This is a genomic window from Rahnella sp. 1L-D-7-B-C2 (assembly GCF_057290995.1).
The window spans coordinates 115344-173014 of sequence record NZ_JBXAVQ010000009.1; the positions used below are offsets into that span (position 1 = coordinate 115344).

General features: G+C 51.7%; 56 protein-coding genes, 3 tRNA genes and 1 pseudogene (2 of these 60 cut by a window edge). 26 read left to right on the top strand and 34 right to left on the bottom strand.

The features are described from left to right. A protein-coding gene (gene radA / locus AC0Z7K_RS15750) for a DNA repair protein RadA (protein WP_112168179.1) crosses the window boundary here: on the bottom strand, positions 1–1221 show its 5' portion. The gene continues 162 nt to the left of window position 1, outside the view; the window shows 1221 of its 1383 coding nt (coding positions 1–1221); its start codon is at positions 1219–1221; the stop codon falls past the left edge of the window. 39 nt (positions 1222–1260) lie between these two features. Next, entirely contained in the window at positions 1261–2226 is a 966-nt protein-coding gene (serB, locus tag AC0Z7K_RS15755; RefSeq protein WP_485615126.1) for a phosphoserine phosphatase, read from the bottom strand. A gap of 146 nt (positions 2227–2372) precedes the next feature. On the opposite strand from serB, the gene AC0Z7K_RS15760 reads away from it, so the two are divergent. Further along, on the top strand, positions 2373–3164 hold the full coding sequence (locus tag AC0Z7K_RS15760; RefSeq protein WP_112168177.1) for a YtjB family periplasmic protein: 792 nt from the start codon (positions 2373–2375) through the stop codon (positions 3162–3164). Positions 3165–3273: 109 nt separating this feature from the next. Here the strand turns inward: AC0Z7K_RS15760 and deoD are convergent, their stop codons facing one another. From deoD to AC0Z7K_RS15815, 11 genes are all read right to left on the bottom strand, one after another. After that, positions 3274–3993 carry a purine-nucleoside phosphorylase gene (gene deoD, locus AC0Z7K_RS15765; RefSeq protein ID WP_413527763.1) on the bottom strand — a complete coding sequence of 240 codons (720 nt, stop codon included), beginning with the start codon at positions 3991–3993 and terminating at the stop codon, positions 3274–3276. Positions 3994–4078: 85 nt separating this feature from the next. Then, a complete protein-coding gene (gene deoB, locus AC0Z7K_RS15770) occupies positions 4079–5302 on the bottom strand; it encodes a phosphopentomutase (RefSeq protein ID WP_485615127.1) in 1224 nt (407 codons plus the stop codon). 88 nt (positions 5303–5390) lie between these two features. Beyond that, positions 5391–6779, bottom strand: coding sequence for a thymidine phosphorylase (gene deoA, locus AC0Z7K_RS15775; RefSeq protein WP_485615128.1), 1389 nt, complete (start codon positions 6777–6779; stop codon positions 5391–5393). 46 nt (positions 6780–6825) lie between these two features. Next, positions 6826–7605: a deoxyribose-phosphate aldolase gene (gene deoC, locus AC0Z7K_RS15780; RefSeq protein ID WP_485615129.1), complete on the bottom strand. Its 780-nt coding sequence runs from the start codon at positions 7603–7605 to the stop codon at positions 6826–6828. A 540-nt stretch (positions 7606–8145) separates the two neighbouring features. Further along, positions 8146–8934 (bottom strand): TatD family hydrolase, encoded by a 789-nt coding sequence (locus AC0Z7K_RS15785; RefSeq protein ID WP_485615130.1) that lies wholly within the window; start codon positions 8932–8934, stop codon positions 8146–8148. Then, positions 8931–10142: a patatin-like phospholipase family protein gene (locus AC0Z7K_RS15790; RefSeq protein ID WP_485615131.1), complete on the bottom strand. Its 1212-nt coding sequence runs from the start codon at positions 10140–10142 to the stop codon at positions 8931–8933. Before AC0Z7K_RS15790 ends, AC0Z7K_RS15785 begins: the two co-directional genes overlap by 4 nt. Positions 10143–10412: 270 nt before the next feature. Next, on the bottom strand, positions 10413–10574 hold the full coding sequence (locus AC0Z7K_RS15795) for a DUF1328 domain-containing protein (RefSeq protein ID WP_013577105.1): 162 nt from the start codon (positions 10572–10574) through the stop codon (positions 10413–10415). A gap of 347 nt (positions 10575–10921) precedes the next feature. Next, on the bottom strand, positions 10922–11512 hold the full coding sequence (osmY, locus tag AC0Z7K_RS15800) for a molecular chaperone OsmY (protein ID WP_112168170.1): 591 nt from the start codon (positions 11510–11512) through the stop codon (positions 10922–10924). Between the two features lie 434 nt (positions 11513–11946). Continuing rightward, complete coding sequence (gene prfC / locus AC0Z7K_RS15805; protein ID WP_485615132.1) at positions 11947–13536, bottom strand: peptide chain release factor 3; 1590 nt, start codon at positions 13534–13536, stop codon at positions 11947–11949. A gap of 142 nt (positions 13537–13678) precedes the next feature. Beyond that, the gene (gene rimI / locus AC0Z7K_RS15810) at positions 13679–14122 is read right to left on the bottom strand and encodes a ribosomal protein S18-alanine N-acetyltransferase (RefSeq protein ID WP_413527756.1); all 444 of its coding nucleotides are present in this window, start codon (positions 14120–14122) and stop codon (positions 13679–13681) included. Further along, on the bottom strand, positions 14091–14504 hold the full coding sequence (locus AC0Z7K_RS15815; protein ID WP_413527755.1) for a DNA polymerase III subunit psi: 414 nt from the start codon (positions 14502–14504) through the stop codon (positions 14091–14093). Before AC0Z7K_RS15815 ends, rimI begins: the two co-directional genes overlap by 32 nt. Positions 14505–14618: 114 nt before the next feature. Here AC0Z7K_RS15815 and rsmC point away from each other — a divergent pair, with 114 nt between their 5' ends. Then, positions 14619–15665 carry a 16S rRNA (guanine(1207)-N(2))-methyltransferase RsmC gene (gene rsmC, locus AC0Z7K_RS15820; protein ID WP_485615133.1) on the top strand — a complete coding sequence of 349 codons (1047 nt, stop codon included), beginning with the start codon at positions 14619–14621 and terminating at the stop codon, positions 15663–15665. A 42-nt stretch (positions 15666–15707) separates the two neighbouring features. Here the strand turns inward: rsmC and AC0Z7K_RS15825 are convergent, their stop codons facing one another. Next, positions 15708–16700 carry an aldo/keto reductase gene (locus AC0Z7K_RS15825; protein ID WP_485615134.1) on the bottom strand — a complete coding sequence of 331 codons (993 nt, stop codon included), beginning with the start codon at positions 16698–16700 and terminating at the stop codon, positions 15708–15710. A 123-nt stretch (positions 16701–16823) separates the two neighbouring features. On the opposite strand from AC0Z7K_RS15825, the gene AC0Z7K_RS15830 reads away from it, so the two are divergent. From AC0Z7K_RS15830 to AC0Z7K_RS15845, 4 genes are all read left to right on the top strand, one after another. Further along, positions 16824–17762 carry a LysR substrate-binding domain-containing protein gene (locus AC0Z7K_RS15830; protein WP_485615135.1) on the top strand — a complete coding sequence of 313 codons (939 nt, stop codon included), beginning with the start codon at positions 16824–16826 and terminating at the stop codon, positions 17760–17762. A gap of 194 nt (positions 17763–17956) precedes the next feature. Beyond that, a tRNA-Leu gene (locus AC0Z7K_RS15835) sits at positions 17957–18042 on the top strand. Positions 18043–18078: 36 nt separating this feature from the next. Then, a tRNA-Leu gene (locus AC0Z7K_RS15840) sits at positions 18079–18164 on the top strand. 40 nt (positions 18165–18204) lie between these two features. Next, a tRNA-Leu gene (locus tag AC0Z7K_RS15845) sits at positions 18205–18291 on the top strand. Here the strand turns inward: AC0Z7K_RS15845 and AC0Z7K_RS15850 are convergent. Then, positions 18254–18388, bottom strand: coding sequence for a hypothetical protein (locus AC0Z7K_RS15850; RefSeq protein WP_274611815.1), 135 nt, complete (start codon positions 18386–18388; stop codon positions 18254–18256). The genes AC0Z7K_RS15845 and AC0Z7K_RS15850 overlap by 38 nt on opposite strands. A 49-nt stretch (positions 18389–18437) precedes the next feature. Beyond that, entirely contained in the window at positions 18438–18719 is a 282-nt protein-coding gene (locus AC0Z7K_RS15855) for a DUF1435 domain-containing protein (RefSeq protein ID WP_413527751.1), read from the bottom strand. A 278-nt stretch (positions 18720–18997) separates the two neighbouring features. Between AC0Z7K_RS15855 and AC0Z7K_RS15860 the strand changes: the two genes are divergently transcribed. After that, complete coding sequence (locus AC0Z7K_RS15860; RefSeq protein WP_413527750.1) at positions 18998–20092, top strand: GGDEF domain-containing protein; 1095 nt, start codon at positions 18998–19000, stop codon at positions 20090–20092. Positions 20093–20472: 380 nt separating this feature from the next. Here AC0Z7K_RS15860 and rhaR read toward each other — a convergent pair whose 3' ends face one another. Together rhaR and rhaS are read right to left on the bottom strand one after the other, a co-directional pair. Further along, positions 20473–21324, bottom strand: a complete 852-nt coding sequence (rhaR, locus tag AC0Z7K_RS15865; protein ID WP_413527749.1) for an HTH-type transcriptional activator RhaR — start codon at positions 21322–21324, stop codon at positions 20473–20475. An 82-nt stretch (positions 21325–21406) separates the two neighbouring features. Further along, positions 21407–22234 carry an HTH-type transcriptional activator RhaS gene (gene rhaS / locus AC0Z7K_RS15870; RefSeq protein WP_213051412.1) on the bottom strand — a complete coding sequence of 276 codons (828 nt, stop codon included), beginning with the start codon at positions 22232–22234 and terminating at the stop codon, positions 21407–21409. Between the two features lie 344 nt (positions 22235–22578). On the opposite strand from rhaS, the gene rhaB reads away from it, so the two are divergent. The 5 genes from rhaB to rhaM all read left to right on the top strand — a co-directional run bounded on the left by rhaB (position 22579) and on the right by rhaM (position 27849). Continuing rightward, positions 22579–24063 (top strand): rhamnulokinase, encoded by a 1485-nt coding sequence (gene rhaB, locus AC0Z7K_RS15875; RefSeq protein ID WP_485615136.1) that lies wholly within the window; start codon positions 22579–22581, stop codon positions 24061–24063. Next, entirely contained in the window at positions 24060–25316 is a 1257-nt protein-coding gene (locus AC0Z7K_RS15880; protein WP_213051413.1) for an L-rhamnose isomerase, read from the top strand. The genes rhaB and AC0Z7K_RS15880 overlap by 4 nt, the downstream gene beginning before the upstream one ends. A gap of 55 nt (positions 25317–25371) precedes the next feature. Next, positions 25372–26196: a rhamnulose-1-phosphate aldolase gene (gene rhaD / locus AC0Z7K_RS15885; protein ID WP_485615137.1), complete on the top strand. Its 825-nt coding sequence runs from the start codon at positions 25372–25374 to the stop codon at positions 26194–26196. Between the two features lie 134 nt (positions 26197–26330). Further along, positions 26331–27479 (top strand): lactaldehyde reductase, encoded by a 1149-nt coding sequence (gene fucO / locus AC0Z7K_RS15890; RefSeq protein WP_485615138.1) that lies wholly within the window; start codon positions 26331–26333, stop codon positions 27477–27479. A 55-nt stretch (positions 27480–27534) separates the two neighbouring features. Continuing rightward, entirely contained in the window at positions 27535–27849 is a 315-nt protein-coding gene (gene rhaM / locus AC0Z7K_RS15895; protein ID WP_112168361.1) for an L-rhamnose mutarotase, read from the top strand. On the opposite strand, the gene AC0Z7K_RS15900 is transcribed toward rhaM, so the two are convergent. The 4 genes from AC0Z7K_RS15900 to AC0Z7K_RS15915 form a co-directional block, all read right to left on the bottom strand. After that, a complete protein-coding gene (locus tag AC0Z7K_RS15900) occupies positions 27824–30061 on the bottom strand; it encodes a YgiQ family radical SAM protein (protein ID WP_485615139.1) in 2238 nt (745 codons plus the stop codon). The genes rhaM and AC0Z7K_RS15900 overlap by 26 nt on opposite strands. Before the next feature lie 178 nt (positions 30062–30239). Further along, positions 30240–31892, bottom strand: a complete 1653-nt coding sequence (locus AC0Z7K_RS15905; protein ID WP_485615140.1) for a glycerone kinase — start codon at positions 31890–31892, stop codon at positions 30240–30242. Between the two features lie 144 nt (positions 31893–32036). Continuing rightward, entirely contained in the window at positions 32037–33404 is a 1368-nt protein-coding gene (locus AC0Z7K_RS15910; RefSeq protein ID WP_413527743.1) for an L-serine ammonia-lyase, read from the bottom strand. Between the two features lie 104 nt (positions 33405–33508). After that, positions 33509–34792 carry an HAAAP family serine/threonine permease gene (locus tag AC0Z7K_RS15915; protein ID WP_413527742.1) on the bottom strand — a complete coding sequence of 428 codons (1284 nt, stop codon included), beginning with the start codon at positions 34790–34792 and terminating at the stop codon, positions 33509–33511. Between the two features lie 661 nt (positions 34793–35453). Here AC0Z7K_RS15915 and yfiR point away from each other — a divergent pair. Genes yfiR through yfiB form a run of 3 tightly spaced genes read left to right on the top strand, consistent with a single transcriptional unit; the run spans position 35454 to position 37762 of the window. Beyond that, the gene (gene yfiR / locus AC0Z7K_RS15920; RefSeq protein ID WP_485615141.1) at positions 35454–35966 is read left to right on the top strand and encodes a regulatory sequestration protein YfiR; all 513 of its coding nucleotides are present in this window, start codon (positions 35454–35456) and stop codon (positions 35964–35966) included. A 2-nt stretch (positions 35967–35968) separates the two neighbouring features. Continuing rightward, positions 35969–37249, top strand: coding sequence for a diguanylate cyclase DgcN/YfiN (gene dgcN, locus AC0Z7K_RS15925; protein ID WP_485615142.1), 1281 nt, complete (start codon positions 35969–35971; stop codon positions 37247–37249). 15 nt (positions 37250–37264) lie between these two features. Then, complete coding sequence (gene yfiB, locus AC0Z7K_RS15930) at positions 37265–37762, top strand: outer membrane lipoprotein YfiB (protein ID WP_413527739.1); 498 nt, start codon at positions 37265–37267, stop codon at positions 37760–37762. Positions 37763–37810: 48 nt separating this feature from the next. Here the strand turns inward: yfiB and AC0Z7K_RS15935 are convergent, their stop codons facing one another. Further along, positions 37811–38683, bottom strand: a complete 873-nt coding sequence (locus tag AC0Z7K_RS15935; RefSeq protein ID WP_485615143.1) for a LysR family transcriptional regulator — start codon at positions 38681–38683, stop codon at positions 37811–37813. A 103-nt stretch (positions 38684–38786) separates the two neighbouring features. Between AC0Z7K_RS15935 and budA the strand changes: the two genes are divergently transcribed. Then, on the top strand, positions 38787–39569 hold the full coding sequence (gene budA / locus AC0Z7K_RS15940; protein WP_413527737.1) for an acetolactate decarboxylase: 783 nt from the start codon (positions 38787–38789) through the stop codon (positions 39567–39569). A 28-nt stretch (positions 39570–39597) separates the two neighbouring features. Continuing rightward, positions 39598–41274 carry an acetolactate synthase AlsS gene (gene alsS, locus AC0Z7K_RS15945; protein WP_485615144.1) on the top strand — a complete coding sequence of 559 codons (1677 nt, stop codon included), beginning with the start codon at positions 39598–39600 and terminating at the stop codon, positions 41272–41274. A gap of 185 nt (positions 41275–41459) precedes the next feature. Here alsS and AC0Z7K_RS15950 read toward each other — a convergent pair whose 3' ends face one another. After that, a complete protein-coding gene (locus AC0Z7K_RS15950; RefSeq protein ID WP_485615145.1) occupies positions 41460–42284 on the bottom strand; it encodes an HNH endonuclease in 825 nt (274 codons plus the stop codon). 600 nt (positions 42285–42884) lie between these two features. Here AC0Z7K_RS15950 and AC0Z7K_RS15955 point away from each other — a divergent pair. The 3 genes from AC0Z7K_RS15955 to AC0Z7K_RS15965 all read left to right on the top strand — a co-directional run bounded on the left by AC0Z7K_RS15955 (position 42885) and on the right by AC0Z7K_RS15965 (position 44575). Next, a complete protein-coding gene (locus AC0Z7K_RS15955) occupies positions 42885–43217 on the top strand; it encodes a hypothetical protein (protein ID WP_485615146.1) in 333 nt (110 codons plus the stop codon). Between the two features lie 367 nt (positions 43218–43584). Continuing rightward, positions 43585–44214, top strand: coding sequence for an ECs1377 family protein (locus AC0Z7K_RS15960; protein WP_485615147.1), 630 nt, complete (start codon positions 43585–43587; stop codon positions 44212–44214). A gap of 16 nt (positions 44215–44230) precedes the next feature. Continuing rightward, positions 44231–44575, top strand: coding sequence for a DUF1294 domain-containing protein (locus AC0Z7K_RS15965; RefSeq protein ID WP_485615148.1), 345 nt, complete (start codon positions 44231–44233; stop codon positions 44573–44575). Positions 44576–44858: 283 nt separating this feature from the next. Here the strand turns inward: AC0Z7K_RS15965 and AC0Z7K_RS15970 are convergent. The 10 genes and pseudogenes from AC0Z7K_RS15970 to AC0Z7K_RS16015 all read right to left on the bottom strand — a co-directional run bounded on the left by AC0Z7K_RS15970 (position 44859) and on the right by AC0Z7K_RS16015 (position 51505). After that, a pseudogene (locus tag AC0Z7K_RS15970) lies at positions 44859–45695 on the bottom strand (DUF4942 domain-containing protein). Positions 45696–45808: 113 nt separating this feature from the next. Beyond that, positions 45809–46129, bottom strand: coding sequence for a TA system toxin CbtA family protein (locus AC0Z7K_RS15975; RefSeq protein ID WP_485615149.1), 321 nt, complete (start codon positions 46127–46129; stop codon positions 45809–45811). A gap of 36 nt (positions 46130–46165) precedes the next feature. Further along, entirely contained in the window at positions 46166–46489 is a 324-nt protein-coding gene (locus AC0Z7K_RS15980) for a type IV toxin-antitoxin system YeeU family antitoxin (protein ID WP_154151199.1), read from the bottom strand. 12 nt (positions 46490–46501) lie between these two features. Then, the gene (gene radC / locus AC0Z7K_RS15985; protein WP_050116125.1) at positions 46502–46972 is read right to left on the bottom strand and encodes a RadC family protein; all 471 of its coding nucleotides are present in this window, start codon (positions 46970–46972) and stop codon (positions 46502–46504) included. Between the two features lie 69 nt (positions 46973–47041). After that, complete coding sequence (locus AC0Z7K_RS15990) at positions 47042–47863, bottom strand: DUF932 domain-containing protein (protein WP_485615150.1); 822 nt, start codon at positions 47861–47863, stop codon at positions 47042–47044. Between the two features lie 74 nt (positions 47864–47937). Continuing rightward, entirely contained in the window at positions 47938–48366 is a 429-nt protein-coding gene (locus AC0Z7K_RS15995; RefSeq protein WP_485615151.1) for a hypothetical protein, read from the bottom strand. 35 nt (positions 48367–48401) lie between these two features. Then, positions 48402–48581, bottom strand: coding sequence for a hypothetical protein (locus AC0Z7K_RS16000; protein ID WP_485615152.1), 180 nt, complete (start codon positions 48579–48581; stop codon positions 48402–48404). A gap of 53 nt (positions 48582–48634) precedes the next feature. Further along, positions 48635–49438 (bottom strand): hypothetical protein, encoded by an 804-nt coding sequence (locus AC0Z7K_RS16005; protein ID WP_485615153.1) that lies wholly within the window; start codon positions 49436–49438, stop codon positions 48635–48637. Positions 49439–49457: 19 nt separating this feature from the next. Further along, the gene (locus AC0Z7K_RS16010; protein ID WP_485615154.1) at positions 49458–49892 is read right to left on the bottom strand and encodes a hypothetical protein; all 435 of its coding nucleotides are present in this window, start codon (positions 49890–49892) and stop codon (positions 49458–49460) included. 311 nt (positions 49893–50203) lie between these two features. Continuing rightward, on the bottom strand, positions 50204–51505 hold the full coding sequence (locus AC0Z7K_RS16015; RefSeq protein WP_485615155.1) for a hypothetical protein: 1302 nt from the start codon (positions 51503–51505) through the stop codon (positions 50204–50206). Between the two features lie 393 nt (positions 51506–51898). Here AC0Z7K_RS16015 and AC0Z7K_RS16020 point away from each other — a divergent pair, with 393 nt between their 5' ends. The 6 genes from AC0Z7K_RS16020 to AC0Z7K_RS16045 form a co-directional block, all read left to right on the top strand. Further along, positions 51899–52102 carry a helix-turn-helix transcriptional regulator gene (locus AC0Z7K_RS16020; RefSeq protein WP_485615156.1) on the top strand — a complete coding sequence of 68 codons (204 nt, stop codon included), beginning with the start codon at positions 51899–51901 and terminating at the stop codon, positions 52100–52102. 330 nt (positions 52103–52432) lie between these two features. Further along, positions 52433–53464, top strand: a complete 1032-nt coding sequence (locus AC0Z7K_RS16025; protein WP_485615157.1) for a YagK/YfjJ domain-containing protein — start codon at positions 52433–52435, stop codon at positions 53462–53464. Positions 53465–53561: 97 nt separating this feature from the next. After that, the gene (locus tag AC0Z7K_RS16030; protein ID WP_485615175.1) at positions 53562–53954 is read left to right on the top strand and encodes a putative zinc ribbon protein; all 393 of its coding nucleotides are present in this window, start codon (positions 53562–53564) and stop codon (positions 53952–53954) included. 318 nt (positions 53955–54272) lie between these two features. Beyond that, positions 54273–56084, top strand: coding sequence for a VPA1262 family N-terminal domain-containing protein (locus tag AC0Z7K_RS16035; protein ID WP_485615158.1), 1812 nt, complete (start codon positions 54273–54275; stop codon positions 56082–56084). Then, positions 56077–56718: a hypothetical protein gene (locus AC0Z7K_RS16040; protein WP_485615159.1), complete on the top strand. Its 642-nt coding sequence runs from the start codon at positions 56077–56079 to the stop codon at positions 56716–56718. The genes AC0Z7K_RS16035 and AC0Z7K_RS16040 overlap by 8 nt, the downstream gene beginning before the upstream one ends. A 2-nt stretch (positions 56719–56720) precedes the next feature. Next, positions 56721–57671, top strand: partial view of a hypothetical protein gene (locus AC0Z7K_RS16045; protein ID WP_485615160.1) — the beginning only. Its footprint extends 969 nt past the window's final position; only the first 951 of its 1920 coding nucleotides appear in the window; its start codon is at positions 56721–56723; its stop codon lies off the right edge, out of view.

Consider the following 57671-nt stretch of genomic DNA (forward strand, 5'->3'; position numbering starts at 1 on the left):
ACGGATTTCCCCGGACAGCCCGACTTCGCCGAAGACCACCAGATCGTGCGGCAACGGCCTGTCTCGCAGGCTCGACACCAGCGAAAGTAGCAGCGCCAGATCGGCACTGGTTTCAGTGACTTTCACACCGCCGACCACGTTGACGAAGACATCCTGATCCGCCATCTGCAGCCCGCCGTGACGATGCAAAACGGCCAGCAGGATAGCCAGACGGTTCTGCTCAAGGCCCACGGCCACGCGGCGCGGATTGCCCATCATCGACTGATCGACCAGCGCCTGCACTTCGACCAGCAGGGGCCGCGTACCTTCCCACAGCACCATTACCGAACTGCCCGAGGTGATTTCATCACCACGGCTGAGGAAGATAGCGGAAGGGTTACTGACTTCGCGTAAACCTTGTTCAGTCATAGCAAACACGCCCAGCTCGTTCACTGCGCCAAAACGGTTTTTATGGCTGCGTAATGTACGGAAACGGGAATCAGCATCACCGTCGAGCAGTACCGAACAGTCGATGCAGTGTTCGAGCACTTTTGGCCCGGCCAGTGAGCCGTCTTTAGTGACGTGACCGACCATCACGATCGCCACGCCGCGCGTTTTGGCGAATCGGGTGAGATAGGCGGCGGTTTCACGCACCTGCGCCACGGTACCTGGCGACGACTGGATATCCGCCATGTGCATCACCTGAATGGAGTCGATGACCATAAGTTTCGGTTTTTCAACATCGGCAATTTCGCAAATTTGCTCGATGCTGGTTTCCGAAAGCATGTTCATGTTAGCCGTCGGCAACCCGAGGCGGTGAGCACGCATCGCGACCTGTTGCAGCGATTCTTCCCCGGTGACGTACAGGGTTTTCATATTTTCGCTGAGATGACACAGAATTTGCAGCAGCAAGGTACTTTTACCGGCGCCCGGATTCCCGCCGATCAGAATCGCGCTGCCCGGCACCACGCCGCCGCCGAGCACACGGTCAAACTCTTTAAAACCGGTGCTAAAACGCGGAAGTTCATCGAGGCTGATGTCCGAGAGCTTCTGCACGCGGCTGACGCCCGCATCGCCCGCGTAACCGGTCAGGCGCTCGTTGCGCGCCACGGTCGGAGAAGCCGCCAAACGGATTTCAGTAATGCTGTTCCAGGCCTGACAGGCACTACACTGCCCTTGCCAGCGCGGATAGTCTGCGCCACATTCATTACACACAAATGCACGTTTTGGAGCTTTAGCCACAACTTACCTCTTTGTTTATTAACATTCTGTATTTGCTGACTAGGACTGACTGCCGCTAAGAATACACAAAACACCCAGCAAATCCGCATGACGGATGCATACTTCCGCCTGTGCGTAGACTTTCGGTTTGGCGTGATAGGCAATGCCCATGCCCGCGACGGCCATCATTTTCAGATCGTTGGCACCGTCGCCAATCGCCACCGTTTGTTCATGCGGGATTTCGAGCTTTTCAGCCAGTTTCAGCAGCGTGTCGGCTTTATATTGCGCATCGACAATCGGCCCGATCACGCGGCCGGTCAGTTTGCCGTCGCGAATTTCCAGCTCGTTGGCGGCCACATCCACCAGATTCAGCTTATCGCGCAGGTATTCGGCGTAATAAGTAAAGCCGCCGGACGCAATCGCCACGTGCCAGCCCGCTTCCTGTAAACGCTGAACCATGACCGTCAGGCCCGGCATCAGCGGCAGGGTTTCACGTACCTGTTGCAGAATGCTGGCATCGGCGTCCTTAAGCGTAGCGACGCGCTGACGCAGGCTGGCGGAGAAATCCAGCTCGCCGCGCATGGCGCGTTCAGTCACCTCTGACACCTGTTCACCGACGCCCGCCAGTTTGGCGATTTCGTCGATGCATTCAATCTCAATCGCGGTAGAATCCATGTCCATCACCAGCAGACCCGGCGTGCGCAGATAAGGCACTTTACCGAGCTGCGTGACGTCAAACTCAAAGGATTCCGCCAGTTTTTGCGCATCCGCCGTCAGTGACCCGGCCAGACGCACCACCTGATAACCTTCCACCGCCCACGCGCTGACAATCACCAGAGCGCGCCCTAACTGGCGCTGGAACTGCGTAATGCTGATTTTATCGAGTTTTCTACCGTACAGAAGCCACCCGGTGTGTCCTGCCCGGTAATCCAGCGGCATCACTTCATCACCGCTCAATGAAAGGGGAAGTCCCGGCCATTGGTGGATCTCCGCGGGAAGATCGCAATAGGTCAGACTGTTTGGCATGATTACTCCGGTAGATTGGTTTGTTAAAACGACAATGAAAAAACGGTAGAAAAGGCAGGGCGTCGCCGATAAATGAAGGCATCAAGCTACCTTATCGCTGCCGCTTCTGGCAACATTAAAGTCATCGAAAAACGCAAGGAAACGGAATGGCAAAGGCCAAACTCAAATTTCGCCTGCACCGCGCTGCTATCGTATTGATTAGCCTGGCGTTATTGGTCATTCTTATGCAAGGCGCTTCCTACTTCAGCCTGGGGCATCAGCTCGCGCGCTCCACGCAGGTTGAGCAACTCGCCCAAACGCTCGCCAAACAGGTGGCATTTTCGCTCGCGCCGTTAATGGACAGCGACAATGATGGCGCGGATATCGCACAAATTTCCACTATTTTGAGTCAGCTGACCGACGGCAGCCGCATTCTCGACGCCAGCGTTTATGAATCGGACGGCTCGCTGGTCGCCCATGCGGGTGAACAGGTGCCGGTGCGCGATCGTCTTTCCCTCGACGGCAAACGCGCGGGCAGCTACTTCAACCATCAGATTGTGGTGCCTATCGAAGACAAGAGCGGGCCGAGCGGTTTTTTGCGCATTACGCTCGATACTCACGTGCTGGCGACAGAATCCAAACAGGTGGATAACACCACTAACCTGCTGCGTCTGATGATGCTCGCCGCGCTGGGTGTCGGCATTATACTCGCCCGCACGCTGTTGCAGGGGCGCCGTTCACGCTGGCAGCAGTCGCCGTTCCTGCTGACGGCCAGTAAACCGGTGAAAGAAGATGATGAGCCTGAAGAAGAAGCACCTGACGATTTCGGCCCGCCGCCGACGCTGAACCTGACCGAACCCGACGCCGAAGTGGCGCCAGCAAAACCGGCCACCGAAGCGCAAACCAAAGAAGCCGCACAGGCTGCCTACCGCAGCCTGAAACGCAGCAAGCCGAAGTGATCCAAATAATCAGCGACCGCGTTACTTCAGAGAATGCCTATCTCATTGCATAGCAAAACGGGCGCCATCTGGCACCCGTTTTTTTAACTCTGCAACAATGCGGCAGAACTTATTCTTTATCGCCTAACAGAACGGATTCCAGTGCGATTTCAACCATGTCGTTGAAGGTCGTCTGGCGTTCAGCAGCGGTAGTTTGCTCGTGAGTACGGATATGGTCGGAAACGGTACAGATGGTCAGCGCTTTCGCACCGAATTCTGCTGCCACGCCGTAGATACCGGCGGCTTCCATTTCTACGCCCAGAATGCCGTATTTTTCCATCACGTCGAACATCTGCGGGTCTGGTGTATAGAAAAGATCTGCGGAGAAGATGTTACCAACGCGGGCGTGAATACCTTTCGCTTTCGCAGCATCAGCGGCGTTACGCACCATGTCGTAATCAGCAATTGCGGCATAGTCGTGGTCTTTGAAACGCATGCGGTTCACTTTGGAATCGGTGCAGGCACCCATACCGATCACGATGTCGCGCAGTTTGATGTCTGCACGCACAGCGCCACAAGAACCCACACGGATAATTTTTTTCACGCCGAATTCGGTAATCAGCTCTTTGGCATAAATTGAGCAGGAAGGAATGCCCATGCCATGGCCCATGACAGAAATTTTGCGGCCTTTGTAAGTGCCGGTGAAACCTAACATGCCACGCACGTCGTTCACCTGCTTAACGTCCTGCAGGAAGGTTTCCGCGATGTGCTTGGCACGCAGCGGATCTCCTGGCATCAGCACTACGTCAGCAAAGTCGCCCATTTCAGCATTAATGTGTGGAGTTGCCATTTTTTTATTCCTTAATCAGCGAGGTATCACATTCATCATAAAAACGCGGCCAGTATTCAATGTACTGGCCGCGTATGCAAAAGTCTTACAGCATGGATTTACCGTAGTCCATTGGTGACAAGTCGAAGTATTTCGCGACCGTCTGACCAATATCCGCGAAGGTTTCGCGGTGGCCCAGCGAGCCCGGTTTCACTTTCGGGCCGTAGATTAACACCGGAATGTGCTCACGGGTATGATCTGTACCGCGCCATGTCGGGTCACAACCGTGGTCAGCAGTGAAGATGATGATGTCATCTTCTTTCACCAGTTCCAGCAACTCCGGCATACGACGGTCGAACAATTCCAGTGCCGCAGCGTAGCCCGCAACATCACGGCGGTGGCCGTAAGAGGAATCGAAATCAACGAAGTTAGTGAAGACAATGGTCTTATCGCCGGCTTCTTTCATTTCTTTGATGGTCGCGTCAAACAGCGCGTCCAGGCCAGTGGCTTTCACTTTTTTGGTGATACCCACCTGCGCGTAGATATCCGCGATTTTACCGACGGATACCACGTGGCCATTTTTCTCATCGACCAGCTTTTTAAGGATGGTCGGTGCCGGTGGTTCTACCGCTAAGTCGTGACGGTTACCGGTACGCTCGAAGTTCCCGGCTTTGTCGCCAATGAACGGACGGGCGATCACGCGGCCAATGTTGTAGCCGCCTTCGGTCAGTTCTTCACGGGCGATTTCGCACAGTTCATACAGACGATCCAGCCCGAAGGTTTCTTCGTGACAGGCGATCTGGAAAACAGAATCCGCAGAGGTGTAGAAAATCGGCTTGCCGGTTTTCATGTGTTCTTCGCCTAAATCATCCAGCACCACGGTACCGGAGGAATGGCAGTTGCCCAGATAGCCCGGCAGATTGGCGCGCTCGACCAGTTTGTCCAGCAGCGCCTGCGGGAAGCTGTTGGTGGTATCGCTGAAGTAGCCCCACTCAAACAGCACAGGCACACCGGCGATTTCCCAGTGGCCTGACGGGGTATCTTTACCGGATGATAATTCGCTGGCGTAGGCATACGCACCGGTGATTTCAGAATCACCGTCCATGCCGTCAGGAATTTTACCGGTGGATTCTTCAGCGGCTTTCGCCAGGCCCAGACGGGTCAGGTTCGGCAGATTCAGCGGCCCTTTGCGACCTTTGTCGGCTTCGCCACGCGCACAGGCAGCCGCAATATGGCCCAGTGTGTCGGAGCCTGTATCGCCAAAGCGTTCGGCATCTTCACTGGCACCGATACCGAATGAGTCTAACACCATGATAAATGTACGTTTCATTTTGCTCTCCTGCGAATGGTTACGCATTGGGTCACGCGGAACTGCCGCGTACCTGATCAGTCTTAAATGGGGGCGAGACCGCCTGAAATCAAGCGTTACCGCCGATCCGGCGATACACCACCGGCGTGCTTTCCGGCGCTTTGTCACTCAGAACAATGGCGGCGCGCACTTCTGCAGCGGCCTGCTGCCACGCGTTTTCGCTGTTGGCGTGGATCATCGCCAGCGGCTGACGCGTATCGACCTGCTGGCCAAGCTGTGCCATGTGGGTCAGACCGACGCTATAGTCGATAGGATCGCTGGCACGACGACGGCCACCGCCCAGTGACACCACCGCCATACCCAGCGCGCGGGTATCCATTGCGCTGACGATGCCGTTGGTTTCGGCGAACACCGGTTTGCTCAGCGTGGCCTGTGGCAGATAGCGATCGTAATTCTCGATGAAGTCCGCCGGGCCTTTTTGCGCCGCAATCATGCGGCCAAAGATTTCTGCCGCTTTGCCGTTATCCAGCACCGCCTGCAGTTTGCTGCGGGCGTCGGCGTCGTCTGTTGCCAGACCACCGGAGAGCAGCATTTCCACGCACAGCGCCATCGTCACTTCAAGCAGGCGCGGATTGCGGTATTCGCCGGTCAGGAAGCGCACGGCTTCGCGCACTTCGACTGCGTTACCGGCGCTCGACGCCAGCACCTGATTCATGTCAGTGAGCAGCGCGGTGGTTTTGCAGCCTGCGCCGTTTGCCACATCGGCAATTGACTGGGCCAGATCTTCGGACAGCTGGTAGGTCGGCATAAATGCACCGGAACCCACTTTGACGTCCATGACCAGCGCATCCAGACCTTCGGCCAGTTTCTTGGCAAGGATTGATGCAGTGATCAGAGGAATAGAATCGACGGTTGCGGTGATATCGCGGGTCGCATAGAAGCGTTTGTCTGCCGGAGCCAGCGAGCTGGTCTGGCCGATAATGGCTACGCCGACGTCCTGAATAATGCGACGGAAGCGGCTGTCATCCGGGAAGATATCAAAGCCCGGAATGGCTTCGAGTTTATCCAAAGTACCGCCGGTATGACCCAGGCCACGTCCGGAGATCATCGGCACGTAACCGCCACAGGCGGCAACCATCGGGCCTAACATCAGAGACGTCACGTCACCCACGCCGCCGGTAGAATGTTTATCCACAATCGGGCCGTTCAGGTTCAGGCTTTTCCAGTTCAGAACGGTACCTGAATCGCGCATGGCCATGGTCAGCGAAACGCGCTCATTCATGGTCATGTCGTTGAAATAAATAGTCATAGCCAGTGCAGCAATCTGACCTTCTGAAACCTGACTGTCGCGAATACCGTTCACAAAGAAACGAATCTCTTCGTCACTTAAAGGATGGCCATCACGTTTTTTACGAATAATTTCTTGTGCGAGAAACAAGGTATCCCCCTGCCTGAGCTGAACGCCAAAATCTGGACGCTGAATATGCGGGCGCCGCATGGCAGCGCCCCGAAAGATGCGCACCGCAAACGCGGTGCCGTGGTGATCAATAGCTGCTGGTGGCTTTCTGGCCGGCGTGACCCAGAGTGGTCAGCAGGCTTGCCAGCAGGCTGGAGGCACCAAAACGGAAGTGACGTGCGTCAGCCCATTCGCGGCCCAGCAGACGGTCAGCCAGCGCCAGATACTGCGCAGCATCTTCAGCGGTTTTCACGCCACCGGCAGGTTTGAAACCCACGTCTTTGCCCACGCCCATTTCAGCGATCACGCTCATCATCAGCTCAGCACTGTGCAATGTCGCGTTTTCCGGCACTTTACCGGTGGAGGTTTTAATGAAGTCAGCGCCTGCTTTAATAGCGATTTCAGAGGCTTTGCGGATCAGCGCGTCTTGCTTAAGCTCACCGGTTTCGATGATCACTTTCAGCAATACGTTGGCAGCAGCACAGGCTTCTTTGCACTGTTTGACCATCTCAAAACCGACCTGCTCGTTACCGGCCATCAATGCGCGGTAAGGGAAAACTACGTCCACTTCGTCAGCGCCGTAGGCGATGGCGGCGCGGGTTTCGGCCAGGGCTATTTCAAGATCGTCATTACCGTGCGGGAAGTTGGTCACGGTGGCAATGCAGATGTCCGGCGTGCCTTGCTCGCGCAGGGTTTTACGGGCAATCGGAATAAAACGAGGATAAATACAAACAGCAGCAGTGTTACCTGCCGGGCTTTTCGCCTGGTGACAAAGCGCGATCACTTTTGCATCGGTGTCGTCTTCGTTCAGGGTGGTTAAATCCATCAGGTTCAGCGCACGTTGTGCTGCGGTGGTTAAATCGGTCATATAACTCTCCAACAATTTTCAATTCCAGCGACCAGCCAGAACTGAGCATACAGTCATGAATTCCTTTCGGCGGTTAACGTCGGAGAAGAATTCTGCACGGTTGGCGAGCGGACTTGGTTCCTTGAAGATAGCGTGCGTAAGCGCTTTAGCGACTTACGCGGCAACTGAGATCCTTCTCACCGCGCTTGGATTGGCTAACGCCAATTCGTTGTGACTATTTGAACACGTCACATCAGGTTCCTGTGTGCAGTATTTCACACAAAATGAAAACCGTTTGCAACGTTGCTTAGTGAAATGAGATCTAAATCACATTTACCCGGCGTTATGCTCAGTATTCGGCCTATATAAGAGTGTATACCCGATTCGTGACAAAGGGAGTTCGGGCAAACACGCGGGGATCACCGACCGGTAATCTTGTGAGTAATGTTATAATAATAACATTTCAAAGAGAACCGAATTCTTACCGTGCGGTAAATCCACGTGAGAAACAGTGTGATGAATATAAAAAATGTTATTTAAATCACAAAATGAATGAACATCTTACAGCGCGGCAGGAAGATTGAATACGCGACGGGTATTGGTGAGCAGCGCATCGGCAATCTCTTGCGGCGATTCACTGCGTAACTGGCACAACGCCTCAAACACCGTGGCGGCGCGTTCCGGGCGATTGGGTTGCCCCTGAAAACCCTGCAGCGGCATATCCGGCGCATCCGTTTCCAGCAGCAAAGAAGACAGCGGCAATTGCGCCATCACCTGACGGGTTTTCTGCGCGCGTTCATAGCTGATGGTACCGCCGACGCCAATCGCAAATCCCAGTTTGATAAACGCCTGCGCCTGAGAAAGGCTGCCTGCAAATCCGTGTACCACGCCGGTCGCCGGAAGTTGCGCCTGACGCAGCATCGCCGCCAGTTGATCGTGGCTGCGGCGCGAATGCAGGATCACCGGCAGCGCCTCACGTTTTGCCAGCGCGAACTGCGCTTTCAGCAGCCGCTGTTGCTGCTCAAACATCGGCGTTTCCATATACAGATCCAGCCCGATCTCACCGACCGCCACCACGCGCGGACAGTGCTGGCTAAGCAGTGCATCCAGCTGCTCCAGATCGTTATCTTTATGCTGCGCGATATACAACGGATGCAGGCCCAGCGCGGCGTACAGCGGCGCGAAGTTTTTTGCCAGCGCGAGAATGCCGTCAAAACGATCGGCGGTCACGGCGGGAACGATGATTTCCCGTACTCCGGCCTGTTCCGCCAGACGCAGGCTTTCAGTTTCCGCGCCGGCAAACGGCGGAAAATCAAAATGGCAGTGCGTATCGACGAAGTGAAAACTCACAGCTTATCGCCTTCGCTGGCGGAGTAATGCTCCACAGGATCCATGTCAGCAGAAAGGTTTGGCGAACGATGATCTCCCACCTGGTTGTCCGAAAACGCGGCCGGGCGCACCACGCCACCGTCGGCCACCATGTCAGTGAGCACGGCCGGATCGAGTATAATCTGTTCGACGTTGCTGGCTGCGGCGGCCAGCGGCGTTTGGTGTTCCGGTTCGTTTGCGGGCACGACTACGCGCTGCGGACGCGTCGGGCGCGGCGTCACCTGAGGATAAGGGCGCTCGTTTTCACGCGGCAACAGCCAGTGGGCAGCTGCCGACAGGAAATACCGGCCACAGCGGCGTCCCAGATGATAATCCTGGTTGAGCGCCGGCAAGCGGCTGCCAAGCGCGTGGCTGGCGAGCGGCTTCGGCGGGAAGATTTCGAAAATCCGCACGTCGCCCGGTGGATTCTCAATAAATTGCTGAATGCGGTGATAGCTGCTTTCGTGGTGCTGCATCATGCGCACCAGCTGCTGGAGACTACTTTCGCTCAGCCATTGCTCCATGCGCTTCATCCACTGCGGCGTGTAGAACATCGCCGAAGGCACGGTGCGGATCACCACAATGGTATCCGCGCCCCGACGGTAGGCTTCTTCCACCGGGATCGCATCGCTGATGCCGCCGTCCTGATAGCTGATACCGTCCAGATCGACGCCCATGCGATAAAAACCCGGAATGGCACTCGAGGCTTTGATCACCGGCAGCCAGTTCTCGCGCGTTGGCGCAAAATAGTTGGCGGTGTAGTCATCACTGCGGCAGGCGCACATCAGAAACTCGCGGCCGTCGATCAGCAGCTTCTCCGCGCTTTCCATCGCCAGCGGCATGTTTTTCGCGGTTTCATCTACCAGCCAGTCGAGATCGATAAGATGTCCTCCACGCACAAAGCGCAGAGGATTGAAGAAATCAGGGCTGGTGGTGTAGCGGGTAATCACTCTTCGGGCGTAGCCGGGTTGTCCGCATACGAAGGCCGAAAGGTTTTGCGCACCCGCGGAAGTCCCCAGATATAAATCGAAGGGATTAAAATTGGCACGCTGAAATTCATCCAGCACACCGGCGGTAAAAATGCCTCTCTGCCCTCCCCCTTCGCACACCAGAGCAATCTTGCCCGGCCGGTAAGGTTTGTACGCCAGCGGTTCTATATTCCCCAGCGTGACAGGTATTCTGTATCCCAACGCATCGTCCTCACACAATTAGCCTCAGCGGACAGGCCTCTATTCTGAGCATACCTTGTCTGCCGGGTTTGAGTGAGTTTCTTACCAAAATGTGAGGATAAAATCGTTACCTCTTGTTAACGGAATTCATTAATCAAACACATCATTCCATAAAAAAAGCATCGCCCCCTTATCTGAACACACTGCAATTAAGCAATATCTTCAGACAAGAGGGCGATGCGATTTTTACTGCGGTATGTCTGCTAACGTTATGACTTCATAACGTTATTGTCAGAGTCGTTTACGACCGGTAAACAAGCTGACCAGGAACAGAATGATACCGACTACGAATACGATTTTTGCAGCCCAGGCAGCTGTACCAGCCAAACCACCAAAACCCAGTGCCGCCGCGATCAACGCGATGATTAGAAAAATAATGCCCCAACGAAACATAAGCTTCTCCTTTACCCTATATATTCACTTTGCCAGTTTAAAAAGGTGACACTCCTACTTCCGGTCTGAAGTCTCTGTGTACATTGTCTTGGTGACACTTTATTAGCCGGCAATTACCGGAGATAAAAATCATCACTTACCTAATAAAGATAGTCGGAAAAATGAAAGTGTTAGGGAAAACCAACGCTTATTTTTCAAAATCAATGTTCATAAGTGTTACGAGAGTCTTCTGTCCCGAACAATGTGCAGGAGGTACGTTATATCGTTATATGTTGTTCAAAATATGTCGTTCAAAACTGGCGCCCTGCCCGCGGCGGGACGCCATGTACTGCTGTCGTTCTGCGAAATTACGGTGCGACTTTCAGGTCGTTTTTAACGCTTTTCACGCCATCAACGGTCTTCGCAACGCTTTCAGCACGGTCGGACTGTGCCTGGTCTTTCACATCACCGGAAAGCTGTACAACGCCCGCCGTGGTTTCTACTTTCACGTTACGTGAAGGAACGATGTCGTCGGCCAGCAGTTTGGCTTTTACAGAAGCCGTCGTGGCGGAGTCACCGGCGTAGCCTTTCACGCTTTGTTCGCTTTTGTCTTTGGTGTGCAATTTGTCACTGACAGATTTCACGCCTTCAACTTTGGTCGCTGCGGCAACGGCCTGCTCAGCTTCAGCCTGTGAGGCTACGAAGCCGCTCAGGGTCACGACACCGGATGTGGTGGTCACAGAAATGTCGGTGCTTTTAATGGCTTTATCATCTACCAGTGCACTTTTCACTTTTGCTGTGATGGCGCTGTCGCCCATGTAGTTATCAACTTTCTTCATGGAACTATCGATTTTTGCACCTGCGCTATCAGTTGTGGTTGCGGCCAGAGCGCTACCACTCATCAGTGCAGTACCCAGAACGACGGCCATCATTGAATAGGCAAATTTAGAGTTTTTCATCGATTTCTTCCTTTCAGTTTATGGGCCCTAATCTTGAACCCGGTACGCCACATTATGGTGACGCCTTCTAACAAATTGTATTGCTGCTGTATTTACTTCCTTTGTAGCAGAGTACGTCGTTTTATTCGGGCTTTTCATCGCCTTTCGATATAACACTCTGCTTCGTCACATCTAAGCAGTGCTTTACGCCACTGTTTTGTGAACACACATTTAATATAGTCAAGAATGTCCAAAAGAGTAGAGCGATCGGCGATTACAGGGCCGAATGCAGACAAGTCTTAAGATTTCGCGGGAAATATGGCCGAATTTCGGTCACAAAGGAGAAAAAATGCACAACGGGAAATGTGAGGGGCGTAACAAAACATAAGATAAAATGCATAAAAAAGACGGCACAGTGGCCGTCTTCAGATCAAAAACCTATGCGGGCAAAAAAATTAATGCTCGCGGGTCTTGCGGAATTTCACTTCAGGATAACGCTCAGAAGCCAGATTCAGGTTCACCATCGTCGGGGCGATATACGCTAAGTTATCGCCGCCATCCAGCGCGAGGTTGATTTCGTTCTTACGTTTGAATTCTTCGAATTTCTTCACGTCGTCACATTCAACCCAGCGGGCGGTTGTCACGTTGACGGATTCGTAAATCGCTTCCACGTTGTATTCGCTTTTCAGGCGCGCGACGACCACTTCGAACTGCAGAACACCTACCGCGCCGACGATCAGATCGTTGTTGGCGATGGGACGGAAGACCTGAACCGCGCCTTCTTCTGACAGCTGAACCAGCCCTTTCAGCAGCTGTTTCTGTTTCAGTGGATCACGCAGACGGATACGACGGAACATTTCAGGGGCAAAGTTAGGGATGCCGGTGAACTTCATGTTCTCACCCTGGGTAAAGGTGTCCCCGATCTGAATCGTACCGTGGTTGTGCAGACCAATGATGTCGCCGGGGAACGCCTCTTCGACGTGCGAGCGGTCACCGGCCATAAAGGTCAGCGCGTCGGAAATCACCACGTCTTTGCCAGTACGTACCTGACGCAACTTCATGCCTTTTTCGTATTTACCGGACACCACGCGCATAAACGCCACGCGGTCACGGTGTTTCGGATCCATGTTGGCCTGGATCTTAAACACGAAGCCGGTGAATTTCTCGTCGTCGGCTTTCACTTCGCGCACGTCGGTTTTACGCGGCATCGGGGCAGGCGCCCAGTCCACCAGACCGTCGAGCATGTGATCTACACCGAAGTTACCCAGCGCAGTACCGAAGAAGACCGGCGTCAGTTCACCCGCAAGGAAAGCTTCGTGTTCGAACTCGTGCGATGCGCCCTGCACCAGCTCCAGCTCTTCACGCAGCTGCTTTGCCAGATCTTCACCGACGGCGGCATCCAGCTCAGGATTGTTCAACCCTTTCACCGTGCGCACTTCCTGAATGGTGTGACCTTTACCGGTCTGATACAGATACACTTCGTCTTTATAGAGGTGATAAACCCCTTTGAACAACTTACCGCAGCCGATTGGCCAGGTAATTGGCGAACAGGCGATTTTCAGCTCACGTTCGACTTCATCCATGACTTCCATCGGATCGCGGATATCACGATCGAGTTTGTTCATGAAGGTCAGGATCGGCGTATCGCGCAGACGGGTAACTTCCATCAGCTTGCGGGTACGGTCTTCGACCCCTTTCGCGGCGTCGATTACCATCAGACAGCAGTCGACGGCGGTCAGCGTACGGTAGGTATCTTCGGAGAAGTCTTCATGCCCCGGGGTATCGAGCAGGTTAACCAGACACTCTTTATACGGGAACTGCATCACTGACGTAGTGATGGAGATACCACGCTGTTTTTCCATTTCCATCCAGTCGGATTTGGCATGATGGCTTGAGCCACGGCCTTTTACCGTACCGGCGGTCTGGATAGCGTGTCCGAATAACAGGACTTTTTCAGTAATAGTCGTTTTACCGGCATCGGGGTGAGAGATGATGGCAAATGTGCGGCGCTTAGCCACTTCAAGGGCGTATTCACTTGGAGACATGTTTTTCACGTTTCTGCGGTTGGTCCGCCCTGCATAGGATTTCACATCACGTCAGAAGGACGTCAGGCAAAGCGGTAATAAAAGTTATAGCCAGCTATTTTCACTGATTTAGTCGGGATGGGCAATCAATGGTTTTTTTGGGCTATCCCAGCGGCAGCGCCATCATAATGGCGTCCTCGCGGCCTTGTGCGGCAGGATAGTAATTACGACGGATGGAGAGTTCGTTAAAGCCGAGGCTTTCATACAGCGCGATGGCTTTGGTGTTGGAAGCACGCACTTCAAGCCAGAGCGTGAAAACGTCTTTTTTCTCAAGCTGTTGGATGATGTCTTCCAGCAACGTTCGGCCTAAGCCCTGACGCTGGAAAGCCGGATCGATGGCGATATTGAACAGCGTGGCTTCGTCGAGGACAATTTGCGTGATCGCAAAACCGGCCATCTCGTCGCCCTGCATGATTTTGAGATTCAGATAGCGCTCGCCCTGATTGCTGGCCAGAGTGTTTTCGGTCCACGGAAACGCGTGACTGGCCTGTTCAATCTGGAATGCGCGGGGAAGATCAGCGGGCGTCAGGATAGAAATCGGGTTCATTTTCACAAATCTGCTGCCAGAGCGCGCGTTTGGCGCCGGCATCTTGATAAAGCTCGGCCAGAGCCGGGCTGGATAACTGCGTTCCGGCGAGCGTCAGCGGTTCGCTTAAGCCCAGTCGCCAGACATTGCAGCGGGTATCTTCAGGCAACATCGTCACCTGTTCCGGCGTCAGGCGGTAAACCTGCCCGCCGGTGAGCGCCAGACTAAGCAACACGTCGCGCACCAGTGGATCATCTTCAGCGGGCGGTACGTCTGCGACGATCAGTAATTTTGTGTCCGCAGGCAGGCTGACGGCGACTTCGCCCTGCAAAACCGCAGGCCGGCGCAGCGTCCACTGGGTAATGCCCAGCTGTTGTAACAGCGTATCTCTTCTGGATGCCATGCCCGATCCCTGCCCGTTGAATAGCTAAAAAGCCCGGCTATGCTAGCAAACACATCGAACATGCGCCAATAAACCTCTATAATCGCCAGCCAAACCCTGAGGAGCCTTATCCTGATGTCTGCATTAACTCCGGCCAGTGAAGTCATACTGCGCCATAGCGAAGAATTCGAAGGCCGCCGCGTCCTGTTCGCCGGCGACCTGCAAGACAGCTTGCCTGCTGAAATTGACGCCGAAGAAGTCCGCGTCCACACCAACATGTATCACCACTGGCAGATGCTCAGCAAAACCCTGGGCGACAACGTGCAGTTCGGTTTACTCGCCGACGCCGGGCTGATTGCCCCTTGCGATGTGCTGATTTATTACTGGCCGAAGAGCAAGCTCGAAGCCAAATTCCAGCTGTTCAACCTGCTGTCACAGCTGCCGGTCGGGATCGACGTTTTTGTCATCGGCGAAAACCGCAGCGGCGTTCGTAGCGCGGAAACTACGCTGGAAGGCATTTGTGAAGTCAGCAAAATCGACAGTGCCCGTCGCTGCGGTTTGTATCATGGCCGTCTGGAAAAGCAGCCTGATTTTGATGCTGATGGCTGGTGGGATGAGTACATGGTCGAGGAAGTGACCATCAAAACCCTGCCGGGCGTCTTCAGCCGTGAAGGTCTGGACAGCGGAAGCCTGTTGCTGATCAATACGTTTGAAGAGCCAGTCAAGGGCAAAGTGCTGGATATCGCCTGTGGTTCCGGCGTTCTGGCGTCTGTGCTGGCAACGTACTCGCCGAAGATGAAAATCACGCTCAGTGATGTGAGCGCAGCCGCTATCGAAGCCAGCCGCGCCACGCTTGCCGCCAATGAACTGGTCGGCGAAGTGATTGCCAGCAACGTCTATTCCGACATTGATGGCCGTTTCGATATGATCATCTCTAATCCACCGTTCCATGAAGGCCTGCAAACTAGCCTGCATGCGTCCGAACAATTGATCCGTGGCGCAATCAGCCATCTGAACATCGGTGGTGAACTGCGCATTGTGGCTAACGCCTTCCTGCCTTATGCCGCACTGCTCGATGACGCGTTTGGCAGCCACGAAGTGCTGGCACAGAATGGCCGCTTTAAAGTGTACAAAGCCGTTCGTGGTCGCGCACCGCGTGATACGAAAAAGAAAAGACGTTAATCAGCCGTTCACGTGCCTGTGCTGATAAAACGGACAGGTAGATCAGACACTGAGGATGCGCATCATTTCTGTGTTGTAGCGATCCCCTGCTGCCACGCGGAAAGGAAAGACTGCTTCGATCGCCGCGATTTCGGCTTCACTCAGGGAGACATCAAGCGCGGCGATGTTTTCCTCAAGATAATGACGACGTTTGGTGCCAGGGATCGGCACCATGTTCTCACTGCGCGACAATACCCACGCCAGCGCCAGCTGCGACGGTTTCACCCCTTTTTCCTGCGCCAGTTCTCCGATTTTCTCTGCCAGCTGCAAATTTTTCGCAAAGTTATCCCCCTGAAAGCGCGGGCTCGCGAGACGGTAATCATCCGCATCCAGATCATCAACCGAACGGATTTGTCCGGTCAGAAAACCGCGGCCCAGCGGGCTGTAAGGCACAAAACCAATGCCGAGGCGTTCGCATGCGGGAAGGATCTCAGCTTCCACATCGCGCGACCACAGCGAATATTCGGTTTGCAGGGCGGTGATCGGATGAACTGTATTTGCCCGCTCCAGCGTGCTTACTGACACTTCACTCAGCCCGATGTAACGGATCTTTCCTTCACGTACCAGATCCGCCAGCGCACCGACCGTATCTTCCACCGGTACGGACGGGTCAGGGCGATGCTGATAATAAAGATCGATAACGTCAGTGCCCAGACGCTTCAGGCTGCCTTCAACCGACTGGCGGACATAATCAGGATGACCGTTGGTGGCGCGAGCATGGGGATTGGCCGGATCGCGCACAATGCCAAATTTGGTGGCTAAAAAGACTTTATTGCGCCGCCCTTTCAGAAAACGTCCGAGCAACTCCTCATTAGTGTGCGGGCCGTATACGTCGGCGGTGTCGAGCATCGTCACCCCTATCTCCAGCGCACGTTCCAGCGTTGCCAGTGACTCTTTCTCATCCAGACCGGTAGTGTAAAAATCGCTCATGCCCATGCAGCCCAAACCGAGCGCAGAAACCATCGGACCATTTTTTCCAAGCTGACGTTGTTTCATCTGACTTTCCTTATGACATGAAGGGGTAAGTAATGCCATGAAGTGTGATTGTTATTCCGGGAAAGATAAATCAGCGAAAACGTGCAAGACTATTCATCAATCGCGAACAATCCCGGAGACAATATGGATCAGTTTCAGGCAATGAAAATCTTTGTGCGCATCGCCGAGCTGGAAAGTTTTAGCCGCGCGGCTGAAGATCTGGTTCTGCCTCGCGCCACGGTCAGTACCACGCTAAAGCGGCTGGAGCAGCGGCTGGGCGTCCGCCTGGTTTTGCGCACCACCCGTCAGGTGAAAATCACTGAAGAAGGCAAAATTTATTATCAGCGCTGCCTGCATTTACTGGCGGCACTGGAAGAAACGGATGCACTGTTCGCCCATCATCAAATACAGCCCTCGGGCACTGTGCGCATTGATATGCCGCACTCGGTGGCGCGCGAACGGGTGATCCCAGCGCTGAAGGCGTTTTATCAGCGTTACCCGCAGATAAACCTTATTCTCAGTGCCAACGACAACGCCATCAATCTGCTGGACCAGGGTGTGGACTGCGTGGTGCGCGCCTGGCCATCGGAAGACGATAATCTGCAATCCCGCCACCTGACCGACTTAGTGCAGATTACCTGCGCGTCTCCGGCGTATCTGACACAGTTCGGTACACCGCTCACGCTTGCCGATCTCGGCTCGCATCACGCCGTCGGCTACTTTTTCGCACATCAGCGGCCTGAAACGCATCTCGAATTTATTGCGGACGGTGCGACGGAAAAAATTCATCTCAACAGCGTACTGACTGTCAGCGGTGCCGACGCCTACGTCGCGGCGGGGAAAGCAGGCTTTGGGTTGATTCAGGTGTCAAAGCTGGCGGTTGAGCAGGAACTGGCGCTGGGCGCGCTGATTGAAGTACTGCCGGAACTCCTGCCACCGCCGATGCCGCTGTACATCATGTACCCGCCTGGCCGTTTTCTGGCACCGCGTATCCGCGTGCTGCTGGACTGGTTGATCGCGCTGTTTTCAGCACAGGATTGTGCTGTGGAGCAAAAGGGCCTTCATGGAAAGATTGTTGAATAAACCATCAATTAACCTGATGAAAATATCACCCATTGATCTATTCACCGTGGATATGGTGTTTTTTACATCAAACGTCCGGAATGGGGGAAATAACTGTTGACGCCTGTGGGAAAATCTCTAGAATTCGCCCCCGTGGTTGTGTTACTTGCTGATGACATTCTGATGAATGGATCGACACAGTAATCAATTGGAACGCGATGGTGGCGGAATTGGTAGACGCGCTAGCTTCAGGTGTTAGTGTCCTTTGGATGTGAGGGTTCGAGTCCCTCCCTTCGCACCAATACAATCACGAGATTTATATTGCACGGCACGGTAAGCGATGGTGGCGGAATTGGTAGACGCGCTAGCTTCAGGTGTTAGTGTCCTTTGGATGTGAGGGTTCGAGTCCCTCCCTTCGCACCAAACCGGTGATATAAATCAGCAGTAAGCAGAATTCATCTGTGCGAAGGTGGCGGAATTGGTAGACGCGCTAGCTTCAGGTGTTAGTGTTCTTACGGACGTGAGGGTTCAAGTCCCTCTCTTCGCACCACATGAATCTGTTCTTCCGCTTTTCCTTCCTGCATTAACTCTCTCGTTTTCAAAAAGTAAAAAATCCCTGCGGCTTTGTTGTGTTTTCTGTTTTTCATTTCGCTCGTTCCTTTTCAATAACAATCACTTATTGCTTGTCTCATTTCACTATAGACTAAAATTCAACGTCACAGCGGCCAGACCGCCTGCCAGCGCCATAAATGAAGGCAAAAGCATATAGTGGCGTAACGTCCGGTGGAACAGCATCCCCAGCGTGATCAGCATCGCGACCACGACCAGTACGCGTAACTGATCCAGGGTCATATGCGCCATCGCCAGCAATGGCATCAGCGCGCAAGGCAACAGCACACCCCAGCCGCTGGTCAGACGCTTACCCAGCATCCACACAACCGCCCAGATCCCACATGCCATGACAATCGCCGGTATCATAACCCTGCTCCTAATGATGATAATGAGAACTAATATCATATAGGATTTTTTCTCATTTACCACCTATTTACAGCGCGCTGCCTCGTGGAGGTGACACTTACAGATAAAAGTGCTAATTTTAAGGCCGTAAAAAGTATTCATGACCGACAATATTCATAGAAATCTAATAATTACGTATCACAACCATTAGCCTGCCGGCAAAGAAATAATAGCGGCATAGGGCGATAAGATTTTTTATCTTTTCAGACCAACAACACACGCAAAATAGAGTAAATTTGATGATATCTCATTCCTATGATGAGTTGCTAAAAAGCAAACATCGACTGGCTATGTTGTTATTCTTTTTTTTAAATAGTGCCACTGCGCTATTTTCTATGGTTTATCCTCCGGAGAAAGCGACGTCGGTTCCCGCCCCGCTGGTGATTATTTTTGTGCTTTGCTTTGCCGGATTAGTATTCTCTTTTTTCTCAAAGAAAAATTACTCAGCCCATCTGAATGTATGCTCGATAATTGTCGGATTATTTTGGGCATGGCTCATTGCATTACGGTTTCAGGAAATTGGCGAAGTGGATAAAAACTATCTCCTGGTCAGTTTGCTCAGTATTTTCTTTATCAGCGCTATTGCGCTGTCAGATAATTTCCTCGCTTTTTGCCTCCACGCAGTACCAGCGACGCTGTGCGTCGTGTTTTTGGATGATTTTCAGCACGTTGGCCGCATTTTATTCACCGTCTCACTGCCGCTGATCGGCCTGTGGTTGCACCATCTGATGCTGCGCCGCAGTGATGAATTCACCCGCAGGATGCTGTCGAATCTCTACAGTGAACGGGAAAAGTTTAGCGATCTCAGCATGCTGGATCCGCTCACCGGACTGTACAACCGGCGCGGGCTGCAAAACAAGCTGGAGACGCTGTTCAGTCAGGCCTCGGGCCATTACGTGATGCTGCTCGATATCGATCACTTCAAGGCCTATAACGACAACTACGGCCACACCATGGGCGATCAGGCGCTGGTGCGGGTGTCAGCAGCGATCCGCGACGCCGTGCGGTCACGGGATGTCGTCGTACGCTACGGTGGCGAGGAGTTTCTGGTGCTGATGTCAAACGTGAAACAGGAACACGCCGTACGCATGGCCGAACGAATTCAGAATAAAGTGCTGGCGCTGAATATCCCGCATCTTTTTAATGCTGAAGTCTCCACGCATGTCACGGTGAGTGCCGGGCTGGCTGCGCTTGAGGACGGTAACTTTATTCATGCATTAGGTCAGGCCGATGTTTCGCTGTATAACGCCAAAAACAGTGGCCGTAATAAAATATTCTATGCGTGGGAAGCAACTGAAAAATCACAAACATTGAGCGAAGAAAAATTGGCCTGAAAGTAACATTAATAACAATGCGTTTATTGTTATTAATGTTATCCCTCTGACATTGGTAGCTCGTTCATATTTTCCAGTAACGGTAATGCATTCATATTTCCTGCATAACCATTCAAATTTCAGACAAAAAGAGGGAAGACTAACAGATAAGATCCCCGTTAAAGTCACTGGCAGAAGTCACTTTTCTTTTTCTTGTTTTATCCCCCCCCCTGACCCGCGGTAAATAATGTTTAGTAAAGATATTCCTATAGCATTAAAAATTCGGCCTGCCCTGCTCCTTCAAACCCCTTTTTTATTTTTCCCGCACCCAGGCAACAAGCCCTAATTTATTGTTTTAAATCGACATTAGGATTTCGTATCCATTAGTAAAGTGCCTTGTCCTATCTTGCGATACCTGTCTGAGAGGTAAAACGTTGCCGGTAATCACGCGGTGATACGCCACAGGCGCGGTTAAATACCACCGAGAAGTAATTACTGTCATCAAAGCCACACTCCGCCGCCACATCACTGATGGTCATATTGCCATAGCGCAGCAGACTCATCGCCCGGCAGATCCGCAACTGACGCAGGTAGTGGGTCACGCTCATCCCGGTGTGCTGCTTAAATAGCGCCCTTAAAGCACGGGGGTTAAGCTGATGCTGGCGACAAAACGTCTCCAGATGGAAAGGCTCGGCGATCCCCGCCCGCAGCGCCATGAGCAGTAAATCCAGTTGATGGGCATCGGGCAGTACACCGCTGTCTGGCTGATGACGAAAACGCAGCAGCAAAAGTGAAAGCTGCATCAGCAGGGCTTCACTCAGCTGTATGGAAAGCGGCTCCGACTTCATGCACTCCTTCGCCAACTCATCGACCTTGTCACGCAGCACCGACATTCCCAGCGTGCTCAGCCGCCAGTAGCGTTGATCCTGCGCAGAGTGCTCGCCAGGCAACAGTTGCGCCCAGTCTGCGGCCAGCCGGAAACGTTCGCGACAATAAAGCACGTTATCCAGCGCCAGCATATTGACGGACTCATAGCTGTGACGATCTTTGGCGTTGATATAAAACAGGTCGCCACAGGTGATGGGATAAGGGATGTCATTCCAGATGTGTACGCCGTTGCCGCGCCAGACAATCACCAGCTCGTCGAAATCATGATCGTGGCTGGGGAAATCCGCCTGCGGATGGCGTTCGGCCACCACCACGGAGTTCATTCCGGTCAGAAAGAAGTCATTTTTATTCAATTTCAGCGACATAGCAGCAATCTCAAACCCGTTTGACAACAAAATAAACGAGGCGGCTCAGGCACGCATTGCCATGAGCCGCGAGAGGTGTCGCTTAACGTAACTGGTCACGCATGAGTTTTGGCGACACCGAAAATTCCCGACGGAACTGCGTCGAAAAGTGGTTACTGTCACTGAACCCGCAGGCATAGGCAATATCGGTAATACTTTGATCGCTATGATGTAAACGCCGGCGCGCCTCAAGCAGGCGCAGACGGTTCAGATACCGCTGCGGCGTCAGACCGGTGTAATGCTTCATCTGCCGGTGCAGGGTGCGCAGCGCCAGAGAAAAACGTTCGGCGGCCTCGGTCCAGTTAACTTCCTCACTGTAATGTGACTGGAGCCATTGCAAAAGTTGATTGACCTTGTTTTCAGAGGTGTCTCGCAATTGTGGCTGGAAACAGTCCTGATACAGCAGGATCAACAGCTGTAAAAACAGGCTTTCGCGCGTGGCGATATGTTCCATCTCAATGCTGTCTGGCAGTGCTTCCAGCTGCGCGATGCACTCCAGCACCTGCGCCAGAACATGCGGGCTGAGCTGCCAGTGAATTTGCGACTGATAATGATGTTCCTGTGGCAGAAAATGGCCGACGTCCTGAATAAACCGGAATGCTTTGGGTGAGCGGAACAACACGTTGGTGAGACGCAAATTCTCCACATTTTCAAACAAGTGGTGATCGCTGGCACGCACAAAACAGACGGTGCCGGCGGTCAGTGTATAGGGATGGTCATTAAAGATGTGCACGCCTGAGCCGCTTTCCACCAGCATAATTTCGTGGAAATCGTGGTAGTGCTCCGGAAATACGCTTTGCGGAAGACGTCGCTCGACCGTCACAGTCAGCTCGGGTGCCGCAAAATAATCATCACCCTTCAGTAACGTCATTTATCGCCTCCGGTTTGGGAGATTAATCATTCATCGTGAAACAACCCTACCCTGCGCCCGGAGTTCTTACCTTCAAACCGCAGCGTAAAAAACGGCATAACCTGTCATTTTTTTAAGATTCACCCCGCTGTGATGCGGATCTGCGGCAAAGATCACAAAGGCCGTTTACGCGTTACCCGGCGTTTTCATCGCGTGGTCCGATAAGGCTTTGAGCTGAAGTGTGATCTGCCTCGCATCTACCTTTTTGATGCTGCCATCCCGCTAAAACCCGTGGCAATCACCGGAAGGTGCGCCCGAAAAGCCTCCCCTACACTGGGCAGCATATTCAATAAGGAATGGCTGCTATGAGAACCCACCATCTTGCCGCTATTGATCTCGGCGCTTCAAGCGGCCGCGTCATGCTGGCCACGTTTACCCGCCAGGAACCTGATTCAGCGGCCACGCTGACGCTGAAAGAAATTCATCGTTTCCCGAATAACCTGACGCGCACTGATGGCAAGGATACGTGGGATCTGGATGATCTCGAGAAGCACATTCTGGAAGGATTAAACCGTCTGGACGCTTCCGGTATTCCCCTCGACGGCATCGGTATTGATACCTGGGGCGTGGATTTCGTGTTGCTCGATGAACAAGGCCAGCGGGTGGGTCCTGCGGTGGCGTATCGCGACAGCCGCACCGACGGTGTGATGGCGCGGATGGAAAAGCTGATTGGCCGCCACGTGATTTACCAGAAAACCGGCATCCAGTTCATGCCTTTTAATACACTGTATCAGCTGAGGGCGCTGACCGAACAACAACCTGAAATCGCGAGTAAAGCCGCGCATCTGCTGATGATCCCGGACTATTTTCTCTTTCGCCTTACCGGCCAGCTCAACTGGGAATACACCAACGCCAGCACTACGCAAATGCTCAATATCACCACCGGCGACTGGGATGAAGACCTGTTGAATCTGGCAGGTGTTCCGCGCCGCTGGCTGCAAAAACCCACTCAGCCAGGCAACTCTCCCGGCCTCTGGCACAGCCCGCGCGGGCGCAGCGTGCCCGTTTTCAGCGTCGCCACGCATGACACCGCCAGTGCCGTCGTTGCGGCACCGCTCACCAGTTCCCACAGCGCCTACCTCAGCTCCGGCACCTGGTCGCTGATGGGCATCGAAAGCCCGAAAGCGTTCAATCATGCGGAGGCGTTACACGACAACATCACTAATGAAGGCGGCATCAATGACAGTTTTCGCGTGCTGCGTAACATCATGGGATTGTGGCTTTTTCAGCGCGTTTGCCGCGAACTGAACATTCAGGATTTGCCTTCGCTCATCACGCTGGCGAAGAACGTCCCGCCGTTTACCTACCTTATCAACCCGAACGAAGACCGCTTTATTAATCCGCCGTCGATGGTCAGCGCCATTCGCGAAGCCTGTCAGCAGGCGGGCGAGGCGGTACCTGAATCACCGGCCGAACTGGCACGCTGCATTTTCGACAGCCTCGCCATGCTGTATCGCAAAATTGCGCTGCAGCTGGCGGATTTGCAGGGCGCGCCGCTGGAAGACATTCACATTGTCGGCGGCGGAAGTCAGAACCAGTTTCTTAATCAGCTGTGCGCCGATGTCTGTCAGGTCAAGGTCAGCGCCGGGCCGGTGGAAGCCTCCACGCTCGGCAATATCGGCTGCCAGTTGATGGCGCTCGGTGCTGTCAAAGACACCGCTGAATTTCGCCGCATCGTCGCCACGAACTTCGAGCAACACCATTATCTTCCCCGTATTCACGCGGATTTCGCTATTCACTGGCGCCGTTTTGAGGCGCTCTGTCACGTCAATGAGGAGCTCGCAGTATGACTTCATCAATCGATCACGCATGGACGCTTGCTAAAGAACGCTTTGCGCAGCTGGGCATTGATGCCGAAGCCGCAATCAAACAACTCGATACCCTGCCGGTTTCCATTCATTGCTGGCAGGGGGATGACGTCGCGGGATTTGAGAACCCGGAAGGCGGGCTGACCGGCGGGATCCAGGCCACCGGCAACTACCCCGGCAAAGCGCGAAATGCGCAGCAGCTGCGCGCCGATTTAGAACTGGCGATCTCCATGATCCCCGGCCCTAACCGCCTGAACCTGCACGCCATTTATCTTGAATCCGACAAACCCGTTGCACGCAATGAAATCGAACCGAAACATTTTACCGGCTGGGTAGACTGGGCGAAGAAGAACAAGTTGGGTCTGGATTTCAACCCTTCGTGCTTCTCGCATCCGATGAGCGCCGACGGATTCACGCTGTCGAGCGCCAATCCGCAAGTACGCCAGTTCTGGATCGAACATTGTCAGGCCAGCCGCCGCGTCTCCGCTTCGTTTGGCCGCGCACTGGGCACGCCGTCGGTGATGAACATCTGGGTGCCGGACGGCATGAAAGACGTCACCGTCGACCGTCTGGCTCCGCGCCAGCGCCTGATGAGCGCGCTGGATGAAGTGATTGCCGAGAAGTTTGATCTCAGCGAACACATCGACGCCGTCGAAAGTAAGCTGTTTGGCATCGGTTCGGAAAGCTACACCGTTGGCTCCAATGAATTCTATCTTGGCTACGCCGCCAGCCGTGGCACCGCACTGTGCCTCGATGCAGGCCATTTCCATCCGACCGAAGTCATCTCCGACAAAATTTCTGCCGCGATGCTGTATGTGCCACGTTTGTTGCTGCACGTCAGCCGCCCGGTGCGCTGGGACAGCGATCACGTCGTGCTGCTCGATGATGAAACGCAGGCTATCGCCAGCGAAATCGTGCGCCATAACCTGTTCGACCGCGTTCACATCGGGCTGGATTTCTTCGACGCCTCGATCAACCGCATCGCCGCCTGGGTGATCGGCACACGCAACATGAAAAAAGCGCTGCTCAAAGCCCTGCTTGAGCCGACTGATTTACTGAAAAAACTGGAAGTGGAAGGCGACTACACCGCACGCCTGGCGCTTCTGGAAGAACAAAAATCGCTGCCGTGGCAGGCAGTCTGGGACATGTATTGCCAGCGCCACGACGTGCCGGTCGGCGGTCAGTGGCTGGATGCCGTCCGCCATTATGAAACCAGCGTGCTGTCAAAACGCTGATCCATGCCTTATCGCAACGCCGAAACGCATTCACCTTATTTGCAGGAAAGTTCAGATGAAAACATTGTTTAGCTCGTGGTTTGTACAAGGCATGGTCAAAGCGACCACCGATATGTGGCTGAAAGGTTGGGATGAGCGCAACGGCGGTAACGTCAGCATGCGTCTGTTGCCGGAAGACGTGGCCCCATACAAAAATGATTTTTATGCCCAGCCGCGCCGCGTTGAACTGACGCAGCACGCGCCGGATCTGGCAAACGAATACTTTATCGTGACCGGTTCCGGTAAGTTCTTTCGCAATGTGCAACTCGCTCCTTCCGAAGCGCTGACAGTTATCCAGCTCGATGACAAAGGCGCCAGCTACCACATCCTCTGGGGGCTGACCGCCGGCGGATTACCAACGTCAGAACTGGCGTCACATCTGCAATCTCACGCGGTGCGTAAACGCGTCACCCAAGGTCAGGATCGCGTGATCATGCACTGCCACGCCACCAACCTGATCGCACTGACCTACGTGCTGGAACTCAACAGCGCCAAGATCACCCGCAAGCTGTGGGAATGCAGCACCGAATGTCTGGTGGTATTCCCGGACGGCGTCGGCATTGTGCCGTGGATGGTGCCGGGCACCGACGGCATCGGCGCGGCGACCTCCGATCAGATGCAGCATCACAGTCTGGTGTTGTGGGCGTTCCACGGCATCTTCGGCTGCGGCCCGACGCTCGACGATGCTTTTGGCCTGATCGATACCGCCGAAAAATCCGCGGAGATTCTGGTTAAAGTGATCTCCATGGGCGGCATGAAACAGACTATCCAGACCGATGAACTGATTGCCCTCGGCAAACGTTTTGACGTCACGCCTTTCGAAGCGGCATTAAAAGCCTGATCCGGCGGATCCTGCTCCGGAAAATATAAATCCTGCACGGGGAACAGAGGATGCTCCCCGTAGCAAGAACTGGCAAAGACCCTGGAGCATCGCCACACAGAACATCAGTTCTATTTACTCACAGAGGGATTTTTATGAGTTTTATGTTGGCACTTCCTAAAATCAGCCTTCACGGCCAGGGCGCAATCGACGATATGGTGGCGATGCTGGCGAACAAAGATCACGGCAAAGCGCTGATCGTCACCGACGGTCAGTTAGTCGAACTCGGTCTGCTCGATGGCTTATTCTCCGCACTCAAAAATGTCGGGTTACCTTACGCGCTCTTCGGTGGGGTCGTTCCCAATCCAACCTCAGAAATTGTCGATGAAGGCTTCCGCCTGTATCGCGAAAATCACTGTGATTATCTGATCGCCTTCGGCGGCGGCAGCCCGATTGATACCGCCAAAGGCATCAAAATTCTGACCGCCAATCCGGGACCGGTCACGCGCTATTCCGGTGTTGGCAACGTCACCAGGCCGGGCGTCTTTCTGGTGGCGATCAACACGACCGCCGGGACAGCCGCCGAACTCACCAGCAATGCGGTGATCATCGACAGCCAGCGTCAGGTGAAAGAAGTCATTATCGACGCCTGTCTGATCCCGGATATCGCGGTGGACGATCCGTCGATTATGCTCAAGATCCCGGCGGACGTAACCGCCGCGACGGGCATGGATGCGCTTACCCACGCTATCGAAGCTTATGTCTCTGTCGGTGCACATCCGCTGACCGACCCGACGGCACTGGCGGCGATTTCGACCATCACCCAATGGCTGCCGAAAGCGGTCGAGCACGGTGATGACATCGAAGCACGCGAAAAAATGGCGCAGGGACAATACCTGGCGGGCATGGCGTTTAACAGCGCTGGTCTCGGGTTAGTTCACGCGATGGCGCATCAGCCGGGGGCGACGCACAACCTGCCGCACGGCGTTTGCAATGCCATTTTGCTGCCGGTGGTAGAAGAGTTTAACCGTGCGTGCGCACCGCAGCGCTTTGCCGATATTGCCCGCGCGATGGGCGTACATACGCAAAGTATCAGCGAAACGCAGGCCAGCATCGCGGCGGTCGAGGCTATCCGTGTATTGTCTAAACGCGTAGGGATCCCATGCGGTTTCAGGGAGCTGGGAATTGTGGAAGCGGATATCGAAAACTGGCTCGATAAAGCGCTGGCCGACCCGTGCCTGCCGTGCAATCCAAGAACACCAACGCGGGAAGAAGTGCGTGAGCTATATTTGAAAGCGATGTAATTTCTTTAGCTCCTCCCCCTGCGAAGGGGGAGGAGCAATCCAACCAGGAGCAAATATGATCCGTAAATCCTTCGTTATGCAGATCAACCCGAATGCGCATGCTGAATATCAGCGTCGGCATTCTCCGATCTGGCCGGAACTGGCGGAAACCCTGAAAGCCCACGGCGCGCATCACTACAGTATTTTTCTCGATGAAAAACGTAATTTGCTGTTTGGCTATGTCGAAATCGAATCAGAAGAGAGATGGGATGCGGTGGCGAAAACGGATATCTGCCAGCAGTGGTGGAAGCATATGGCAGACGTGATGCCTGCCAATGCCGATAACAGCCCGATAAGCAGCGATCTTAAACCGGTCTTTTACCTCGATTAACGCTTCGATTTGCGCCTTTTCCCTGCGCGTCCGGTTTCCCGGCTGCGACCGGTTTTTTACCCGCACGTGACGCCTCTGGTTTCCCTTTTCCCGTTCCCGGATTCTGTGCTTTCGACGCCGTAAAACGGGTAGTCGCAGGCCGTGCGATCCCCGAGCGCGGCGGAGCAAATCGCGGATCAAAACCATCCGGCGGCACCAGGCAATCCGGGCGAACGCCGATCAGACGACGCATTCCCATGGCTGTCAGCGCTTCGCGGATCACCGGCCAGTTCACCGGATCGTGATAACGCAGTAACGCTTTGTGCAACCGGCGCTGACGATCGCCCTTCGGCACTACGACGTCTTCGCTTTTGTAATCCACTTTGTTGAGCGGATTTTTGCCGCTGTAATACATGGTGGTCGCGCTGGCGAGCGGTGACGGATAAAAATTCTGTACCTGATCAAGGCGGAAGCGGTTCTGCTTCAGCCACAGCGCCAGATTGATCATATCTTCGGTGCGCGTGCCCGGATGCGCAGAGATAAAATACGGGATCAGGTACTGTTCTTTACCCGCCTGTTTCGAATAGCTGTCGAACAGCTCCTTGAAGCGGTCGTAGCTGCCCATGCCCGGTTTCATCATCTTCGACAGCGGCCCGGTTTCAGTATGCTCCGGCGCGATCTTCAGATATCCACCCACGTGATGTTCAGCCAGCTCCTTGATATAGCGTGGATCTTCCACCGCCAGATCGTAACGCACGCCCGATGCGATCAGGATTTTCTTGATGCCCTTCAGGCTGCGGGTACGGCGGTAAAGATTGATGGTTGGCTCATGGTTGGTGTCCATGTGCGTACAAATTTCCGGATACACGCAGGAGGCGCGGCGGCAGCTTTGCTCGGCTTTCGGCGACTGGCAGCGCAGCATATACATGTTGGCGGTCGGCCCGCCGAGATCGGAAATGACCCCGGTAAATCCCGGCACATTATCGCGGATCTCTTCGATTTCACGGACGATCGACTCTTCGGATCGGCTCTGAATGATCCGCCCTTCATGCTCAGTGATCGAGCAAAACGAACAGCCGCCATAGCAGCCACGCATGATATTGATCGAAAAACGGATCATGTCATACGCCGGAATGGTCGCCTTGCCGTAAGACGGATGTGGCACGCGCTGGAACGGCAGCGCAAACACTTCGTCCATCTCTTCGGTGGATAACGGGATCGCCGGCGGGTTGATCCACACGTAACGATCGCCATGTTTTTGCATCAATGCCCGCGCACAGCCAGGGTTGGTTTCGTGATGCAGAATCCGCGAGGTGTGCGCATAGAGCACTTTGTCGGCCTTCACTTTTTCAAATGACGGCAGCAGGACGTACGTTTTCTCCCACGGCTTGGGTTTCGGCGCACGCACGGTCACCGGCTGCGGCGCGTCTGGCGCGGGCAGTTCACCTTCTGAACAGAGTAAATCTTCACCGTACGGATTCATGATAGGTTCGATGCGACCCGGTTTATCCAGCCGCGTGGAATCCACCCCGCTCCAGCCGACCAGCGCCGTTTTACGCATCACGGCGGTATTACGCACGTCGTGAATATCGGTAATGGCCTCGCCTGCCGCCAGACGGTGCGCGACTTCCACCAGCGGACGCTCGCCGTTGCCGTAAATCAGCATGTCAGCTTTGGAATCCACCAGCACCGAGCGGCGAACGGTATCTGACCAGTAATCGTAATGCGCGATGCGGCGCAGGCTGGCTTCGATGCCACCGAGCAGCACCGGCACATCGCTGAACGCCTCTTTGCAGCGCTGCGTATAGACCAACGTGGCGCGATCCGGACGCTTGCCGCCCACGTTGTTTGGCGTATAGGCATCGTCGTGGCGCAGTTTGCGGTCAGCAGTGTAGCGGTTGATCATAGAATCCATGTTTCCTGCGGTCACGCCGTAGAACAGATTCGGTTTTCCCAGCCGCATAAAATCGTCTTTGTTGCTCCAGTCCGGCTGCGCGATGATCCCGACACGAAAACCCTGCGCTTCCAGCATGCGGCCAACGATCGCCATGCCGAAACTCGGGTGATCGACATACGCATCACCGGTCACCACGATAACATCACAGCTGTCCCAGCCGAGCTGATCCATTTCTTCGCGGGTCATCGGGAAAAACGGCGCAGTACCGTAGCATTCGGCCCAGTAACGCGGGTAAGAAAACAGAGTGCGTTCGGGTTGGATCAGGCTGATTGGCATAAAAGGTCTTCGTTCGGCGGCAAATAATTGGCCGCAAATTATACGGGTATGGCCTCAGTGGTGGGCGAGCAAATGACCTAAAACTGTTTTAGATCAATTCTGCGACATATACAAAAAAAGGCCTGCCGGTTTCCCCGCAGGCCTTTTGTTTATTCACCAAAGCGTTGTTATCCGAACACTATTTTTTCGCCAGTGCCTCGAAGACTTTTTCGACCGCCACGGCGCCCGGATCTTTCACGCCTTTCAGGCTGTCACTGCTGAGGTATGACGAACGTCCGGCATTGGCTTTCTTCATGCTGGCCGTGTCTTTCGCGCCTTTGGCTGCTGCTTTGGCCGCGCCTTTCAGGGCATCTTTTTTGCCCAGCGCTTCCAGAGCCGGTTGCAGCGCATCGATCATCGTACGATCGCCGAGATCGGCGCCGCCGTAGTGCTTCATGCGTTCAAGACCAAACAGCAACGCTTTCGGCAATTTTTCGCCTTCTTCGAATTTCTTACCGGCAGCGGTAAAGAAGATCGACATCAGCACGCCGCTCGATCCGCCCATCACTACCGCCAGACGATCGCCGATCACGCCAAGCAGATCCGCTACATTATTGAGCGGCAGTTTTTTGGCTTTGTTCTGTTTCTGAATATCGCGCGCGCCGGTGGCAAAGGTCGAACCGGTATCGCCGTCGCCGACTTTGGCATCGAGCTTGTTCAGCTCATCTTCCAGTTCGGAAAGTGTCTGGGTAATAGTTTCGACAATTTTGCTGACTTGCGCGTTCGAAGAGGCTTTAGCGGTTTTCTTCTCGCTGATTTTCTTGCCTTTCTTCGTCGCCAGTTTTTCCAATTTAACCAGAGGCTGCCAGCCGGACGCTTCAACGTCTGCCAGCAACGCTTCTTCAATACCGCCTTTGAGCGCAATTACCGACAGAGAGAAACCTTTCATATCCAGCGCACTGACCAGCGACGCGGGGCCTATCAGATAACGGATCGAACCGCCGAGCGCCGAATGCACCACTTCTTTGGTCAGCTGGCTCATCTCCAGCGGAGAAACACCGCCGAGGTTGTTGATTAGCACTGCCAGTTTGTCGGATTTCTTCACATGTGCCTGAAGCTTTTCGACCAGCGTATCCACCACTTTTTTGCTGTTCTGGGTTTTCATCTTCGACACGCCTGGCTCGCCGTGAATGCCCAGACCCAGCTCGACATGGCCTGATTCGATACGCTGTTCTTCTTCATCTTCGCCGCCGCCCGGCAGGCTGCAACCGGCCATCGCCACGCCCATGCTGGCAGTGGCATCAATCGCCTGCTGCGCGATTTTGGTGACCTCTTTCAGGGATTTTCCCTGCTCGGCGGCGTAGCCGGCGATTTTGTGCACCAGCACCGTACCGGCGATGCCGCGCGGCTGTTTGTTGTCCGGCAGGGAGATATCGTCTGAGACCATCACCAGTTCGACGTCATACCCCATGCCTTTGGCTTTCTCCGCCGCCAGCCCGAAATTCAGCCGGTCGCCGGTGTAGTTTTTGACGATCAGCAGACAGCCCGCTTTACCGGTCACCGCCACAATCGCGTTCAGCACTGCATCGACGCTCGGCGAGGCAAACACTTCGCCGCAGACCGCGGCGGTCAGCATTCCTTTGCCGACGAATCCGACGTGCGCCGGTTCGTGGCCGGAGCCGCCGCCGGAGATCAAGGCGACTTTTTTCTTATCCCAGTCGCGGCGCACCACGACGCGGATCGCCGGATCGACGTCCAGCTTCGCCAGATTTTTGTAGGGAGAGGTCAGGATCACCCCTTCGATAACATCGTTAATCAGAGTCTTGCGGTCATTCATGAAAAATTTAGACATGCCGGACGTTTCCTTTTAACTGTTTTCCAGGTGTTTTGAGGGACTACATAAATTTTTTGATAACCAAAACATAGCACAGGAGAAAAATCGGGAAGGAGACGAGAAAGGCGGTTTCCCGCCTTTTCGGAAATGAAGAGGAAAGAATCAGTTACAGGCGAGGACTTTAATTGCCAGGCCGCCAGTGGACGTTTCGCGATACTTGGAGTTCATATCTTTGCCGGTTTCGTACATGGTTTCGATGACTTTATCGAGACACACGCGCGGTTCGCTGGTGCGGCGCAATGCCATGCGCGAGGCGTTCACCGCTTTCACGGCAGAGATCGCATTGCGTTCGATGCACGGCACCTGAACTTGTCCGGCCAGCGGATCGCAGGTCAGCCCGAGATGATGTTCCATAGCGATTTCCGCTGCCATAAACACCTGCGCGGTGCTGCCGCCCAGCAGTTCGGTCAGACCCGCCGCCGCCATCGAACAGGCGACGCCAACTTCGCCCTGACAACCGACTTCTGCGCCGGAAATCGAGGCGTTCATTTTAAACAGAATGCCGACCGCGCCGGAGGCAAGGAAGAAACGGCTGTATGAATCAGGGCTTATCGGGCGGATAAACTGATCGTAGTAGGTCAGCACCGCAGGAATAATCCCGCAAGCGCCGTTGGTCGGTGCGGTAACCACGCGGCCGCCCGCGGCATTTTCTTCGTTCACCGCCATCGCGTACATGTTGATCCAGTCCACGACGCCCATCGGATCGACGTTATTTTTATCCTGCGTCACCAGAATGCGGCGTAGCGCAGCGGCGCGGCGGTTGATTTTCATCGGACCGGGCAGCAGCCCTTCGGTGTGAATACCGCGCGTAATGCCTTCACTCATCACGTTCCAGATTGCCGCGAAGTGATCGCTGATTTGTGCGCGGGAATGGCTCGCCAGTTCGTTTTGCAGCATCAGCGCCGAGAGCGAGAGGCCGGTATCAATGCAATGCTTTTGCAAATCACTGGCGGACTGGAACGGGTACGGACGCACTACCGGATTTTCATCCTGCAGGCCGAATTTACTGGCTTCGACGATAAAGCCGCCGCCAATGGAATAATAGGTTTGCGTGTACAGCAGCTCGTCGCCGTTAAAGGCACTGATCGACATGCCATTTTCGTGAAGCGGCAAATTGCTGGTGTGGAAATTCATGCCGGAACCGGCCGGGAAATCCACCTCTTTTGCGCCCTTGCCCAACATCAGACGTCCGGTGGTTTCCACCTGACGGATAAACGCCGGGATCGCATCGATATCAACGTCGTCCGGCATATTGCCGGCCAGCCCCATAATAATGGCCAGATCGGTATGGTGACCTTTACCGGTCAACGATAAAGACCCGTAAACGTCTACCACCACGCGGGTGGTCTGTGCGAGATGACCCAGAGAAATAAGTTCATCAGTAAATATTTTCCCGGCTTTCATCGGGCCAACAGTATGCGAACTGGAAGGACCAATACCAATTTTGAAAATATCGAAGACGCTGATCACGGTGGACTCCATGTCTGAATAGGATGACGGGAAAGAATAAGAAACAGGTAGCAGAAAGCAGTGAGCGAATTCTTTCCGCTCACTGTATTAACATATTTTATTAATTAACCGATCAGGCTGAATACAATCGCTGACATAGCAATCAGACCCATAATTACCACGAAGACATTACTGATGTGGCCGCTGTATTTTCTCATCGCCGGTACTTTGCGAATGGCATACATAGGCATCAGGAATAATAACATCGCAATAATCGGTCCACCGAGGGTTTCAATCATACCCAGAATACTTGGATTCAGAGTAGCAACCGCCCAGGCCGTGACTAACATGAAAATACCGGTATAACGGTTCAGCTTAGGTAATGGAATCGTTTTCCCTTTGCTGCGCAGCGATTTAATCACCATGCCGTTGAAACCTTCACGCGCGCCAAGATAATGGCCGAGGAAAGATTTGGTAATCGCGATAAAAGCAATAAACGGTGCGATATATTCAATAACCGGGTTAGAGAAATGGTTAGCTAAATAAGACAGAATAGAAACGTTCTGCGCTTTAGCTTCCATCAGGTCTGCCGGAGACAGGCTCAGGACGCAGCTGAAGACGAAGAACATCACCGTCAGCACCATCATGATGTGGCTAAATGCCAGAATGCGTGAGCATTTTTTCTCAGCGTCGTCGCCGTACTCTTTGCGTTTCGCGACCGCGAAAGAAGAGATAATTGGCGAGTGGTTGAAGGAGAACACCATTACCGGAATAACCAGCCACAAGGTCATCAGCATGCCGTGCCCTACGCCGTTACCGGACAAAGAGACATTTTCGAAGACCGTGGTGTTCCAGTTTGGGATCAGGTACAGCGCCAGCGCCATTAATACGGCGACGAACGGGAAGACCAAAATACTCATCGCTTTGACGATCAGATCCTGACCGAAATGCACCAGCGTCATTAAGCCTAGCAACAGCACCAGAGAAAGAATGGCGCGAGGTGGCGCAGTCATGTGCATCTGGTGAGTAATAAAGCTCTCAACGGTGTTAGTAATCGCGACGCTATACACCAGAAGAATCGGGTAAATGGCGAAGAAATAAAGCAGAGTAATTAACTTACCGGCGGAAATACCAAAATGTTCTTCTACAACTTCGGTAATATCTTCACCGGCATTTTTCCCGGATAAAACAAATCGGGTTAATCCGCGGTGAGCGAAAAACGTCATTGGGAATGCGAGAATTGCCATAATAATTAACGGTATTAACCCGCCAATACCGGCATTAATAGGTAAGAATAGAACCCCTGCACCAATTGCCGTTCCGTACAGACCTAACATCCACATGGTGTCAGTTTTACGCCAGGAACTTACTGACTGTTTAGACAGCGTTCCGATAGTTGTGTTATCCATAATCCCTCATTACTTAATTATAAAATATTTCATTCCCCAGAATGGTTGATGTTTTTTCACTGCACCCGTCATCAAAAAAACCATCCTGACGGATAAAACATACCATTAATGCGGGCATGATACCTATCCGTAGCATAAAAATCTGGGTAACCGCCTGAGATTGAGATCATGGTCACGAATATCCTAAAATAGCCGCTTAATATTCCTTTAAATTCCAATCCATTAACATTTTCACTAATTTAATTTCATGAAAAAGAGAGACCGGTAACATTATTCTTTAGTAATAAATTGTTATCCCCGTGATTATTATTTAATTAACGGTCGAAATACAAACAGGTTGGTTTTTTTATCCACTTCCGCCCCGAGACTCGTTGCTCAATAAAACAACAGCGCGAATTCTTATTACATTAATACTTCTTCAGTTTCCCGCGCAGAGCCTGGATCCGTGTCAACAAAACGCCACAAATTTGTGCTGCAACAAGGGGAAAAATTTTTTACTGACGCTTTCAGAACTATTGCCGATAAAGTTATTCTTATGCCGGTGAAACAATTTCAACCGGATGAAACGCAGAGCGAGCCAATGGGAAAAGCCCGACATTCTTTTTGCCTGTCAGTGAAGACGCACACCCGCTCGTTATTTCGGGCTGCGTACGGCTTTGCCATGCTCATGCTTCTGCTGATAGCCCCGCTGACCCCAAGCGCCGCGCAAACTTATAATGATATGGCGCCAGATTCGAGCGTTGCCCAAACCGTCAACGGCATCCTCAGTTATTCCCGCTGGCCGCCGGGGCAAGCCACTTCCACCGCGCTGCGGCTGTGCATCATTCCGCCAGTGAAATATGCTGCGCAACTCACGCCCGACGGCAGTGCCTTCTCCGGCAGGCCGCTCAACGTGATGACTTACCCTTTCGACAGCCCGATGCTGGCGACGCAGTGTGACGCCATTTACTCGGGTAACACCACGCCGGAGCAGCAGGCCGATTTACATCAGCGGCTGGACGGCCATGCAGTTCTGACTATTGGAGAACAGGATGACGCCTGTGCATTGCTCAATGCATTTTGTCTGGTGATCACCGCCCAACATACCGGATTCAAATTAAATCTGGATACGCTGTCACGCAGCGGCGTGCGGGTAAATCCCGCCGTATTACAACTTGCCAGGGAAAAGGAGTGACCATGGAAAATAATATTCCTGTTCCTGACGTAGAACAGCCACGCCAGCGCAAGACGCTGGGCGCTGCGCTGAACCGCATCCATGTGATTGTGATTTTGACGGCGATCGGACTGGCGGGATTTTTGCTGACAATGCTGGCACTGCTGGCACTGCGTTCACACGCAGAAAGCAATCTACAACTCACCGCGCGGGCGATCAGTTACACCACCGAAGCCGCGCTGGTGTTCAACGACGCCTCCGCCGCGCACGATTCGCTGGTGTTTATCGCCGGCCGTGGCGATTTCGCGCAGGCTAAAATTCTGACCCCGGCGGGTAACACCTTCGCAGAATGGCAGCGTCCGGTAGAAGGCAACTGGGACAAACTCGGGCAGTTCGTCGGCCATCTCGCCTTCCCCGATCCGGTCACGCTGCCGGTGATCCACTCCGGTTCAGTGATAGGTACCGTATGGCTCACCGGTAACGGCACCAGCCTGCTTGGCTTCCTGCTGGAAACGGTGCTCAGCCTGCTCGGCTGTCTGGTGCTGACTGCGCTGGTCGCGCTCTATTTCTCCCGAAGGATGCAAAAAGGCATCGTCGACGCACTCGGCCATATTACACGCGTGACGCATGAAGTGAGCGCTAACCGTTCGTTCACTTTGCGCGTGCCTTCCGCGCCGATTGCCGAGCTGCACACGCTCAGTCAGGACTTCAACAGCCTGCTGACCGAGCTGGAGGCCTGGGAAAATCACATGAAAAACGAGAACGTTTCGCTGACCAAAAAGGCGTTGCACGACGGCCTGACGGGTTTGCATAATCGCGCGTTCTTTATAGATACCCTGAATCAGTGTTTCAATCCGATGCGTCCGCCGCTGTCACTGGCGCTGCTGTTTATTGATGTCGATAACTTTAAAGAGATTAACGACTCGCTGGGCCATGCCGCGGGTGACCGCGTACTGATGGTGATTGGCGAACGGCTGTCGAAAATCCTGCGTGAAGGCGACGTGCTGGCGCGCCTTGGCGGCGATGAGTTCGCCATTCTGCTCGATCCGATGATCTCTACGGCGGAGTCGGTGGCCTTTGCCGAACGCATTGTCGAGATCATGAAAACGCCGGTGATATTACTCAACAACAAAACGCTGGATGTTTCACTGAGTATTGGTATCGCGCTGTCGCCTTCACAGGCAAACAGCGCTAAAGAGTTACTGGAAAAGGCCGATGAGGCTATGTACCGCTCGAAAAAAATATCCGGCAGTTGCTGGCATGTCTCAACCGGTATGCCGCTGACCGTCGTGACGAAAGACTAAATGGAGTTTACCCCGATGCATCCGTATAAAACGTTTAAAACCTGGTACCAGTTCGCCGCGATGGGACTGTGCATTTTACTGCTGGCCGCCTGTCAGACCAAACCCGCCGGACTGACCCCGGAACAGATCGCCGTGCTGCAAAAAAATGGCTTCACCCAGACTGCTTCCGGCTGGGAACTGGGCCTGGATGCGAAAGTACTGTTCGGGAACAATCAGGCCAGACTGTCACCTGAAAGTGAACAGACCGTGGAAAAACTGGCGAACGAGCTGATGCACGTCGGCCTGACCAAAGTGAACCTCGACGGCCATACCGATAACTACGGCGACGCCAGCTACAACAACGATCTTTCATTACGCCGCGCCAATACCGTCGCCGACGCCTTTGCGAAGGCAGGCATGCCACGCGCCAATATTCACACCCGTGGATTAGGCCAGAGCCAGCCGGTTGCCAGCAATAAAACACAGGAAGGCCGCGCGCAGAATCGCCGTGTGTCTGTGATTATTGTCGTATAGATAGCGTCATGTGATGAATGTGGGGTGATAAAACACTTTTCGCCCCTTTTATAACAACCCCACTAGATGCAGCGCGGCCTTGCAGTTATCCGTGCGACGCCAGGCCAGGGCGATTTGCGTCGTCAGTGTTTGCCCGGCAAGGGGCAGACAGCGCACATTATTCTCATCAATCTTACTCAATGAAGCAGGCACCAGCGCGTAGCCAAAACCTGTCGCCACCATGCTCAGCGAGGACGTAATTTGCGGACACTGCTGACCGAAGCGCGGCGAGAACCCGGCCTCTTCGCAGGCCTGAGTGACGGCATCGTACAGCCCCGGCGATAAGTCGCGCGGGAAGGTAATCAGATTATCATGCCGCAGCGCTGCCAGCCTGACATCTTTACCCTGACTGAGCGGATGTGTTTTCGGCAGTGCCACCATCATTTCTTCGATATCCATCACCTTAAAACTGAACGCTTTGCTGCGCTCGCACGGCAGGCGGATAAACGCCACGTCGAGTACACCTTCGCCCAGCGCCGTCATCAGCCCGGCCATATCCTTTTCCTGCGGCTCCATCACCATGCCCGGATATTTATCCCGAAAGCGGTGCAGCAGGGCAAATACTTGCGGGTTAAATGCGGTCGAGTTCGCAAAGCCGATGCGCAGCGTGCCGTTCATGCCACGCGCCACCGCACGGGTACGCTCGAGGGCGGCATCGGTGAGTTTGATGATGTTCAGTGCGTCGTCGTACAGCACTTTTCCGGCTTCGGTCAGCTCGACGCCGCGGGTCAGGCGTTTGAGTAAAGGGGTTCCGATTTCATGTTCAAGCCGCTGTATTTGCTGGCTAAGAGGAGGCTGGGAGATGCCCAGTTGTTCGGCAGCACGGGTGAAGTGTCCCGTCTCTGCCACCGCGACAAAATAGCGCAGATGACGAAGTTCCATATCAAAAACGTCTCAAAGTGAACACCTCCTCATATTGGAACTCCGGGCGGAATGGCGTCAACCTTTAGTTAGCTAAGTTAACCATTCCACTGCGGAGCTCTGCATGAAAAACCATTCTGATTCCTGTTCCTGCGTCGCCGATATCGCCCGTACGGCCACGGCGTTTAAGCAACAGCATCCTGAGCGCGTGCTCTATCAATCTTCGCTGATGAGCGCCCTGCTGAGCGGCGTGTACGAAGGTGAGACCACCATGGCCGATCTGCTCAAACACGGTGATTTCGGTCTCGGCACCTTTAATCATCTCGACGGCGAGCTGATTGCGTTCAACAACAACATCTTCCAGCTGCGCGGCGACGGCACCGCACGACGCGCCAGCCCGGATCAAAAAACGCCGTTCGCCGTGATGACATTTTTCAATCCTACAAATGAATACCGCATCGATCGCCCGCACAGCCGCGAGCAGATCCATAAGGTGATCGACAACGTAGTCGCCAGCCAGAACACTTTCTGCGCGCTGCGCATCGACGGGACGTTCAGCCGCGTCGAGACCCGCACAGTGCCCGAACAACACCGCCCTTATAAACCGATGCTCGAAGCCATCGAAGCCCAACCGACCTACCACATCGAACACAGTCAGGGCGTGCTGATTGGCTTTCTGACCCCGGCGTATATGCAGGGCATCAACGTCGCGGGATATCACGAACACTTTATTAATCAGGAACGCAGCAGCGGCGGGCACGTGCTGGATTATCAGGTCGAGAGCGGCACGCTGACGTTTGGCTCGGTCGAAAAACTGCTGATCGACTTCCCGCAGGACAGCGATTTCCTGCACGCCAATTTATGCCCGGACGATTTGAACGACGCCATCCAGTCTGTTGAAAGCTAATCACCGTACATCGCGAAGGAGTGACAACATGAAAAATTCAGACAGTAAAACCGAATGGAACTGCGGTGCAGATCTGGTGGTCGCACAGCTTGAAGCGCAGGGCGTTAAACACGTCTTCGGCATTCCCGGCGCCAAAATCGACCGCGTTTTCGACTCCCTGCTCGACTCCACTATCACGCTGGTCCCGGTGCGCCACGAAGCCAACGCCGCCTTTATGGCCGGAGCCGTCGGCCGCCTGACCGGCAAAGCGGGCGTCGCGCTGGTCACCTCCGGCCCCGGTTGTTCGAACCTGATCACCGGTGTCGCCACCGCGACTTCAGAAGGCGATCCGCTGGTGGCCCTCGGCGGCGCGGTGAAACGCGCAGATCATGTGAAACAGGTTCACCAGACCATGGACACCGTGGCGATGTTCCGCCCGGTCACCAAGTATTCCGCCGAAGTCACCTCCCCTTCGGCGCTGGCCGAAGTGCTGGCAAACGGCTTTCGCGCCGCCGAGTTTGGTCGCCCCGGTGCGGCCTTCATCAGCCTGCCAATGGACATCGTCAACGAACCGGCTAGCGGTAAACTCCTGACCTCACAGGCGCCGGTACTGGGCAGCGCGCCGCACGATGCCATCTTGCAGGTCGCGCGCCTTTTGCAGCAGGCCAAAAATCCGGTGCTGTTGCTCGGCCTGATGGCCAGCCAGCCGCGTAACGCCGAGGCCATCCGCCGGTTGCTGCATAAAAGCGATCTGCCGGTCACCAGCACCTATCAGGCCGCAGGGGTTATCGACCAGGCGTCATTCCACCGTTTCGCCGGCCGCGTCGGTCTGTTCAACAATCAGGCCGGTGACCGCCTGCTGCGCAACGCCGATCTGGTGATCACCATCGGTTACAGCCCGGTCGAGTACGAACCGGCGCAGTGGAGTAACGACAACGCCGAGCTGGTTCACATCGACGTGGTACCCGCCGAGACCGACAGTGACTATCTGCCGGACGTCGAGCTGGTGGGCGACATCGCCGATACGCTGGATTTGCTGACCGAACAAATTCACCAGCGTATCGATCTCAGCCCGGCGTCGATCGATATTCTGGAAGACCGCCGCCAGCAGCGCGCGCTGTTAGACCAGAAAGGCCGCAGCCTGAACCAGTTTGCGATCCACCCGCTGCGCCTGGTGCGCGCGATGCAGGATATCGTCAACAGCGACGTCACGCTTTGCGTCGATATGGGCAGTTTCCACATCTGGATCGCCCGCTACCTTTACAGCTTCCGCGCGCGTCAGGTGCTGATTTCCAACGGCCAGCAGACCATGGGCGTCGCCCTGCCGTGGGCGATTGGCGCGGCGCTGGTCGATCCTGGCCGCAAAGTGGTGTCAGTTTCCGGCGACGGCGGATTTATGCAATCGAGCATGGAGCTGGAAACCGCCGTCCGCCTCGGGGTGAATCTGCTGCATATCATCTGGGTCGATGAGGCCTACAACATGGTGGCGATTCAGGAACAGAAAAAATACCAACGCACCTCCGGCATCCAGTTCGGCCCGATAGATTTCAAAGCCTACGCCGACGCCTTCGGCGCGAAAGGTTTTGCCGTCACCTCCGCCGACACGCTGGAAAGCACCCTGCGCGCCGCCATGGACGTACAAGGCCCCGCCGTCGTCGCCGTACCGGTGGACTACAGTGATAATGCGTTGCTGATGGGACAGTTGAATTTGGGGGAGATGTTTTAGGGCGGAGGCGCAGAGATGTCAGCCGCGGTGAAAACAGGCAGATCGTAAAGACGCCGTAAAATCATCCCTGATGGCTCGAACCGCGCCATCCATGGCGCTGACGCTTTACTCTTCTGCCTATTTTCACCTTCGGGGATTGGATTATTGAAGCTTTATAGCCATCTGAAACAATCTAATCAAAGAGTTTATTTATTGGTAGCAATCATGATTTTTAGATCTTCGATTGTCAGTGTCCGGTCTTTTTTACGATGAATGACTCCGTGACAGTTGGCACATACGGGAACGAGATCGGTTTTAGGATTAACATTCTTTGAACCGCCAAACTCGGATACCGGTACAACGTGATGAATATGGATAAAGTCTTTCGCATACTCACCGTAAAAATCACCAAAATTAAAACCGCAGGCAAAACAGGTAGTCCCATGAAGGCTTTTGGCCAGTTTTTTTAGATTTTGGTCTCTCTCATAAATCGTGACAAACTTAGAGGATTTCTTCCCTTCCTCATAAGAGACCAAGGATTCTTCGTCAGTTTCCTTTTCAATATGAACATCTTCATTTTTGATATCACTAATGATCAGAAGTGGTTCTGATGTTGCTGCAGCCACGGCGATATCTGCGAAGACCTCTTTGGAAATAGGACGAACACTCGGCCGCCAATAGTTTGATTTTTGTTGTTCTGGGATGTTTTCGTAATATCCAACATCCTTCTTGGCGATGACAGCATGATCGAATTTTTGAAAATCGATCAAAGTGGCATAGAGATGACCATTTTCATCCGGTGTAATTTCTTTAATGCGCCCAATACCAAAGTAATGTGGCGAATCGGATAAACGTTTTGAAGAATATTGCCGATTCTCAGACTTCAACTTTCCTTTGTAGTACACAAAACGCATTCCTGCTTTGATATGTCTTCTGTACATTTTGGGGAAATGATATCGAACCCCAGTTTCATCGTCCCACTTCGAAACATCGTTCTCTGCAAGAACGACGCACATCTCTTGGTCCATCATCTATCGATACCCGTTACTTGAATCAATAGGTTTGAAGTATAAGGCGATCGTGGGTTCACACAACTAATGCATTTGGAGTTTGGATGGTTAGATCACACTGACTGTAAAATTAATCCTTAAGATGATGAACTTATAAAGTGATGTCGAGTTTGTCGTCACATTTACGACAATACCCCGCTGGAACTGGAAGAGATCGTCGATCACTGCCGTGCACTGTCTTATGCGATTGTGACGCTTGATAATCCGCAGGCGAAAGACCTGCTGAGCTATATTCTTTGTGAACTGCTGGAAGTGCTGAATCAGGCGCTGGCGCATTAATCACAGATTGTTGTAAATACAAGCGAGCGCAGGCGCGCTGGCTTAATGACGCTTTATCTACATACTTTCCATTCATAGTTTCCCCCTTCCCGTTCGCGCTGACATTGGGTAAAGCTCACTCCCTACACAAATTTTGCGAGATACCTTCCATTTTTCACAACAAAATACTGTAAATACATACAGGTTATTTCTTTGGTGCATCAACAGGGATAGAGTCACTTCGCAGCGGCAACATCCCTGCCGGAAATGGGATTTCAACTCACTGACAATGGAATGATCATCATGACTGATACAGACAACACCGCTTTTACCGCCAACTCCATCACCGTATTCCGCTCACTCATTGCCGAGCTGGATTTGGGCAACTTCGCTGAAGCGCAACTTTACGATCTCGGTGCGCTGGCCACTGAATCCGCCGAAGGACTGTGCCAGGAATTGCTATGCCTGAGCGAAGGGCTGGAGAACTGCGAGACGCTGCCGCCGGAAGGCATCGCGCAGGTTAGTGGGTATTTGAAGGCCTCAGCCCACCTCATCCCTGCGCTGTTTGAATTGTGTGAGAAGGCCAATAATGGTCTGGCGAAAACCAGAAAGATTACGGCTTATCCGATGTACTGAGTTGACGGCGATATCCTGCATCAGATTGCGCGCCGCCGGGCTGATGCCTCCAGGCTGGAAGAAGCTGTGGATCACACCAAGATAGCGCCGGGCGCTGCAACTAACGCCCTGTTCAGCCTGGCGGTTAACAGCGCCTCACCTTCATCACACAGCAGATCGTATCCGGCTGTAATGAGATGAACCGGCGGCAGACCTGAGAAATGTCGCTCAGCAACAGGTCACTTGCTGAGCTCATAATCTTTGCAGTAACACTTATGGCTATCGGCGGAGACGATGGCACCCCACATCAGATAATAATGCACTTTCTGCTGAGACGTTCCGTGGTTACACTGGCCAGCGAGCGTACGGGGCAACGGAGAGAAATGCTGTGGTGAAGCGCATTGATTATCAAATCGAAAAGTACGTTTTTTCAGACATCGGGGAGTCGCCCCGTATTACCCGTCAATGGGCGGAAGTCGCCGGGGAATGTTTGCAGCAAAAAGCTGGAAGTGAAGAACGCCTGCGAATTGCCCTGCTTAATGTCGATTACGTCACCAGCTTTGAACTTCCTTTTCGTCTGTTGCTCATCCGCTCTCCCCAGTTAATTGACCGCCTGCGGGAAGAGCTATCTATTAACCAGAAATCCGTGACGATTAACGGCAAGAATCGTGGTTGTGTTTACAGCCTGACAACCGATCTCAGCAAAGCCCCTGACTCGTTTCGTTATCGCTTTTCAAACCGCATTCAGCGGGTAGAACCTTCGGGCCCCACGGCGGCACCTTATCTGGAAATTGCCAAACAGACCAAAGAACCCCGCGAGCGTCTCCGGTTAGCCCTGGCCGCCGGCTTGGAGATCAATGCGCTGGATGGTCTTTTCTGGCTGAGTATTCAGCGTATCGCCGCCGATGTGTCGGTACTGAGAAAAGCGGGCATGGTTATAGTCACATCTGAAATAGAAGTCTTTGATACCCTGACGGGAACGGTAAGGCGTATTTCATCGTACAGACTGAAGGCGTAGATACTCGGGCAATTATATGAATTTTAAGCAGTTTAGTTATCTTCTTTTGGCATTGGCCGCAATTGGCAGTGCATGCTTACCTCACCCGTTTGTGATGTGGTTTTTAATCATCAACCTTCTCACACTGGCTTTATACGGTGTAGACAAAAGGGCCGCCAGTAAAGCCAGACACAGAATACCGGAATTTACCTTACTGCTATTTGGTTTTGTGGGTGGCTGGATTGGCGCAATTTTCGGCCAGCAGCTGTTTCGGCATAAAACGCAAAAGCAGCCGTTTAAAACTTACTTCGCCATCACTGTGGTGTTGAATCTTATGATCGTAGTAGCTGGGTGTTGGCTGAATTTATATTTAAGGGAATAAAGGGGGGAAAATTCAGCTATCGCGGGGACTGGATTTTAGACATAAAAAAAGACCTCAGTTGAGGTCTATTTACATACTAATGGTGCGAAGGCCGGACTCGCCAAATCAACCTAAACAACTGAATTAAATAAATATAAAATTAGTTAATATTACTTTGTATACTCACTTGTATACTCAATCAATTTCAATTAGCAAACATTAAAAATCAATGAGTTAGATCAAGTGTTATATTCCCAGTTTTAAGCCGTTTTTACCAGCAAAGAGCCTATTTAAAATGGCCACATCATCTAGGTTTAGCTAACATTCCTGGATAGTTTTTAGCGATGATATCGTTCATCATCTCAATCAACTCTTGGCGCTTAAAGGTCAAGTGCGCAGTACCCTTTTGAAAATAACGAATGCTGAAGAACTCATCTTCGTAAACGTCCTTAGCCGGATTATCACGAATATGCTCCATCAATCTGGTAGAGATATCACCCCGGTTGTCAGGGATGTGTTTACCATCCAGCAGAAACAGCATTCGCTCCAGATCCGCCAGTTGATCCCGACGCCAGCCCCAGTTCAGACTAAATCCCCAGCGGTTATGCGTAACCAGATTGTTGACGATGATCTTTTTACCAAAGCTACAGGGACTATTGGTTTTATAATCCCACGACAGACCTTTGAAGACATTGATGATGCCACGTTCAAAAACGTCCATTTTGTTCAGATGTAACTGCTCAAAGGTGCTGAGGATATTCGCCTCGCTGATAGCAGGAAGATCGCCCTCCTCCAGGTTCTTATGCCAATGGTCGCGAGTCTGTGCATCCATCAAGGCCATCATGCCGGACTTCAGCATCAGGTCTCGCCAGATGCTGCGATCTATATTGCAGGTGACGGCAGGCATCGCTTTATCCACCGTTTCAGTCAGCCAACTATCGTAGCGGTGCCCGGATTTCATCGCCCTGTCTTGCGCCGTACCACCACCAATTTCTGAAGTTAGCCGTGAAATGGTATCAAGCTGCTGAATAAGTTGTTATATCTGTTTCAGTGCGGCATCGCGGCCAGTGACCACACGTTCGATATTGGTCGAAAGGATAAGTTCGTTGTGATCTGTTAACACGTCGGGTTCTGTTTGCATCGTTAATCGTCCATAAAAGCAAACACGCCTGCCGGAAGTGGCAGGCGCATTATGCGATGAATAAAAAAGGTGGGAAGTTCAGAGGTAAAAATCAGGAATTAGGCTCGAAGAATTTAAGTATTCATTAATCCGGTAGCTCGCCTTGCTCTGAGAATGTCGGTAGCAGTCAGGAATGGCGTCTGCTCTTGCCATGTGAACCCTTTACGGTCAGTGCGTATCAGTTCATAGCGTTCCATCAGGAAATTTATCGCATCAGCCAGCGTTATTCCCGCTTCAATATGCTCCAGGATTGCTGCATCGTCATGGAATGGTGTGTCGTTAAGTGTGAGGTCGTAATGGTGCTCTAAAAGATACGTTAACAGTTGCTGCCAGACCTGAACGGGCGACAGACGTGACGAAACCGGCACCGTGGCCGGTACAGTTGAAATTTGCATGATTGAAGTCCTGATAAAAGAAGAAGAGATGAGGTGTTACTGGGCTGGATAAATTGAAATGTAAACGTAGCCGCAACTTGCACGGGTATCAGCTACACAGGTTAATCCGGCAAGGTGAACCTTCACCTGATGTTGCCAACGAGGATTGAGCTTGCCGGAACGCAGCATATTTTCCAGTTGTGCGATAAACAGAGAGAAAGTTTGTTCCAGTTTCTGTAATTGCTCTGGACTAAAGCTCCCCGTCAAACCGGCTCTGTCAGCGAGGTAATGTAGGCGATTGCCTTCCTGAACTAATCTGGCTCCAAAGCGAGGGGTGATATCGCTTTGTAACCCCCACTCATGGGATGGTGTAAATGGCATGAAAATCTCCGTTCAAAGCAAACCACGCTCGGCAAAAGAAACCACTTCGTTCCCGACTACGAGATGATCCAGCACTCGCACTTCCACCAGTGCCAACGCTTTTACGATCCGCTGGGTGATATGTTTATCCTGCTGGCTGATTTCTGTCGTACCCGATGGATGGTTGTGAGCCAGAATTACAGCAGCTGCATTGTGCTTCAGGGCTGACTTCACCACTTCACGTGGATGCACTTCGGTATGACTGAGCGTGCCGGTAAACAATGTTTCTCGTTCCAGCAGGCAGTGTTGATTGTCGAGATACATCACGATGAAGGCCTCACGCTCCAGGTGAGCCATCTGAAGTTGCAGCCAGGTTTTAGTGACGCTGGTGGAGATAAATGGCTCACTGGGTTGACGCTGATACTTCTCCAGCAGTCGAAGCGCGCGGCGAATAATACGCTGCTCGTTTGCTGGAAATACTGGTGATAAATTGAGTGCTGACATAAGTGTTCCTTAAAGCAAAAGGCCCTGCCGAGTTACCTATAGGGCCTGAGGAAGTAGTGGTAAAAAGGTTCATGAAGCCAGTTGCAGCATATTCTCAGCCATCACCCACAAAGCGCGATTGAGCTTCACGTCACCGTCGATACCTTTAACAGCGCGAGTATGAGCGCGTTTACCCTGAGTTGTTCGCCCTGACAACCCACCTTTAATCAGGTTTTCCTGAATACGCTGGTAAGTGGTCCACAGGTCATTACTCTCATCCTGCCAGCGACGCGGGGAAAGTATCTGCGATTCCGTCACCGGTTGATGCTCTTCACCAAAGCGATAGGTTAATGCTGCTTTCGCCATCGCCTGCTGCGCGGGTGGTGGTAACATCAGCGACTGCATGGCATCGCGCTTCTCCTCTACCCGGTCAAATATCCCCAGTACTTCGTAAGCCCCTTCAATGACTTTCTCCACCACGTTACCTTTATGCGGCACGCGTACTTCCCCAAACGACTCACCACAAATCAAACCATTCTGACAAACTGAACGAAATAATCCCGGTAGCATCTGGTATGAACTGGAGCCGTCATGGCTGTTAAGGAGGATGATTTCGGGCACCTGTTTGCCAGTAATCTGGCCTTCGCGACGCAGGCGCAGCATGTGTTTGGTGTGCTCTCGCTTGCTCTGGTCCCGAACTCGGGTCTGGCAGGCAAAGAATGGCTGGAAGCCTTCGCGTTGTAGGTTATCGAGCAGGGAAATAGTCGGGATATAGGTGTACCTGTCACTGCGGGATTCATGTTTATCTTCGCTGAAGATACTCGGCACATAGTGTGCCAGTTCGTCACGGGTTAACGGGCGGTCGCGGCGAACAAGATTGACTGAGCCGAAGCGGCTGGCTAAACGGGTCATAAAAACTCCTGTAGAAAATGGGCATAAAAAAGGCCACCCCGGAGGATGGCCCTGTCTGTTATTAATGAGTCTGATTAGGTCGCTGATGGTAACGTGGGTTCCAGGGCTGGCGGCACTGGTTCTGCAGAGCCGTGCCTTTCGGCCCGGTAGAGCTGTAGTTGCGCCAGTAGTGGGGCTTTCCGTGACTGGAGATAACCCAGGCACCATTCCCTTCTGACAACCAGTCTGACTGGTACAGGCAGAAGCTCATAAGCCTTACTGAACACTGACTCAATAAACGCATCATCACTGAGTTTATCTTCAGCAATGTTCAGCAAGCCGTTGATAACGATAATATCGAGCAATCGCTTATATCGGGTAGTACGAGATTCTGGCGTTTCCGTCATTTGCTCACTGACCTTTTCTTCAACACGCTCAACCGGGTCATCAGTGGAGGAGACATTTCGCCGCATACTGAATTTCTCTTTCAGTCCTTTGAGTTTCCCCTGGGTATTTTCAGACATATTGTTTTTATCCTCTGAGCACTCAGAAAGAGAGATTAGGCAAGTGTGGCGAGTTTTTTAATGATGCGAATCAGACTCAGTGTGGTGAGACTGGATCCCAGTGCTTTAACCGCAACAGAATGGCTACGCATCAGCGTGACACCAGCGACACTCAGCACTAGCGGCCAGGTGCAGTCTGCTACTTGCGGTGATTCCTGATGTATTTTTGTTTTCATTTCAATCTCCCTGAACTGACAATTCGTGATGAACATGAAGCCATATGGAACAGCTATTTATAGCCATTAGGAAGCCAGTTTCCCTGTTTGCGAATATCCGTAATGATATCTCCGTACCTCACTGAAATTGTACGAGCGTGCGGCTCTTCACTTGAGGCATTTCCGTAGGTATAACCGACTGACATTGTGAGTGCTTCACCCGTCGTGGTAGTGAGATCAGCTTCATATGCCGCTTCGGTATTTTGTTTGCGGATGAAACGCACGGTATTAATGGCACGACAACGCTGACTACTTTTGGCATGTTCAAAGGAGTTATCCGCCATCTGGCAACCTTCAGATTTAATTTCATCCGTCAGGCTTGTCGAAGCATTAAAGTTTTTAGGAGCAGGAACGAAATTCGCCATATCACTTCGCATTGTTGGAGAATCTGTTTGAAGCACAAGATAAACAGGACAATCTGATTTTCCGACTTGACAGGCTTTTGCGACGTAATCACGTACCAGCCAGCCTTTATTGCCGAAATACTCAGCACCGCTCTCGTCTTTACATTGTGACCACGTGGCTTTTTGTCCCATCATCACGCCGTCTACCAGGACGCAGGTGACGGCTTTTACAGGCTTCCCGTCCCAGCGAACGGTGTCAAAGGGTTGAATGCCGGTATGATTCACATCAAGCGTATAAGCCTGCGGGTTCTTCGCTATCCGGTCATTTGCCTGTTTCAGTTGATTACTGCCTTCCTGAGTCAGAAAGAAAGTATAGCGTTCGGGATGTATGTCGCCGTGAATTGTCATTGCAGACGAGACCAAAGGAATAAACAGTGCTGCGGAGCTGAGAGATAAAATAACGAGTTTACGCATAAGGTTTCCTTTCAGTTTATTAATGATTAATACAGTCCTGCCAGGTGGCATCAGCCAGCGCATCATTCAGCCCTTTGGCGATGAATTTTTTAGAGATAGGGGCATTCATAGAAGTCATTTTTATTACGTCTTTTTCACTTGTCGCTTTTAGCGCAGTAAAGGCCGTTTCATCCAGAGGATGGTTCGTACCATTGATACTGACTCCAGGTTCAGAAAGCCCTGTTTGTGACGAGACGCGGTAATCCTCCGCAGGTACGCTGTAAGCAGCAGCCAGCTTTCCGGTTGTGCAGGTCAGTGTGAGCACTTCACCTGCCGTATTCTGCGTATTGAGTTCAAACTCCATGGCACTGATGTTGCCGTACCAGTCACCCCATTGCTGGTCACCCTGTATGGCGATGGCACTGTGGCTAAGCAGCAGTAATCCAGCCAGAATTGCATGATAGTTTCTGAGCATTTAGCTTCCTTTCTTGATGATTTAAATACAAAAAAGCCCGCTTCCGTTTTAAGGGAAGCAGGCTGATCGTATTCATTAAATGAGGCAGCGGATAATCGTTAATACAGATCAGTTTTCAGAAATTGATCGTTATAATCTATCGCGACAACGATCAATAAAGACTAATTGATAGTTTTAAACTATCCATGAGTGTGTATCGATCGGTGAAGTAGATCAGTTGGTTAGAGCAACCCCGGCATATCTTTACCGGAGTTGTTCAGATAGGTGATATAGACTTGAAAAAAAATACAACTATTCTGTTCATCAATAGCTTAATCCTTATCCCCTTCTGTCATCTTCCTTTTCATCATTGAGCTCAGACTAATCATCTCAAATTCCTTATAAGTCGCTGGCTTTTTCTTTTTTGAATATTTTTGACGAAGGTGCTGAGATGTTTTTTCTATTTCTTGAGATAACAAACTACCTTGTGCTCTGTTATGAGGATGAATTGACTGAAGGACTTCAGATTCTATTGTGCGCTTCTGATTACAATCAACTGGAATAGAATACTCGTTTTCTTTAGGATCATATTGAATTAATGAATCCTTATTTGTATTAAGTTTACAAAATTCATCTGCAAGATAAGAATCCGTGTAATCAGTCAAATTGATCCCCAGGGAAACATCTGGTGCCGATTCTGATACTGGAGAACCTATACTTATATGCACCCTGTTTTTCTTTTTCCGTGCGTTAGCTGAGGTTCTATAGACATGTACCTCCCATGCTTTTCTAAATCTCTGAATAAATCGCTCATCTTTCACGAAGTTGAAAATGTGAGAGAATTTTACCGCCATGTATTTCTCATAGCTACCTGATGGTCTTAGCATAGACAGCATATTTTTTTCTGTTATGGAAGGGGCATTTAAGATATCGGATAAGGAACCATCAGGCATTTTTTTCCTTGTATTCATTCCACTTCTGTCTTTTTTTATATAATCCCATGCCCACTCACATTTTTTCTTATCTCTTGGAGAGAGAGGGAACTCCTTGCTCAAATGATAAAAATGTTCCCATTGAGTTCTAATATGATGCATCAAATTTAATTTAGATCGAATGCTCGCAGGAGCCCGATCAAAAAAATCTTCAATCGCGACTATACGCTCTTTGTTATCTACCGGAAAAGTAGTTAGCTGTAGTTTGTTATACATAAAATCATGTTTCCCGGCAGGATAGTTTTCATTCCTTAACTTAGAAACCACCTTCAGGTCCGGCTGCAGTAATGCATTGCAATCATGAACCATGCTTCTTATATATAGCCATGTGAAATAACACGCATCAGAAGATTTCTTTATCCATGAAAACTCACTGGGTGATAACTGGAGTGACTTGAAAAAATCAAAAGACAAGGAGTAAACACTCTTTGTTTCCTTGTCTTTTATTAGTATCAAAGCTTGGTTGATTGCAAGGGATGCAATCCTTACATCTCGCCCAAAAATATCACTTTCGCTATATATTCCCTTAACCTCTGAGAGTTTATTAACTAAAACCGCAATATCTCTAGCAGAGAGGTACCATAGAAAAAGTCGCAGATCTCTTTTGTTATTAATTATTATACTGTGAAGCGACCCACTCATTATTTTCTCCTTTCTGAACATCACTTCCACTTAACCATTCTCTATTTTAATAGCTAGTGATCAACGTAGTCAAAAAAATCGTGTTTTTGATAGTTAAAAATGTAGTGTCTTTATCACTCAAAAACCCTTTCATTACTGGGATTATATCAGATTTTAGGATACTAAAATCGGTCAGCACTCTATCCCCCATAAAACTAGTTCCATGATAATGAAGCGCGCGCTGCCGGAGGAGCATAAACAGTATGTTAAGGTTATTGGAAGTACTCTTTTATACATGTGAAGTATTCCATCTTTCAAAAAACATTCGGTCAAGAAAGTAAAGCTGTACATATATGACCTATGACATGAAAGGATGCCACCCGGTGTCCTCCTGATACATTTCCGGAGACTTTCATGAGCATGATTGATATTCACAACGATAAATTCGTAGATATGGTTTTCATTACTAAAATGACCGAACTGTCTGATAAGTGGTTTTACAAAATGATACAGGAAGGGAAATTCCCTAAACCTGTTAAATTTGGCCGTAGCTCTCGTTGGCTTGAACGTGAAGTAAAAGAATGGTTAGAAGCCCGCATTAATGACTCAAGAGCATAAAAGGCAACTAAAGATAGTGATAAAATGATCACTAACTTCACACCATGCTTTTATACTGTCATGCCTTATCGCACATGGGCTTGATATGATTTATATAGTCGGTTTATTTATTATTGTATTTAACGCATATTAAATCACCAAACAATACTACCCCATATAAACACTTTATACCCACCTCATTGCAGCGTCATACGCTTACACTTTGTTATCACACAGACACTATCTCTGATATCACTATTCATCGTGAACATCAGACAAAGACACGCATCTAATAAACACACTAATAAATTACCATTCAGCAATGGCTGACTGGCTTCAGAGAAATACATTATGAACTTACCAGAATCATTCCTGTTATCTCATGCTGAATATCACATTGAGAATAACACTCCCTATATCACCATATCCGATGACAATGAATTTAGATTCAGATTAGAACAACTTGATAGTTGCCTTAAAACTATCAGCAAAAGATGTAAGTTACCTTTCACTATTTTGTATAACCGGTCAGGCTATAAAGAGAGTGCAGAGTCAGCCATCATCCTTGATGCAATCCGTTATCTTAATATACTTCCTCAAGAAGCAATGGAATTAAGAATAGCTAATCCACGCATTGCGACATTCCAGCGTTTATTTGACAACGCTGATTTATATGCCCGTATCCATAACGGGAAAATAGTGGGAGCAGATACCATTACCACGGCAGAGATGCTGAACAAGCTGGTACAGGATTACCGATCCGCTGTGAGTCAGGCAGGGTTTAAACAGGCGTACAGAAAGTACCAACGGGCTTCGGTTAAAAACTTTAAAGGAGTGATGAATTACATCGGACACCTGCAGGAGCGTCATTCCCGGCTGCTGGTTCTCCGTGTTGATTTATCATGGGCAAATGAGCATAAAGCTGATATCACAGCTGATGACGCCCGTAAGAACCGTCAGCAACTGTTTCGCAATATGCAAAAGAATCCATTGTTTCGCCATGTTCTCGGGACAGTGTGGAAACTGGAATATGCGCCACAGCGTAAATTTCATTACCACATGCTATTCATCTTAAATGGAAATAAGGCACAACAGGATGGCACGATTGCTCATACTTTTGGTGAATACTGGAAAAACACCATCACTAAAGGTAGAGGCATCTACTACAACTGCAACGCTAACAAAGCGCGTTATGAGGACTGCTGCCTCGGCAAACTGAAACGCGGTGACAGTAGTAAAGACAAGGGGTTGCTTCAGGCGCTAAGTTACATCACTAAAATCGATGCCTGCGCCCGGCTGGTTCTCCCTGGAAATGCTAGGACCTTTGGTCGCGGAGAGGTACGTTCATTGAAAAACAGGAAGAGAACAAAAAGAAGCCGGTAAATCTAACCCGCTGTACCAGACGCTAATACTTCCTTCATCTTCTATCCACAAAGCCAGCTAACCATGCTGGCTTTTTTCATTTATTCCGGAGTTAATGATGAGTTACTTCGTCTTAGCCACTCACGCCGTCACCGTACATGGTGAATGGGTTACACCAGAATCTGTTCAACAGGTTGATTTTGAATCATTGCATTGTGTTTACTGCAAACTGCAGATCGGTGTTCAGTTTGATCCTCTGACATCAACACGAACGTTCGTGCACCTGCCAGTGCATATCAGCCATGTTGCTCGGCTTAAAACATGTCTATTTAACAAGCACCAGACAGTACCAAAGCAAACCTCACGACAAACCATACCACTTCCAGGAAAGCGTCTTCGACCTGCTAACACAACTATACGGCAATGGCGATGTTGTTGGTGCGAAACCAGCTGGTATGGAGAGAAGAGATGTCCTCAATGTGCTGACTGGATTTATGCAACCGATGCGTAAAGGCTGTATCGATTGCTTTGTGCCAGAAACAGATGCTCTCCCAAACATCCCTCGACCATGAGCGGCCATTATTTTACTACTGTTTTCTGTCTAGTCATTGCCTGCTAGTGATCGACGGCTACGACATCTTTCGGAAACCTCTGAATGCCTCTATGATAGTAGCCAGGGTGACGTCGTGACGGAATTCCTCAATGAAATGTTACTGCCTTCTCCCTTTCCGCTGCATAAAGTACCTTCGTTCATCCGGCTAAGTGACCTTATTAGCGGTAGTCCATCGAAAATATCAAATCAGCACCTTTGACCGATAGCGAGCCATACATGGAAAGTACCGAAAGCAGTAGCCTCTATAGTAAATTGACTGACGGCTTCGAACACGCGGTCGTTCATGTCGCAGTGATTGTACCGCCAAGCTCTACTTCTGAGCGGCCCCCTCTACGTTTGCTGTTCGCATCGGTCTGGTTGCTGGCATCAGGAAGGCAACCTCCTATAAGACCTCCCAAGCCTTACATCAAAAAATTTAACAAAGAAGGCGCCATTGCGGTCGATCGTATAGTCATGACAGCAGAAGAGGCCATCAAGTGGTATCGAAGTGAATCCAAAGAGCTTCATACACCGACTCCTCTGCATGGTTTCCGGGCTAATTCTGATGGCGAACCCCTCACAAGTGGCAGGCTAAGCGACTTTCCAAGATGGCCAGTACTGGGTGTACCAATGGAAAGCGAAGACATTACGCTGAGATCTGAGCGTTCTTCACTCCCCTTCCGCAATCTTGGTATCATCAGGTATTCACGCCGAATTTCAGACAGCCAGGAATGGCCGAGCTTTCTTGACACAGATGGACAAAGCAAGCAGTGCCAGGAAGCCTTTCAATTCTTGGAGCACCACATGCACGTCGATTTTAGGGAGTATCCTGAATATTTGGGTGGGATGGCGCTCGCTGTCCCTGATTGTGACGTTCATTCTGTCCGACAGTTCGTTGACCCTAGAGAGGACGGTTCCGAATTGTTGTACTTCCATGTGAGGCCTCACCCAGGCCGTAAACTCAAAAATCTCAGCTTGACTTCGATGGAAGGACAAGAAGGGATGCTCACCTCCTTCGATACAGTTCCTGTACCAGAGGATGGCTTGGTTGTGATTGAAAGGCCTTCCTCCATCCACGGCTCTGGTATTGTCCTCACACATACGGAACGCGGTGTCTTGCTGCAAACGCCCATGCGACAGTTCATACGACAAATGAACATGAGGACTGAGATAGTAGAGCGACGCGTCAAGGTTAGTTCCCCAGAAACAGATAGAAAGAAGAGTCCAGTCAATGAGTACTTTACCGAAAAAAAAACCTTAGCGTCCTCACAAACATTGGGTGAAGCACCAAACACAGCAGACGCCTTCCAGCGTTTGTTAGAGGCGAAAAACGAGCGACTCCTTAATTACAGCGCCCAAATATATGATCAGACATGGTTTACAGCTAACCAGCGCAAGGAGGCACTCGATCACATCAGGAAAAAGCTCAAGCATGCTCGCTCAAGCATCTTCATAGCCGATCCCTACTTCAGTGCAAACCAAATTTCCCAATACCTATTTGCTATTGAGCGAGACGACGTCAAGATACAAATCCTTACTTCAAACAATGCCTTCAAACAGATCAAAGAAGCGGGATCAGGTATTGAAGCCGATAGTGAGGCGGAACTGGACACACAGCAGGCATTGCTGCAAACCCTAACTATCTTCCATGCCAGCCACAAAAACAGCATTGAAATAAAAGTCGCCAATACTGAAAGTAGTCTGTTCCATGATCGATTCATCGCGGTCGATGGACGTGTATGGATGATCGGCAGTTCTTTGAACTCTATCGGTATACGGCCAACACTGACCATGCGCATACCCCATGGTGAAAAAATACTCACCCACCTCACGGGCCTTTTTAACAATTCTATCCCTTTGGAGGACTTCAAAGTCCTGAAAGGGGCGACTAAGAAGACATGTGTGTATTGCGGGCGTGGTATGGCAGACGCTAAAGAAGCAAAGGTAGTACATAAAGCGAAAGGTGGGACTAAGGCTCATGGTAAACCGGACGCACAAGGGACGCAGGATGCGGAAACGCGGGGTGCGCAGGACATTGATAATGGTTAAACTTCTATCACAAAATAATGTCAGTATGCTCACTCCGGCGGTAGAGGCAAATTTTACTCCGCAGCTACTTATACCTTGCGAGGCACCCTACCGGGACGAATCTCGTCATCATTTCCCATGCGCCAATGCCATCATTGCTCGTCGTGAGGCTCCGAATGTACGGTTAGTCGAGGAGTTTGAAAAAGCACTTAGTACTGCTAGAGAGGTGTGGATAATTGACAGGCACTTATTTTCTGCAGATGGTCAGAAGCCCGACCATAATCGAAGAATAAATCATGTTGTGGCGTGGTTTTACACAGAACATATTAAAACAGTAAAGATTTTGACTGGTTATCATAGTTTACAGAAAGACATCGAGAAAGCTTTCGAGGATTTAAAGCAGGTCGTAACAGAAGACCGTTCCAAACTCTCCCCACCTATAACAATAGAGCTCTCATTTACCCTCAAAGACGCCGACTGTCTTCACGATCGCTTTGCTATCATCGATAACGAATTATGGCATTTTGGCGCAACTGTCGGCGGTTTTCACCGAGACGTAAATGCTGTGAGTAGAGGCTGGAATGCTGAGGCTCATGATGCCGTGCAATTTTTTGAAACAGTTTGGAAGATGGCCAACATTAAAGGGAAAAAATAGGCATGAACAAAGAATGGCACTTGCCGCCCGCTTATGAATCGGAAAGATATAAATCGTACATAATTGCAGAGTCAGTTATTGAAGAGTTTGCAGAAGGTAGCTTTTCATCTCCCAATCCATTGATCACGTCTGTTATTGACTACTTCTTAGTTCAGGATGATGCCAAGAATGCTATTAAGAGGTTTACCACCATCCTAGGTGGTTCCAACGAGGACTTCGATGCGTCGGACGATCCAAAAATTCAGGCTGCCCTGGCGATTGGAATTGTAACGGCATGGGCCTCTTCAGAAACCGAAAACCGGTATAATGCCTTTAAGGCTCTCGTCCGAAACTCATGGTGGCTTGAGCATTTGTGGACGGAAGTTGCACTGGTTATAGCTTTGAAAAATGCTTCTTTCAAAGAAGCACTCTTAGATTTAGCCGAACAACATTTCGTCGATGCTGAAAAAAAACTGCTTCAGGAAGATGGGGTTGATCCATACCATCCTACTACCCTCGATGAAATTTGGTACGGGCATGCTAGGGAAAGTCGGTTCGATCAATCCAGTTGGCCATGGATTGAATTACTGGCGAAACTTGATCCAGATAAACTGTTCAAATGGATGAATTCGACAAACAATCTAATCTTGATCAATCGAGTACTCGGCAGTCCGGAGTTTTACCGTAACTACGAACTGTGGGAACAGTTCACACTCTGGTCTCAACCGAGTTTCAAAAGTGATGGCTCATGGAATGGTGCCATATTGCTTCCCAGCTTGCTCAGGCATGGAAGTGCGAAAATCCTCCACATAGCCAATGGCGAAGAATATCATCCGTCTGTGCTAGAGCAGCACGTCAAGTCACTGCAAGCCAGTTTTGTTGATACTGTCTCTAAAAGAACCGATTTCGAGGGGCTTTTTAAGCGGTGGGGCACATGGCTAACTCGCCAACACCTTAACTTCCCTGATAATAAT

Coding starts and splice junctions, on each gene's coding strand:
- AC0Z7K_RS16020 (WP_485615156.1), top strand. CDS start 51,899: ATGAGCATGATTGATATTCACAACGATAAATTCGTAGATATGGTTTTC.
- rsmC (WP_485615133.1), top strand. CDS start 14,619: ATGTCTGCATTAACTCCGGCCAGTGAAGTCATACTGCGCCATAGCGAA.
- AC0Z7K_RS16000 (WP_485615152.1), bottom strand. CDS start 48,581: ATGAAAACAAAAATACATCAGGAATCACCGCAAGTAGCAGACTGCACC.
- AC0Z7K_RS15935 (WP_485615143.1), bottom strand. CDS start 38,683: ATGGAACTTCGTCATCTGCGCTATTTTGTCGCGGTGGCAGAGACGGGA.
- dgcN (WP_485615142.1), top strand. CDS start 35,969: ATGGAAAATAATATTCCTGTTCCTGACGTAGAACAGCCACGCCAGCGC.
- AC0Z7K_RS15795 (WP_013577105.1), bottom strand. CDS start 10,574: ATGTTTCGTTGGGGCATTATTTTTCTAATCATCGCGTTGATCGCGGCG.
- AC0Z7K_RS16040 (WP_485615159.1), top strand. CDS start 56,077: ATGGTTAAACTTCTATCACAAAATAATGTCAGTATGCTCACTCCGGCG.
- rimI (WP_413527756.1), bottom strand. CDS start 14,122: ATGAACCCGATTTCTATCCTGACGCCCGCTGATCTTCCCCGCGCATTC.
- AC0Z7K_RS15760 (WP_112168177.1), top strand. CDS start 2,373: ATGGCAAAGGCCAAACTCAAATTTCGCCTGCACCGCGCTGCTATCGTA.
- AC0Z7K_RS16030 (WP_485615175.1), top strand. CDS start 53,562: ATGAGTTACTTCGTCTTAGCCACTCACGCCGTCACCGTACATGGTGAA.
- alsS (WP_485615144.1), top strand. CDS start 39,598: ATGAAAAATTCAGACAGTAAAACCGAATGGAACTGCGGTGCAGATCTG.
- AC0Z7K_RS15975 (WP_485615149.1), bottom strand. CDS start 46,129: ATGCAAATTTCAACTGTACCGGCCACGGTGCCGGTTTCGTCACGTCTG.
- AC0Z7K_RS15830 (WP_485615135.1), top strand. CDS start 16,824: ATGGATCAGTTTCAGGCAATGAAAATCTTTGTGCGCATCGCCGAGCTG.
- AC0Z7K_RS15815 (WP_413527755.1), bottom strand. CDS start 14,504: ATGGCATCCAGAAGAGATACGCTGTTACAACAGCTGGGCATTACCCAG.
- AC0Z7K_RS15980 (WP_154151199.1), bottom strand. CDS start 46,489: ATGCCATTTACACCATCCCATGAGTGGGGGTTACAAAGCGATATCACC.
- deoC (WP_485615129.1), bottom strand. CDS start 7,605: ATGACCGATTTAACCACCGCAGCACAACGTGCGCTGAACCTGATGGAT.
- prfC (WP_485615132.1), bottom strand. CDS start 13,536: ATGTCTCCAAGTGAATACGCCCTTGAAGTGGCTAAGCGCCGCACATTT.
- rhaM (WP_112168361.1), top strand. CDS start 27,535: ATGATCCGTAAATCCTTCGTTATGCAGATCAACCCGAATGCGCATGCT.
- deoA (WP_485615128.1), bottom strand. CDS start 6,779: ATGCGGCGCCCGCATATTCAGCGTCCAGATTTTGGCGTTCAGCTCAGG.
- osmY (WP_112168170.1), bottom strand. CDS start 11,512: ATGAAAAACTCTAAATTTGCCTATTCAATGATGGCCGTCGTTCTGGGT.
- AC0Z7K_RS16035 (WP_485615158.1), top strand. CDS start 54,273: ATGGAAAGTACCGAAAGCAGTAGCCTCTATAGTAAATTGACTGACGGC.
- AC0Z7K_RS15965 (WP_485615148.1), top strand. CDS start 44,231: ATGAATTTTAAGCAGTTTAGTTATCTTCTTTTGGCATTGGCCGCAATT.
- radC (WP_050116125.1), bottom strand. CDS start 46,972: ATGTCAGCACTCAATTTATCACCAGTATTTCCAGCAAACGAGCAGCGT.
- serB (WP_485615126.1), bottom strand. CDS start 2,226: ATGCCAAACAGTCTGACCTATTGCGATCTTCCCGCGGAGATCCACCAA.
- AC0Z7K_RS15915 (WP_413527742.1), bottom strand. CDS start 34,792: ATGGATAACACAACTATCGGAACGCTGTCTAAACAGTCAGTAAGTTCC.
- AC0Z7K_RS15860 (WP_413527750.1), top strand. CDS start 18,998: ATGATATCTCATTCCTATGATGAGTTGCTAAAAAGCAAACATCGACTG.
- AC0Z7K_RS15880 (WP_213051413.1), top strand. CDS start 24,060: ATGACTTCATCAATCGATCACGCATGGACGCTTGCTAAAGAACGCTTT.
- rhaR (WP_413527749.1), bottom strand. CDS start 21,324: ATGTCGCTGAAATTGAATAAAAATGACTTCTTTCTGACCGGAATGAAC.
- AC0Z7K_RS16005 (WP_485615153.1), bottom strand. CDS start 49,438: ATGCGTAAACTCGTTATTTTATCTCTCAGCTCCGCAGCACTGTTTATT.
- AC0Z7K_RS15850 (WP_274611815.1), bottom strand. CDS start 18,388: ATGAAAAACAGAAAACACAACAAAGCCGCAGGGATTTTTTACTTTTTG.
- rhaS (WP_213051412.1), bottom strand. CDS start 22,234: ATGACGTTACTGAAGGGTGATGATTATTTTGCGGCACCCGAGCTGACT.
- AC0Z7K_RS15905 (WP_485615140.1), bottom strand. CDS start 31,892: ATGTCTAAATTTTTCATGAATGACCGCAAGACTCTGATTAACGATGTT.
- AC0Z7K_RS15825 (WP_485615134.1), bottom strand. CDS start 16,700: ATGAAACAACGTCAGCTTGGAAAAAATGGTCCGATGGTTTCTGCGCTC.
- deoD (WP_413527763.1), bottom strand. CDS start 3,993: ATGGCAACTCCACACATTAATGCTGAAATGGGCGACTTTGCTGACGTA.
- AC0Z7K_RS15995 (WP_485615151.1), bottom strand. CDS start 48,366: ATGTCTGAAAATACCCAGGGGAAACTCAAAGGACTGAAAGAGAAATTC.
- AC0Z7K_RS15955 (WP_485615146.1), top strand. CDS start 42,885: ATGACTGATACAGACAACACCGCTTTTACCGCCAACTCCATCACCGTA.
- AC0Z7K_RS15990 (WP_485615150.1), bottom strand. CDS start 47,863: ATGACCCGTTTAGCCAGCCGCTTCGGCTCAGTCAATCTTGTTCGCCGC.
- budA (WP_413527737.1), top strand. CDS start 38,787: ATGAAAAACCATTCTGATTCCTGTTCCTGCGTCGCCGATATCGCCCGT.
- yfiB (WP_413527739.1), top strand. CDS start 37,265: ATGCATCCGTATAAAACGTTTAAAACCTGGTACCAGTTCGCCGCGATG.
- rhaB (WP_485615136.1), top strand. CDS start 22,579: ATGAGAACCCACCATCTTGCCGCTATTGATCTCGGCGCTTCAAGCGGC.
- deoB (WP_485615127.1), bottom strand. CDS start 5,302: ATGAAACGTACATTTATCATGGTGTTAGACTCATTCGGTATCGGTGCC.
- AC0Z7K_RS15900 (WP_485615139.1), bottom strand. CDS start 30,061: ATGCCAATCAGCCTGATCCAACCCGAACGCACTCTGTTTTCTTACCCG.
- AC0Z7K_RS16025 (WP_485615157.1), top strand. CDS start 52,433: ATGAACTTACCAGAATCATTCCTGTTATCTCATGCTGAATATCACATT.
- rhaD (WP_485615137.1), top strand. CDS start 25,372: ATGAAAACATTGTTTAGCTCGTGGTTTGTACAAGGCATGGTCAAAGCG.
- AC0Z7K_RS16010 (WP_485615154.1), bottom strand. CDS start 49,892: ATGCTCAGAAACTATCATGCAATTCTGGCTGGATTACTGCTGCTTAGC.
- AC0Z7K_RS15950 (WP_485615145.1), bottom strand. CDS start 42,284: ATGATGGACCAAGAGATGTGCGTCGTTCTTGCAGAGAACGATGTTTCG.
- fucO (WP_485615138.1), top strand. CDS start 26,331: ATGAGTTTTATGTTGGCACTTCCTAAAATCAGCCTTCACGGCCAGGGC.
- AC0Z7K_RS16015 (WP_485615155.1), bottom strand. CDS start 51,505: ATGAGTGGGTCGCTTCACAGTATAATAATTAATAACAAAAGAGATCTG.
- yfiR (WP_485615141.1), top strand. CDS start 35,454: ATGCTCATGCTTCTGCTGATAGCCCCGCTGACCCCAAGCGCCGCGCAA.
- AC0Z7K_RS15855 (WP_413527751.1), bottom strand. CDS start 18,719: ATGATACCGGCGATTGTCATGGCATGTGGGATCTGGGCGGTTGTGTGG.